This window comes from Phyllobacterium endophyticum (genome assembly GCF_003010935.1).
GTDB classification, from domain to species: Bacteria; Pseudomonadota; Alphaproteobacteria; order Rhizobiales; family Rhizobiaceae; genus Phyllobacterium; species Phyllobacterium endophyticum.
In genome coordinates, this window is the sequence record NZ_PGGN01000002.1 from 618217 (window position 1) to 675887 (window position 57671).

The 57671-nt window shown below is 55.9% G+C and carries 54 protein-coding genes, 1 tRNA gene and 1 pseudogene (2 of these 56 only partly in view); 28 read left to right on the plus strand and 28 right to left on the minus strand.

What is annotated here, in order from left to right; translation table 11 throughout:
* The 4 genes from CU100_RS11065 to CU100_RS11080 form a co-directional block, all read left to right on the plus strand.
* Positions 1 to 104: the 3' end of a GlsB/YeaQ/YmgE family stress response membrane protein gene (locus CU100_RS11065; RefSeq protein WP_106717225.1), read on the plus strand. The gene continues 175 nt to the left of window position 1, outside the view; only the last 104 of its 279 coding nucleotides appear in the window; the start codon falls outside the window, past its left edge; its stop codon occupies positions 102 to 104.
* Between the two features lie 14 nt (positions 105 to 118).
* A complete protein-coding gene (gene lipA / locus CU100_RS11070) occupies positions 119 to 1084 on the plus strand; it encodes a lipoyl synthase (protein ID WP_106716632.1) in 966 nt (321 codons plus the stop codon).
* A 5-nt stretch (positions 1085 to 1089) separates the two neighbouring features.
* Positions 1090 to 1560 carry a type II toxin-antitoxin system RatA family toxin gene (locus CU100_RS11075; protein WP_106716633.1) on the plus strand — a complete coding sequence of 157 codons (471 nt, stop codon included), beginning with the start codon at positions 1090 to 1092 and terminating at the stop codon, positions 1558 to 1560.
* Between the two features lie 65 nt (positions 1561 to 1625).
* On the plus strand, positions 1626 to 1865 hold the full coding sequence (locus CU100_RS11080) for a hypothetical protein (RefSeq protein WP_106716634.1): 240 nt from the start codon (positions 1626 to 1628) through the stop codon (positions 1863 to 1865).
* Here CU100_RS11080 and CU100_RS11085 read toward each other — a convergent pair.
* Both CU100_RS11085 and CU100_RS11090 read right to left on the minus strand, forming a co-directional pair.
* On the minus strand, positions 1862 to 2353 hold the full coding sequence (locus CU100_RS11085; RefSeq protein ID WP_106716635.1) for a CinA family protein: 492 nt from the start codon (positions 2351 to 2353) through the stop codon (positions 1862 to 1864). The genes CU100_RS11080 and CU100_RS11085 overlap by 4 nt on opposite strands.
* Entirely contained in the window at positions 2350 to 3543 is a 1194-nt protein-coding gene (locus CU100_RS11090) for a bifunctional 2-C-methyl-D-erythritol 4-phosphate cytidylyltransferase/2-C-methyl-D-erythritol 2,4-cyclodiphosphate synthase (RefSeq protein ID WP_245419019.1), read from the minus strand. The genes CU100_RS11085 and CU100_RS11090 overlap by 4 nt, the downstream gene beginning before the upstream one ends.
* A 202-nt stretch (positions 3544 to 3745) precedes the next feature.
* Here CU100_RS11090 and dusB point away from each other — a divergent pair, with 202 nt between their 5' ends.
* The 4 genes from dusB to CU100_RS11110 all read left to right on the plus strand — a co-directional run bounded on the left by dusB (position 3746) and on the right by CU100_RS11110 (position 8015).
* Entirely contained in the window at positions 3746 to 4741 is a 996-nt protein-coding gene (gene dusB / locus CU100_RS11095; protein ID WP_106716637.1) for a tRNA dihydrouridine synthase DusB, read from the plus strand.
* A complete protein-coding gene (locus CU100_RS11100; RefSeq protein WP_106716638.1) occupies positions 4741 to 5895 on the plus strand; it encodes a two-component system sensor histidine kinase NtrB in 1155 nt (384 codons plus the stop codon). The genes dusB and CU100_RS11100 overlap by 1 nt, the downstream gene beginning before the upstream one ends.
* A 2-nt stretch (positions 5896 to 5897) precedes the next feature.
* A complete protein-coding gene (gene ntrC, locus CU100_RS11105) occupies positions 5898 to 7358 on the plus strand; it encodes a nitrogen regulation protein NR(I) (protein WP_106716639.1) in 1461 nt (486 codons plus the stop codon).
* Between the two features lie 183 nt (positions 7359 to 7541).
* Positions 7542 to 8015 carry a YfbU family protein gene (locus CU100_RS11110; protein WP_170113797.1) on the plus strand — a complete coding sequence of 158 codons (474 nt, stop codon included), beginning with the start codon at positions 7542 to 7544 and terminating at the stop codon, positions 8013 to 8015.
* Positions 8016 to 8063: 48 nt separating this feature from the next.
* On the opposite strand, the gene CU100_RS11115 is transcribed toward CU100_RS11110, so the two are convergent.
* Positions 8064 to 8573, minus strand: coding sequence for a DUF1993 domain-containing protein (locus CU100_RS11115; RefSeq protein WP_106716641.1), 510 nt, complete (start codon positions 8571 to 8573; stop codon positions 8064 to 8066).
* Positions 8574 to 8649: 76 nt separating this feature from the next.
* Entirely contained in the window at positions 8650 to 9624 is a 975-nt protein-coding gene (locus tag CU100_RS11120; RefSeq protein ID WP_106716642.1) for an aldo/keto reductase, read from the minus strand.
* Positions 9625 to 9892: 268 nt separating this feature from the next.
* Here CU100_RS11120 and CU100_RS11125 point away from each other — a divergent pair, with 268 nt between their 5' ends.
* The 7 genes from CU100_RS11125 to hflX all read left to right on the plus strand — a co-directional run bounded on the left by CU100_RS11125 (position 9893) and on the right by hflX (position 18080).
* Positions 9893 to 12160, plus strand: a complete 2268-nt coding sequence (locus CU100_RS11125; protein WP_106716643.1) for a sensor histidine kinase NtrY-like — start codon at positions 9893 to 9895, stop codon at positions 12158 to 12160.
* Between the two features lies 1 nt (position 12161).
* Positions 12162 to 13523, plus strand: coding sequence for a nitrogen assimilation response regulator NtrX (gene ntrX / locus CU100_RS11130; protein ID WP_106716644.1), 1362 nt, complete (start codon positions 12162 to 12164; stop codon positions 13521 to 13523).
* Positions 13524 to 13543: 20 nt separating this feature from the next.
* Positions 13544 to 14308: an MBL fold metallo-hydrolase gene (locus tag CU100_RS11135; RefSeq protein ID WP_106717226.1), complete on the plus strand. Its 765-nt coding sequence runs from the start codon at positions 13544 to 13546 to the stop codon at positions 14306 to 14308.
* Between the two features lie 8 nt (positions 14309 to 14316).
* A complete protein-coding gene (locus CU100_RS11140) occupies positions 14317 to 15420 on the plus strand; it encodes a lactonase family protein (protein ID WP_170113798.1) in 1104 nt (367 codons plus the stop codon).
* A 12-nt stretch (positions 15421 to 15432) separates the two neighbouring features.
* Complete coding sequence (locus CU100_RS11145; RefSeq protein ID WP_106716646.1) at positions 15433 to 16299, plus strand: D-amino-acid transaminase; 867 nt, start codon at positions 15433 to 15435, stop codon at positions 16297 to 16299.
* Between the two features lie 122 nt (positions 16300 to 16421).
* Positions 16422 to 16661 carry an RNA chaperone Hfq gene (hfq, locus tag CU100_RS11150; RefSeq protein ID WP_106716647.1) on the plus strand — a complete coding sequence of 80 codons (240 nt, stop codon included), beginning with the start codon at positions 16422 to 16424 and terminating at the stop codon, positions 16659 to 16661.
* A 6-nt stretch (positions 16662 to 16667) separates the two neighbouring features.
* The gene (gene hflX / locus CU100_RS11155; protein ID WP_106716648.1) at positions 16668 to 18080 is read left to right on the plus strand and encodes a GTPase HflX; all 1413 of its coding nucleotides are present in this window, start codon (positions 16668 to 16670) and stop codon (positions 18078 to 18080) included.
* 136 nt (positions 18081 to 18216) lie between these two features.
* On the opposite strand, the gene CU100_RS11160 is transcribed toward hflX, so the two are convergent.
* From CU100_RS11160 to CU100_RS11220, 13 genes and pseudogenes are all read right to left on the minus strand, one after another.
* The gene (locus CU100_RS11160; protein WP_146141834.1) at positions 18217 to 19659 is read right to left on the minus strand and encodes a hypothetical protein; all 1443 of its coding nucleotides are present in this window, start codon (positions 19657 to 19659) and stop codon (positions 18217 to 18219) included.
* Between the two features lie 515 nt (positions 19660 to 20174).
* Positions 20175 to 20996: a nucleoside triphosphate pyrophosphohydrolase gene (gene mazG, locus CU100_RS11165; protein WP_106716650.1), complete on the minus strand. Its 822-nt coding sequence runs from the start codon at positions 20994 to 20996 to the stop codon at positions 20175 to 20177.
* Between the two features lie 99 nt (positions 20997 to 21095).
* The gene (locus CU100_RS11170) at positions 21096 to 21398 is read right to left on the minus strand and encodes a hypothetical protein (RefSeq protein WP_106716651.1); all 303 of its coding nucleotides are present in this window, start codon (positions 21396 to 21398) and stop codon (positions 21096 to 21098) included.
* Positions 21399 to 21554: 156 nt separating this feature from the next.
* Positions 21555 to 21844: pseudogene (locus tag CU100_RS11175) on the minus strand (IS30 family transposase); the annotation flags it as partial.
* 151 nt (positions 21845 to 21995) lie between these two features.
* A complete protein-coding gene (locus CU100_RS11180) occupies positions 21996 to 22466 on the minus strand; it encodes a YbaK/EbsC family protein (RefSeq protein ID WP_106716652.1) in 471 nt (156 codons plus the stop codon).
* The gene (locus tag CU100_RS11185; protein WP_106716653.1) at positions 22463 to 23272 is read right to left on the minus strand and encodes an MBL fold metallo-hydrolase; all 810 of its coding nucleotides are present in this window, start codon (positions 23270 to 23272) and stop codon (positions 22463 to 22465) included. Before CU100_RS11185 ends, CU100_RS11180 begins: the two co-directional genes overlap by 4 nt.
* Positions 23265 to 24053, minus strand: coding sequence for a TatD family hydrolase (locus CU100_RS11190; RefSeq protein ID WP_106716654.1), 789 nt, complete (start codon positions 24051 to 24053; stop codon positions 23265 to 23267). The genes CU100_RS11185 and CU100_RS11190 overlap by 8 nt, the downstream gene beginning before the upstream one ends.
* A 4-nt stretch (positions 24054 to 24057) precedes the next feature.
* Positions 24058 to 25605, minus strand: a complete 1548-nt coding sequence (gene metG, locus CU100_RS11195) for a methionine--tRNA ligase (RefSeq protein WP_106716655.1) — start codon at positions 25603 to 25605, stop codon at positions 24058 to 24060.
* Between the two features lie 106 nt (positions 25606 to 25711).
* Entirely contained in the window at positions 25712 to 26773 is a 1062-nt protein-coding gene (locus CU100_RS11200) for a DNA polymerase III subunit delta' (RefSeq protein ID WP_106716656.1), read from the minus strand.
* On the minus strand, positions 26770 to 27450 hold the full coding sequence (tmk, locus tag CU100_RS11205) for a dTMP kinase (RefSeq protein ID WP_106716657.1): 681 nt from the start codon (positions 27448 to 27450) through the stop codon (positions 26770 to 26772). Before tmk ends, CU100_RS11200 begins: the two co-directional genes overlap by 4 nt.
* A 73-nt stretch (positions 27451 to 27523) precedes the next feature.
* Positions 27524 to 28747: a D-alanyl-D-alanine carboxypeptidase family protein gene (locus tag CU100_RS11210; RefSeq protein ID WP_106716658.1), complete on the minus strand. Its 1224-nt coding sequence runs from the start codon at positions 28745 to 28747 to the stop codon at positions 27524 to 27526.
* Entirely contained in the window at positions 28716 to 30005 is a 1290-nt protein-coding gene (locus CU100_RS27485; RefSeq protein WP_280951596.1) for a septal ring lytic transglycosylase RlpA family protein, read from the minus strand. The genes CU100_RS11210 and CU100_RS27485 overlap by 32 nt, the downstream gene beginning before the upstream one ends.
* Positions 30006 to 30278: 273 nt before the next feature.
* On the minus strand, positions 30279 to 32726 hold the full coding sequence (locus tag CU100_RS11220) for a mechanosensitive ion channel family protein (RefSeq protein ID WP_106717228.1): 2448 nt from the start codon (positions 32724 to 32726) through the stop codon (positions 30279 to 30281).
* A 235-nt stretch (positions 32727 to 32961) separates the two neighbouring features.
* Here CU100_RS11220 and CU100_RS11225 point away from each other — a divergent pair.
* Positions 32962 to 33051 (plus strand) — tRNA-Ser (locus CU100_RS11225).
* Between the two features lie 154 nt (positions 33052 to 33205).
* Positions 33206 to 34033 (plus strand): manganese catalase family protein, encoded by an 828-nt coding sequence (locus tag CU100_RS11230; protein WP_106716659.1) that lies wholly within the window; start codon positions 33206 to 33208, stop codon positions 34031 to 34033.
* Between the two features lie 187 nt (positions 34034 to 34220).
* Here CU100_RS11230 and CU100_RS11235 read toward each other — a convergent pair whose 3' ends face one another.
* The 4 genes from CU100_RS11235 to CU100_RS11250 are packed head-to-tail and all read right to left on the minus strand — an operon-like array spanning position 34221 to position 37178.
* Positions 34221 to 34994 (minus strand): amino acid ABC transporter ATP-binding protein, encoded by a 774-nt coding sequence (locus tag CU100_RS11235; RefSeq protein ID WP_106716660.1) that lies wholly within the window; start codon positions 34992 to 34994, stop codon positions 34221 to 34223.
* A gap of 1 nt (position 34995) precedes the next feature.
* On the minus strand, positions 34996 to 35658 hold the full coding sequence (locus CU100_RS11240; RefSeq protein WP_106716661.1) for an amino acid ABC transporter permease: 663 nt from the start codon (positions 35656 to 35658) through the stop codon (positions 34996 to 34998).
* Complete coding sequence (locus tag CU100_RS11245) at positions 35658 to 36305, minus strand: amino acid ABC transporter permease (protein ID WP_106716662.1); 648 nt, start codon at positions 36303 to 36305, stop codon at positions 35658 to 35660. Before CU100_RS11245 ends, CU100_RS11240 begins: the two co-directional genes overlap by 1 nt.
* 54 nt (positions 36306 to 36359) lie before the next feature.
* Positions 36360 to 37178: a transporter substrate-binding domain-containing protein gene (locus tag CU100_RS11250; RefSeq protein WP_106717229.1), complete on the minus strand. Its 819-nt coding sequence runs from the start codon at positions 37176 to 37178 to the stop codon at positions 36360 to 36362.
* A gap of 338 nt (positions 37179 to 37516) precedes the next feature.
* On the opposite strand from CU100_RS11250, the gene CU100_RS11255 reads away from it, so the two are divergent.
* Complete coding sequence (locus CU100_RS11255; RefSeq protein ID WP_106716663.1) at positions 37517 to 38149, plus strand: 3'-5' exonuclease; 633 nt, start codon at positions 37517 to 37519, stop codon at positions 38147 to 38149.
* Positions 38150 to 38443: 294 nt separating this feature from the next.
* Here the strand turns inward: CU100_RS11255 and CU100_RS27075 are convergent, their stop codons facing one another.
* Positions 38444 to 40546 (minus strand): hypothetical protein, encoded by a 2103-nt coding sequence (locus tag CU100_RS27075; RefSeq protein ID WP_210204083.1) that lies wholly within the window; start codon positions 40544 to 40546, stop codon positions 38444 to 38446.
* Between the two features lie 374 nt (positions 40547 to 40920).
* On the opposite strand from CU100_RS27075, the gene CU100_RS11265 reads away from it, so the two are divergent.
* Genes CU100_RS11265 through CU100_RS11275 form a run of 3 tightly spaced genes read left to right on the plus strand, consistent with a single transcriptional unit; the run spans position 40921 to position 44501 of the window.
* Positions 40921 to 41880 (plus strand): sugar-binding protein, encoded by a 960-nt coding sequence (locus CU100_RS11265; RefSeq protein ID WP_106716664.1) that lies wholly within the window; start codon positions 40921 to 40923, stop codon positions 41878 to 41880.
* Positions 41881 to 41906: 26 nt separating this feature from the next.
* Positions 41907 to 43493, plus strand: coding sequence for a sugar ABC transporter ATP-binding protein (locus CU100_RS11270; protein ID WP_106716665.1), 1587 nt, complete (start codon positions 41907 to 41909; stop codon positions 43491 to 43493).
* 24 nt (positions 43494 to 43517) lie between these two features.
* Positions 43518 to 44501, plus strand: a complete 984-nt coding sequence (locus tag CU100_RS11275) for an ABC transporter permease (RefSeq protein ID WP_106716666.1) — start codon at positions 43518 to 43520, stop codon at positions 44499 to 44501.
* A gap of 43 nt (positions 44502 to 44544) precedes the next feature.
* Here CU100_RS11275 and CU100_RS11280 read toward each other — a convergent pair whose 3' ends face one another.
* From CU100_RS11280 to CU100_RS26845, 6 genes are all read right to left on the minus strand, one after another.
* The gene (locus CU100_RS11280; RefSeq protein ID WP_106716667.1) at positions 44545 to 45255 is read right to left on the minus strand and encodes a DUF2161 domain-containing phosphodiesterase; all 711 of its coding nucleotides are present in this window, start codon (positions 45253 to 45255) and stop codon (positions 44545 to 44547) included.
* Between the two features lie 141 nt (positions 45256 to 45396).
* Positions 45397 to 47211: an ABC transporter ATP-binding protein gene (locus CU100_RS11285; RefSeq protein WP_245418989.1), complete on the minus strand. Its 1815-nt coding sequence runs from the start codon at positions 47209 to 47211 to the stop codon at positions 45397 to 45399.
* 28 nt (positions 47212 to 47239) lie between these two features.
* A complete protein-coding gene (locus CU100_RS11290) occupies positions 47240 to 48367 on the minus strand; it encodes a beta-glucosidase (RefSeq protein WP_106716668.1) in 1128 nt (375 codons plus the stop codon).
* Between the two features lie 127 nt (positions 48368 to 48494).
* Positions 48495 to 50525 (minus strand): Rossmann-fold NAD(P)-binding domain-containing protein, encoded by a 2031-nt coding sequence (locus tag CU100_RS11295; protein WP_210280563.1) that lies wholly within the window; start codon positions 50523 to 50525, stop codon positions 48495 to 48497.
* A 2-nt stretch (positions 50526 to 50527) separates the two neighbouring features.
* Positions 50528 to 52858, minus strand: coding sequence for a UDP-galactopyranose mutase (glf, locus tag CU100_RS11300; protein ID WP_106716669.1), 2331 nt, complete (start codon positions 52856 to 52858; stop codon positions 50528 to 50530).
* A 391-nt stretch (positions 52859 to 53249) separates the two neighbouring features.
* Complete coding sequence (locus CU100_RS26845; RefSeq protein ID WP_170113799.1) at positions 53250 to 53402, minus strand: hypothetical protein; 153 nt, start codon at positions 53400 to 53402, stop codon at positions 53250 to 53252.
* A gap of 211 nt (positions 53403 to 53613) precedes the next feature.
* On the opposite strand from CU100_RS26845, the gene lov reads away from it, so the two are divergent.
* The 7 genes from lov to CU100_RS11335 form a co-directional block, all read left to right on the plus strand.
* The gene (gene lov, locus CU100_RS11305) at positions 53614 to 54651 is read left to right on the plus strand and encodes a blue-light-activated histidine kinase (RefSeq protein WP_106716670.1); all 1038 of its coding nucleotides are present in this window, start codon (positions 53614 to 53616) and stop codon (positions 54649 to 54651) included.
* 190 nt (positions 54652 to 54841) lie between these two features.
* Positions 54842 to 55141, plus strand: a complete 300-nt coding sequence (locus tag CU100_RS11310; RefSeq protein ID WP_170113800.1) for a DUF982 domain-containing protein — start codon at positions 54842 to 54844, stop codon at positions 55139 to 55141.
* Positions 55142 to 55396: 255 nt separating this feature from the next.
* Entirely contained in the window at positions 55397 to 55717 is a 321-nt protein-coding gene (locus tag CU100_RS11315) for a hypothetical protein (protein ID WP_106716672.1), read from the plus strand.
* 28 nt (positions 55718 to 55745) lie between these two features.
* Positions 55746 to 56348, plus strand: coding sequence for a general stress protein (locus tag CU100_RS11320; RefSeq protein ID WP_106716673.1), 603 nt, complete (start codon positions 55746 to 55748; stop codon positions 56346 to 56348).
* 161 nt (positions 56349 to 56509) lie between these two features.
* Positions 56510 to 56764, plus strand: a complete 255-nt coding sequence (locus tag CU100_RS11325; RefSeq protein WP_106716674.1) for a DUF982 domain-containing protein — start codon at positions 56510 to 56512, stop codon at positions 56762 to 56764.
* A gap of 18 nt (positions 56765 to 56782) precedes the next feature.
* Complete coding sequence (locus CU100_RS11330) at positions 56783 to 57385, plus strand: diguanylate cyclase (protein ID WP_106716675.1); 603 nt, start codon at positions 56783 to 56785, stop codon at positions 57383 to 57385.
* Between the two features lie 277 nt (positions 57386 to 57662).
* Positions 57663 to 57671 carry the start of a VOC family protein gene (locus tag CU100_RS11335; RefSeq protein WP_106716676.1) on the plus strand. 579 nt of this gene lie beyond the right edge of the window, so only the first 9 of its 588 coding nucleotides appear in the window; it begins with the start codon at positions 57663 to 57665; the stop codon falls past the right edge of the window.

Consider the following 57671-nt stretch of genomic DNA (forward strand, 5'->3'; position numbering starts at 1 on the left):
TGCTTGATTTCAACTTCTACGGATTCTTTGGAAATTTGATCGTCGCGACAGTCGGCGCACTTCTTATCCTGTGGGTTTTCGGCAAGGCCAAGCCTGCGAGCTAGTCTAGGACAATTTGATGGTAACGGTACTCGACACGATCGATCAAAAGCGGCGGCTTCGTCATCCCGAGAAGGCGCATCGTCCGGACTCGGAGATTCTGAAAAAGCCTGACTGGATCAGAGTCAAGGCGCCCGTCTCAAAGGGCTACTCGGAAACACGTGATATCGTGCGCTCGCACAACCTCGTGACGGTTTGCGAAGAGGCTGGCTGTCCCAATATCGGCGAGTGCTGGGATAAGAAACACGCAACGTTCATGATCATGGGTGAAATTTGCACCCGTGCTTGCGCCTTTTGCAACGTGGCGACGGGTCTGCCAACGACGCTCGACCCCAATGAGCCGGAAAATGTCGGCAAGGCCGTCCTGAAGATGGGCCTGCAGCACGTTGTTATCACTTCAGTCGACCGTGATGATCTCGCCGATGGCGGCGCCCAGCATTTCGCCGATGTGATCCATGCAATTCGGCGTATTTCGCCCGGCACGACAATAGAGATTTTGACGCCGGACTTCTTGCGCAAGGAAGGCGCTCTTGAAATCGTGGTCGCCGCACGTCCCGATGTTTTCAACCACAATCTGGAGACTGTGCCGTCCAACTACCTCAAGGTTCGCCCGGGCGCACGTTATTTCCATTCGATCCGGTTGTTGCAGCGCGTGAAGGAACTTGATCCGACAATTTTTACCAAGTCCGGCATCATGGTCGGATTAGGCGAAGAACGGAACGAAGTACTGCAGCTCATGGATGATCTGCGCTCGGCAGACGTGGATTTCATGACCATAGGCCAATATCTGCAGCCAACACGCAAGCATCACCCCGTGCTGAACTACGTAACGCCCGACGAGTTCAAATCCTATGCGACGATTGCCAGGACAAAAGGGTTCCTTGTCGTTGCATCGAGCCCGCTGACGCGTTCGTCGCACCACGCCGGTGAGGATTTTGCGAGACTAAGGGCTGCACGTGAAGCGCTGCACGCAGGTCGAAGCTAAGTCGAATGCCGAAGTTCGAAACGACCCGCAACGTCCTGCATCGTGCAGAGCAAATGTTTGATCTTGTTGCGGATATAGAGACCTATCCGCAATTCTTGCCAATGTGTGAAAGCCTGAAGGTGCGTTCGCGCAAGGAGAGCCATGGCAAAACCTTGCTGGTTGCGGACATGACGGTCGGCTACAAGCTGATCCGCGAGACCTTTACCAGCCAGGTCCTTTTGAAGCCGGAAGAGAAAGTCATTATCACCAAATATATCGATGGCCCGTTTCGCTACCTCGACAACCGCTGGCAGTTCATCCCGGACGCAAATCCGGAACGTTCTGCTGTGAAGTTCTATATCGATTATGAATTCAAGAGCCGAACGCTTGGCTTCCTGATGGGATCGATGTTCGACATCGCTTTTCGAAAATTCACCGAAGCATTTGAAAAGCGAGCCGACGCCATTTATGGCAGGGGTTCTGCACCCGCGGTTTAGCTTGGACGTTCTCTACCGGAACGAATGGTTTCGCAGGCCGTTACACCATCCACAAGGAGGTTGTGATGGTAACGACCAAGCTTATCGGCGCGCTGCTTGTGATTTGCGGGCTTCTATATATGGCAGGCGCTGCGCTCTATCGTGGCAGGATGAGCGAGCCCCATTCCTCACGCGGTGAATCTGCGGGTCTCGAGCCGCGCCATCGGGGTTTGCGTTTCTTGGGCCTGAAGGCCAATTGGCCAGGTCTTGTAATTGCCGCTCTTGGTGCTCTGATGTTGCTGATACCATCGGTCGATGGCCCTTAAGGTAGAGCCTCCAGCAGAATATCAAGAGCAGTGTTGACCGCAGCGGTTCGAATTGATGCGCGGCCTTGATCATCGAACACGCGCCGGGTCGCTACCGGTTGCTTTTCCCCGAACGCCAATCCGAACCAGACGAGACCGACTGGTTTCGCTGCCGTTCCGCCGCCTGGCCCGGCAATTCCGGTCACCGAGATCGCAATGCCAGCATTAGAATGCTCAAGCGCTCCGGTCGCCATGGACAGAGCAACTTCCTTCGATACCGCGCCGTGTTTTGCGATCAATTCGGCCGGCACCCCGATCATCTCGTGCTTGGCGTTGTTGGAATAAGTGACAAACCCACGGTCTACCACGTCGGATGAGCCCGCGATGTCGGTCAGCGAGGCAACAATCAAGCCGCCGGTGCAGGATTCTGCCGTAGTCAGGAGAACACCATGTCGCCGGCAAGCCTGAAGAACTTCAATCGCCTTAGCTTTGGCAATCATCCCGCTCATTCCGGCAGCCCTCCCGGATAGATGACCGAGGCTGTGGCAATCGCCGCGATGCCTTCCTTGCGGCCGATGAACCCAAGTTTTTCGTTGGTGGTAGCCTTCACCGAAATTCGGTCCGTCGAAATTCCAAGCATTTTCGACAAAGCCGCTGTCATCGCTTCGCGATGGGGGCCGACCTTTGGGGCCTCGCAGATCAGGGTTATGTCGGCATTGGCGATCCTGCCACCGGCATCCTTGACGATCTTGACGGCATGTTCAACGAAGATCTGAGAAGCTGCGCCCTTCCACTGTGGATCGGAGGGGGGGAAATGCGTCCCAATATCGCCGGCACCGCGTGTCGCCAAGAGGGCGTCAGTGAGTGCATGCAAAGCTACGTCCGCATCCGAATGGCCAGATAGCTTGCGATCGTGTTCGATGAATACACCTGCGAGCATGACGCCGCTGCCCGCTTCGAAAGAGTGCACGTCGTAACCGTTTCCGGTACGAACGTCCGGAAAAAAGGGCTGTTTTTGTGAGAGGCGCTCGTCCGCCATTTCTATGTCCTTTGCCCACGTCAATTTTGTATTGTCCACCGATCCTTCGACGATGCGAACCGGCAAGCCATGCCATTCCGCGATGGCCGAATCGTCGGTGAAATCGGATCGGCCGACCGCGAAGGCTGCGTCATGCGCGCTGAGGATAGGCTGGTAAGGAAACGCCTGCGGTGTCTGCGCCGCATAAAGGCCGGCACGTGGCACCGTGGCGCTGACCATCGCGTCAGACCCCGCGGACTTCAACGTGTCGGACACGGCAAGGACCGGCAAAACACCAATATGCGGCGTAAGGTTGAATATTACGCGTTCGAGAAGATCGGCGGTGATGAACGGCCGGACACCATCGTGGATCAGTACGTGGTCCGGCGACTTGTCCTTGAGCGCAAGAAGCCCCAGACGCGTCGATTCCTGGCGAGTGGGTCCACCGATAACCGCCGTGACACGGGAGATCTGGTCACCAAGGGCGAGGGCGAACAGCGCCTCATCTTCCTTGTGGATCACTGCGACGACGTGGTCGATGGAGGGACAATCCAGAAAGGCGCGCATTGTGTGTGCCAGAACGGCCTCACCGCCAATCCTGCGATATTGCTTCGGTCCCTCGACGCTCTGGCCAGCACGCTCGCCGCGGCCTGCCGCCACGATGACCGCAGCTACCCGCATCTTCTTGTTGTCTGTCTTCCCCGGCACGCTTCTCTCCGTAACGATGCAGACTGCGTTACCCTTTGACAGAGGGAAAGACCAGAACTTTAGCGAAAAGGGCTGAAATCGGAGCATTCCACGACCTGCAATGCCTTGCGAAGAAGCACGGACGTGTCTAAAGGATAGGCTGTTGTAGAATTGCATACGAAACAGGCAGAATCGCGTGATCAATCTGGATCAACCACTGGATGTCGGCGGCGTTGGCTTGCGGAACCGCGTGTTTCTAGCACCAATGTCCGGTGTCTCCGATCTTCCATTCCGCAAGCTGGCGTGGCAAGCCGGGGCAGGAATGGTCGTGTCAGAAATGGTTGCAAGCGCCGAACTCTGCACCCGCGAACGCAGCAGTCTGCTGCGCCTGAAGGGCGACGGTTTGGGAACCCACGTGGTGCAAATCGCAGGCCGTGAAACCCGCTGGATGGCGGAGGCAGCCCGTATCGCGGAAGGTGAGGGTGCTCATATCGTCGATATCAATATGGGATGTCCTGCCAAGAAGGTGACGGGCGGTTTTTCAGGTTCAGCGCTGATGCGCGATCTTGATCATGCGCTAACCCTGATCGAAGCAACAGTTGGTGCCGTCAAAGTCCCGGTGACGTTGAAGATGCGGCTTGGCTGGGATGAGAATACCATCAATGCCCCGTCGTTAGCCGCGCGCGCGGAACAGGCGGGAATCAGAATGGTCACGGTTCACGGTCGCACGCGGTGCCAGTTCTATCAGGGCAAAGCTGACTGGCATGCAATTCGTGCCGTAAAGGAAGCAATTTCCATACCTCTGGTGGCGAATGGCGATGTTCTTGGCCGGGATGACGCAACAGCAATCCTCAAAGCCTCGGGGGCGGATGCGGTGATGGTCGGTCGTGGATCGTACGGGCAGCCGTGGCTGCCCGGGCACATCGTCAAGGGCACTCCACAGGATACCAGTGAGACGATAGCAGACTATGCAGTTGCACATTATGAGGCGATGCTCTCGCACTATGGTGAAGCGACTGGCATTCGTCACGCACGCAAACACCTGGGGTGGTACCTCGACATTCATGCGGGTGACGCAGGTGCCGCAACGCGCGGTCCGATCATGACCGAGTGCGATCCGCACATGGTCGCACGACGTCTTCACACTGCGCTCTCGCATTCCAGTACAGATGAATTCAAGAAGGTGGCCTGATGACAGCATCGGACAAATCAATGCTGGGAGACAGACTTGCAGGCATCGTTCTCAATTCTATCCGGCACCCGGTGATAATGCTCGATGATGCAGGTTACATCTCCTATGCCAATGCCGATGCCGAAGCGTTCTTCCGCTCAAGCGCCAACATATTGAGTCGCAATACGCTCGATATGCTCTTGCCGTTTGGCAGCCCGCTTCTGGCATTGGTGAAGCAGGTGCGCGAGAGCCCGTCTCCTATCAATGAATACCGCGTCGATGTTTCGTCCCCTCGGCTGGGGCAGGATCGCATCGTCGATCTTTACGTCACCCCAGTCGGCGAATCTCCCGGTTCCATCGTCATTCTGTTCAAGGAGCGCTCGATGGCAGAAAAGCTTGACCGTCAGATGACACATCGCGGTGCCGCCCGCTCGGTTACCGGCCTTGCGTCCATGTTGGCGCATGAGATCAAGAACCCGCTTTCCGGTATTCGTGGTGCCGCGCAATTGCTCGAGACGGGCCTCAATGATGACGACCGGGCACTCACACGCCTTATTACAGATGAGACGGACCGGATCGTGTCACTCGTCGATCGTATGGAAGTATTTTCGGACGAACGTCCGATCGAGCGGGAAGCGGTGAACATCCATGTGGTGCTTGATCATGTCAAAGCCATAGCGAAGAATGGTTTTGCGAGCCATATCAAGTTCCACGAGGATTACGATCCGTCTTTGCCTTACGTTTTCGCAAATCGGGATCAGCTCGTTCAGGTTTTTCTCAATCTTGTGAAGAATGCCGCCGAATCCATCGGCGCCAACGAAACTGGAGAAATCACTCTCACCACTGCCTTTCGGCCAGGTATCCGACTGTCGGTGCCCGGCATGCGTACCCGCGTGTCGCTGCCGCTTGAGTTTTGCGTTTCAGATACGGGCTCGGGTGTATCCCCCGACATCATGCCGCATTTGTTCGACCCCTTCATTACGACCAAACCCAATGGCTCGGGCCTTGGCCTTGCATTGGTGGCCAAGATCGTCGGTGATCACGGCGGCGTGATCGAATGCGATTCCGTACCGCGCAAGACGACGTTCAGAATTCTCATGCCTGCATGGCAGAGCGGTCCGGTTGATGACGCCCATGCAGATGACAGTCCATACACGAAAAAAGCAGGATCCTGAATATGAGCTTGGGCAGCATTCTCGTCGCGGACGACGACGCGGCAATTAGAACGGTCCTCAATCAGGCTCTTTCCCGGGCAGGCTACGACGTCCGCATAACATCCAATGCCGCAACGTTGTGGCGCTGGATTTCGGCCGGCGACGGCGATCTGGTGATCACCGATGTGGTGATGCCCGACGAAAATGCCTTCGATCTCCTGCCGCGGATCAAGAAGTCCCGGCCTGATCTGCCTGTCGTCGTGATGAGCGCTCAAAACACCTTCATGACTGCCATCCGTGCGTCGGAGGCTGGGGCCTATGAGTATTTGCCAAAGCCATTCGATCTGACGGAACTGGTCAGTATCGTTGGCCGCGCTCTTTCGGAACCCAAGAAAAAGCCTGAGAAGTGGGCTGCCGAGGAACAAGCCGATACAATGCCGCTCGTCGGCCGTTCGCCCGCTATGCAGGACATCTACCGGGTACTGGCGCGTATGATGCAAACAGATCTTACGGTTATGATCTCCGGCGAATCCGGCACTGGCAAGGAGCTGGTGGCAAAGGCGTTGCACGAATATGGCCGCCGGCGCAAAGGTCCGTTTGTCGCGATCAACATGGCAGCTATTCCGCGGGACCTGATCGAATCAGAATTGTTTGGGCACGAGCGCGGAGCGTTCACGGGTGCGCAGAACCGGTCGAGCGGCCGTTTCGAGCAGGCCGATGGCGGAACATTGTTTCTTGACGAGATTGGCGATATGCCGATGGAGGCACAAACGCGGTTGTTGCGGGTGCTCCAGCAGGGTGAATACATGACCGTCGGCGGGCGGACCCCGATCAAGACGGACGTGCGGATCGTTGCTGCAACCAACAAGGACCTGCGCACGCTGATCAATCAGGGTCTCTTTCGCGAAGATCTATACTACCGTCTCAACGTCGTGCCGCTGCGCCTGCCTCCGTTGCGCGAACGCGGCGAGGATATTCCGGATCTCGTACGCCACTTTTTCAAAATGGCGGCTAAAGACGGTCTGCCTGAAAAGCGCATCACAGCTGATGGCCTTGACCTGATGCGCCGCTATCCCTGGGCAGGGAATGTGCGCGAACTGGAAAACCTTGTGCGCCGCCTCGCGGCACTCTATCCGCAGGAGGAAATCAATGCGGAAGTGATCGAGGCCGAACTCAAGGCGGATCTGCGCCCGACAGAGCCCTCGTCCAACTCCATCGCGAATGAAGATGTCACCATTGGGCAGTCGGTCGAATTGAATATGCAGCGCTACTTTCTATCCTATGGTGATGATTTGCCGCCCGTTGGTCTTTATCAACGGGTGCTGGAGGAAGTGGAGTACCCGCTTATTCTATCCTGCCTTACGGCGACACATGGCAACCAGATCAAGGCGGCAGAACTTTTGGGACTTAACAGGAACACGTTGCGCAAGAAGATCCGCGAACTCGGCGTCAATATCTACAAGAGCACAAAGAATGATCGGTGAGCGCCAACGTCCGGATTAGTAAAGCTTTCACCAATTTATCCGCAAAGCACCGAACGTTAAAATTGTAATTACTGCAACAGAGCCTTTTTAAGGTGACCATGTGCAGAGTAGTCACCAGAAATCTCGTGATTGAACGCAACCGGCAAGGTGCCGAATTGCAATTGGATCATACGGAGGTGCGTGGTGTTCAGTTTTGCAGAACGTTTAATGTTGTTCAATCAGTACGAAATCCTGAAGAAGCTTGATCCTCAGAAATCAAGCCTTTACTCCCGGCATCAGGAAGTCGTCGAAAAAGGCTTCGAGAGCTTCTACGAAGACCTTGGTATCTCAACGACTACGCTGAGCAAGGAAGACGCTCGAGAAGTGGACGATATCCTTGCACTGTTTCGCGCTATCAAGGCCTCCAGCCTTGGGTCCGCCAGTAACATGCCGGGCAAGACGGAGTTTGTAGGGTTTGGCGCCAGCCAGCCTGACGAACGTTTCGCGTATGCAGACTTCCTCAGCAATATCCTGAAGTTTCCTCAGGAAGTGTCGACGAGCCCAGATAATCGGCCGGATCTACAACTTGAGAAGTATCGTACAATGCTGAAGCGCTGGGACGAGATCGGAAGAAAGCGCGAGTTGTCCGCAGACCAGATTGAACACCTGGTTGCCTAGTCAGCCAAAACGACGCTGGCCGGAATCGCCCAGCCAGCGCCGTTATACTCAGCTCAAAGCACCTATGTAATCGAGTTTTCCGACCGGAACGCCATTGTGACGCAAAATGTTTTGCGCCGTCGTGACGTGGAAATAGAAATTGGGCAGGACGAACTTCAGAATATAGTCTTCGCCGCTCAACGTCACTTCCATTTTGCCGAACTTCAGCGTGACTTTCTTGCTCTCACTGCCATCGAGGGCCGAGGTATCAACGCTTTCGAGGAACGCTACGGTTTTCGCGATTCGATCTCTCAGCTGTGAAAAGTCCGCTTCGTCGTCCGGGAATCGAGGAGCCTCAATGGTCGTCAATCGAGCGACCACGCCCTTGGACGTATCACTTACCCGTTGAATTTGACCTGAGAACGGCAGCATATCTGGTGCAAGGCGGGCGTTGAATAGTATGGCTGGATCGATCTTCTTTTCCGCTGCAAAGGCTTCAGCCTTGTCGATCAGCGACGAAAGAATGGAAAAGCCGCGAATGAATGCAGGAACCGTAATTTTGTACATGGAAAGTGACATGGGCGCTCCTCAAGCATTTGCATTGCATCTTGATTGTCATTGGTTTCAGCGGCGCAGCGTTGAACTGCAATATTACTCAGGCAAAGCCCGTGACCCTATGCGGAACATAGGGTGCTTCCAGGGCGGCTATTTCTTCCGTTGAAAGCTGAACTTCAAGGGCTGCAACAGCATCGTCCAGATGCGTTGCCTTTGTTGCGCCCACGATAGGGGATGTGGTTTTGGTCAATACCCACGCCAGCGCAACTTGTGCGCGCGGTAGGCCACGATCAGCTGCGATCTTCGCGACAACTTCCACGACCTTTCTGTCTGCGTCTTCAGTTCCAGTATAGAGCGTCTTGCCGAATTCGTCCGTTTCAGAACGAGCGCTGCTTTCGTTCCAGTCGCGTGTCAGCCGTCCGCGAGCGAGGGGACTCCATGGGATGACTGCTATGCCCTCTGCTTTGCACAGGGGCAGCATTTCCCGTTCTTCCTCGCGGTAAAGCAGGTTCAGATAATTCTGCATGGATACGAAGCGTGTCCATCCCCTTCTTTCTGAAGTTGCCAGCATTTGCGCAAACTGCCACGCATACATGGACGACGCACCGATATACCTGGCCTTTCCCGACTTGACGACCTCATGGAGAGCCTCAAGCGTTTCCTCGATATCTGTTCCATAGTCGAACCGGTGAATCTGGTAGAGATCCACATAATCGGTTCCCAACCGTCGCAGACTTGCATCGATCTCAGCAAAGATCGCCTTGCGCGACAGACCCGCTCCGTTTGGTCCTGGGCGCATTCTGCTGTTCACCTTGGTCGCGATGACAACTTCTTCACGCGACGTAAAATCCTTCAATGCGCGACCGACGATCTCTTCACTTGAACCATCTGAATAGACATTAGCCGTGTCGAAAAAATTGATTCCGAGGTCCAGTGCCTGCTTGATGAAAGGTCGGCTCTGCTGTTCCGGCAGTGTCCAGGCGTGATTGCCGCGAGCGGGCTCACCATAGCTCATGCAACCGAGGCACAACCGTGAAACCTGCAGTCCGGTGTTTCCGAAACGTACGTATTCCATCTCAGTCCTCCACAATTTTTCAAGCTCAGCCTTGGATGAGGTATGGCGATTGCACCGAACTAGTAGGCGCAGAGGCGTTGTAGCAAATTCAAAGCGGCGGTGTGAGCGTATAACGACAAGTTTACCTTCGCCAATCGTCGGGCAGCGACGATTACTTTCGGTGGATTTCGCGAGCAAGTACTTAATTTCAGTAGTGGTCCGGGACAAAACGTTGCATTTCCGCCACAATGTGTTGCATGAGTGCCACGTGGTGGGAATCACGACTGCAATGATCTTAGCAAACTCGGTCAATCCTTTTGGAAATTCGGTGGCTGGCGCGACGAGCGTTGGCACGCAGAAGTTCTATTCGCGAGCTGGAATCGCAACTGTAATCCTGGCATTGCTTACTACAGGCGTGACATTTCTGATTCTGACCGGAATAACGCCTATCCATCCAGATAGCCGGATTACCTTGCTGCTGACCGGCATCAACGCGGTTCTCATCGTGGTATTGATTGCTCTCATAGGGCGAGAAATATACCGTATTGCACGGGCCAGGACACGGGGGAAGGCGGCCTCGCGCCTGCATGTTCGCCTTATCGTGCTGTTTTCACTCGTTGCTGCGGTTCCAGCGATGATCGTAGCCATCGTTGCGTACATAACGCTCGACCTCGGCCTCGACCGATGGTTTGAAATGCGTACGACTACCATAGTAAACTCATCCATCAGCCTGGCAGACTCCTACATCCAGGAGAGTGCCCGCAATTTGCAGGGCACAACGCTGGAGATGGTCAATGACCTTGATAGCCAGCGGACGCTCTACAATCTCGATCGGAGCGGTTTTGCGAGATTGCTCACACAACAGGCTCTCGGACGGGGTTTGGTTGCCGCATCCTTGATCCGGACCAACGGCGAAACCGCTGTTCGAGCCGATATCAAGACCGACGTGATCATACCAACTGTCGCAAAGTCAGTGCTCGACACCGCGTCTGACGGGAAGCCGGTGCTTATTCCACCGGAACAGACCAATCTCTTGAGTGCTGTGATAATGATGCGCGAGATACCCGGCATGTTCCTTTATGCCGTGCGGCGCGTCGATGCAGACATTCTCAGTTCCAGTCGTTTGATGGAGAAGCGAATGGCCGACGCTCAGAATACGGCTGGCGACGGCATAAGCACTCAGATCCTGTTTGCACTCCTTTATTTTGGTCTCACGCTCACTCTTCTCCTCTCCGCCATCTGGACCGGCATTGCGGTGGCGGACCGGCTGGTGCGCCCCATTCGCCTCTTGATTGGCGCAGCCGACGACGTTGCGACGGGCAATCTTGATGTTTCAGTCCCCGTTCACCGCAATGACGGCGACATTGGATCGCTCTCCCAGACGTTCAACACGATGGTCCGGCAGTTGGGGACGCAGCGCAGCCAGCTTGTAGCCGCCAAGGATCAAATCGACGAGCGCCGGCGCTTTTCCGAAGCGGTACTCTCTGGCGTAACCGCCGGCGTGATAAGCGTCAATGCCGATGGGGTAATCGGAATTATAAACCGCTCTGCTGAAACAATGCTCTCGCTCGATCCGGCAATAGCTACCGGTAAGAACCTGACCGCACTCGTTCCCGAAATCGGCCTGGTCTTCGAAGTCGCTCATGCGACCGGACGTTCCGTCTACCGCGAGCAAGTCATCATGTCCCGGCGGGGAAGCGCGCGCACATTCAACGTTCAGGTCACCGTGGAAGACGCGGAAACCATTGATCATTCCTATGTCGTGACGGTGGACGACATCACTGATCTCGTTGAGGCGCAGCGGTCTTCAGCCTGGGCCGATGTGGCGCGGCGCATCGCGCACGAGATCAAGAACCCCTTGACGCCGATCCAGCTGTCCGCAGAGCGCTTGCGTCGCCGCTACGGCAAAGTCATCACCGAAGACCGGGAGGTTTTCGACCAATGTACCGAGACAATCATTCGGCAGGTGGGGGACATCGGCCGCATGGTGGATGAATTTTCCTCCTTCGCGCGCATGCCGAAACCAGAAATCAAGGCGATGGATCTGCGTGAGGCGTTACGGGAAGCGTCGTTTCTCGTTGAAGTCAGCCGGAGCGACATCCGTTTCGAGCGGGATTTCGGCATCGTGCCGCTCGTCGGGCAATTTGACAGCCGCCTCATGGGGCAAGCCATCGGAAACGTCATCAAGAATGCCGCTGAATCCGTTGAGTCCATCGTGAAAGAGACCCATACGGATGGACATATCCTCGTCAGATCCAGACGCGACGGCGAGAGCATCGTGGTTGAAGTTCTTGATAATGGCAAAGGACTGCCGCGCGAGCACCGGCAGCGTCTTTTGGAACCCTATATGACAACGCGCGAGAAGGGCACCGGACTTGGCCTTGCTATCGTCAAGAAGATTGTCGAAGACCATGCGGGGCACCTCGAACTGCATGATGCGCCTGCCGACTTCTATGGTGGCCGCGGCGCAATGATCCGCATGATTTTCCCAGCCACCCAGACCGGTACTCAGGTCGATGAAAATACCGATCCAAATTCGGAACAGCAGGTGAATTAATATGGCATCTGATATCCTTGTAGTCGACGATGAAGTTGATATCCGTGAACTTGTGGCTGGCATCCTCAGCGACGAAGGGTATGAGGCCAGGGTTGCCTCCGATGCGGACAGTGCACTGGCGGCAATCGATGACCGTATACCGAGATTGATTTTTCTGGATATCTGGATGCAGGGTAGCCGGCTCGACGGATTGGCATTGCTCGATGAGATCAAGCTGCGGCATCCCGAAATTCCCGTGGTGATGATTTCGGGCCATGGAAACATCGAAACAGCGGTATCGGCGATCAGGCGCGGCGCCTATGATTTTATCGAGAAGCCGTTCAAGGCCGACCGCCTGATCCTGATTGCCGAGCGCGCCCTTGAAACCTCGAAGCTACGCCGTGAAGTATCAGACCTGCGCAAACGTTCCAGCGAAAGCTTCGAACTTCTCGGCAGTTCGCTTTCGATGAACCACCTTCGCCAGACCATCGAGCGCGTGGCTCCGACGAACAGTCGTATCATGATCACCGGCCCCTCTGGTGCGGGTAAGGAACTTACGGCGCGCGCCATTCACGCCCTGTCGACCCGTTCCAAGGGTCCATTCGTCAATCTCAATGCCGCGACCATCACTCCGGAACGCATGGAAGTCGAGTTGTTCGGCACTGAGTCTGATGGTGGTGAGCGCAAGGTGGGGGCGCTGGAAGAAGCGCATGGGGGTATTCTCTATCTCAATGAGATTGCAGATATGCCGCGCGAAACCCAGAACAAGATCCTGCGTGTTCTCGTGGATCAGCAGTTCGAGCGCGTCGGAGGCACCAAGCGCATCAAGGTCGATGTGCGCATCATCTCCTCCACGGCGCAGAACCTTGAGGCAATGATAGCCGAGGGGAGGTTCAGAGAGGATCTGTTTCATCGGCTTGCCGTGGTACCCGTTATCGTACCACCATTGGCCGACAGGCGTGACGACATTCCCGCACTTGTCGAGTTCTTCATGGGGCAGATTGCCGATCAGGCCGGAATCAAGCCACGCAAGATCGGGCCGGATGCAATGGCGGTGCTCCAGTCGCACTCATGGCCAGGGAATATCCGCCAGCTGCGCAACAATATCGAGCGCCTGATCATTCTTGCTCGAGGAGATGATCCCGAGGCTGTCATCACTGCCGATCTTCTGCCTGCCGAAATTGGCGATACGTTGCCAAAACCACCGACGGACAAGGATCAGCACATAATGGCTCTGCCCTTGCGCGAGGCGCGTGAACGATTTGAAAAAGATTATCTGATTGCACAGATCAATCGCTTTGGCGGAAACATCTCGCGCACCGCCGAATTCGTTGGTATGGAGCGGTCGGCCTTGCACCGGAAGCTGAAGTCGCTAGGCGTATGAACAAATTGAAAAGCAGCCACATGAAATTGCAGCTCGTTCGCAACGCAACGCTGAAGCTGGATTATGCCGGAGCGACGATCCTCATCGATCCGGATTTTGGTCCCAAACATAGCCGGCCGTCATTCACTGGCCGCTCACCTAACCCGATGGTCGATCTTCCAGTCCCGACGGAAGAAGTTCTTGCGGGGGTGGACTTCGTTGTGGTTTCCCACCTTCATTCAGATCATTTTGACGAAGTTGCAAAGGATCTGATTCCCAAGGACCTGCCGCTTGTTTGCCGTCCGGGTGATGAGGAGAGTATCCGTTCATTCGGCTTTTCCGATGTCAGACCGCTCGACGATGAACTGACGATCGATGGCATCCATTTGATCCGCCGCGAGGGCAATCATGGCTCAGGCCCCGTACTTGCAAAAATGGGGGAGGTCATGGGGTTCAGTATCGATGCAGTTGGGGCGCCATCAATATACTGGACGGGTGATACGATACTGTATGCGCCCGTGATCTCGACGATCGCGGGCACCGCGCCGGATCTTATCATTACCCATTCTTGCGGAGCCAAATGGGACGACATATTCATAGTCATGGATGCGGAGCAGACCGTCGAGGTCTGCCGCGTTGCTCCCGAACATACAAGGATCGTCGCGGTACATATGGAAGCTCTCGATCATGCCACAGTGTCGCGCAGCGACCTTCAAACATATGCGAAAACCCATGATATTGCCAAACACAGGTTACTTATTCCCGAGGATGGAGAGGTTCTCCTTCTCACAGTCCCGAACGCATGAGATCAACAATGTCAAAAACCTTCGCTTTCGTCGGTAATCTCAACCGCAGCGCGCCCCCAGGCCAAGGCAAGGGCATCAGCGTTTTTCAGTTCGACAGTCAGACAGGGGATTTGTCTCTTGCAAGCGAGTTTCTGGCAATCGACAACCCTGGATATCTGGCAATCGACGAAAAGCGCAAACGGTTATACGCCGCTGTGGAAATACCAGCCTGGAACGAAAACCTGGCGGCAGCCTTCGACATCGATCCGTCGACGGGCGCGTTGTCCTTCATCAACATGCAGCCGACACTCGGTAACACCACCTGCCATCTCGGGTTCGACCAAACTGGCGGAGTGATTTTCGCGTCGAACTATACGGTTGCGGAACTCGGCACGCGGCCGGGCAATGCTGTTGCCGCTTTTGCAATACGTGCCGACGGCGGGCTCGATCCCGCCTTTGCTGCCGCAATCCACGAAGGGCCGGACGCCGTTCTCCCGACAACGAAGCGCCAGCACGGCCATTGTGCGGTTCCCAGTCCCGACAACAGGTCCGTTTTCGTGTGCGATCTCGGGCTGGACAGGATCATTGCGTATAATGTTCCGGGGCAAGGCGACCGGCTGACGCTGGCCGCAACGCCGTATACTCAATTCCCCGATGGAGCCGGACCTCGGCACATGACTTTCCACCCAAACGGGAAACAAGCATATGTAATCAACGAGTTAAATTGTACAGTTTCTGTTTTGGATTATAACCCTGAAACCGCACAACTCACAATCGTCCAGACTCTCCCGGCCTTGCCGGACGGGTTCAGCGAAACCAATACCTGCGCAGAGATTGCAGTTAGCTCCGATGGACGGTTTCTATATGGCTCAAACCGCGGCCATAACAGCATCGTCACCTATGCTATTTCTGAAACTGGCCGGATCACGTTGATTGGCTGGACGCCTTCCCAAGGGATCGGGCCGCGGAATTTTGCTATCGATCCATCCGGCAAGTTCATGCTTGTCGCCAATCAGAAGGGTGGAGGCATTGCAATATTCAAACGCGACATCGACACAGGTGCGCTTGAGGACACCGGTAAGCGCGTCGATCTCGACACGCCCATGCGTATCGTTTTCGGAACATTCAACTGACGGGGAGACGCAATGTCGCGCATTGCCTATGTAAACGGCCAATACGTGCAGCATTCCGAGGCTGCAATTCACATCGAGGATCGCGGTTATCAATTCGCGGATGGCGTTTATGAAGTTTGCGAGATCGCTCGCGGCAATATCATGGACATGACACGTCATCTCGACCGCCTTGACCGTTCGCTTGCTGAGTTGAAGATAGCCTGGCCCATGGGGCGCAGCGCGCTTCAGATCGTGATCAAGGAGGTCGTGCGTCTTAACAAGGTGCACAACGGCCTCGTCTATATGCAAGTCACGCGCGGTGTCGCCAGGCGCGATCATGTTTTCCCCGAGGTAGATACGCCTCCAGCGATCGTCATCACTGCGAAACGCACGAGCCCCCAGGCATCGGCCGCGCGGGCTGCCAAGGGAATCAAGGTCATTACCGTTCCAGAAAATCGCTGGGACCGTGTCGACATAAAATCGATCGGGTTGCTGCCAAATGTTCTGGCGCGCCAGCAGGCGAGGGAGGAGGGCGCGCAAGAGGCCTGGTTCGTTGATCCCGACGGCACCGTCAAGGAAGGTGCCGCAACCAATGCCTGGATAGTGACCAGGGATGGTGTATTGGTCACGCGACCCGCTGAATCAGGCATCTTGCGCGGTATCACCCGTACGACGATTTTCGACGTCGCAAAGAAACTCGGACTTAGAATCGAGGAAAGGGGTTTTTCCGTCGATGAAGCGAAGAAATCCAAGGAAGTCTTCATGACAGCAGCATCCACTGTCGTCATGCCGATTGTTGCGATCGACGGCGAATCGGTGGCAAATGGACATCCTGGAACAACTACACTTTCCTTGCGGGAAGCGTTTTTTGACGTTGCGGAAAAAACGCCATCCTGTTAACCGGAGAGTGAGGGGACTAACAGAAAGCTATTTTTCACCTCCTGGCGAAGCAAAGAAAGTTTGCTTCCGCCGCAGAATTTTGTATGAGACACGTTTGCTGATCGCATAAAAGGACAAAAACAATGGCTGAACGATCGCAGAATCTTCAGGACCTTTTTCTGAATTCAGTCAGAAAACAGAAGATTTCTCTGACAATTTTCCTTATTAACGGCGTAAAATTGACTGGCATTGTCACATCATTTGACAATTTCTGCGTGCTTTTGCGCCGCGATGGCCATTCACAACTGGTCTATAAACACGCGATCTCGACCATTATGCCGAGTCAACCTGTGCAGATGTTCGAAGTTGAAGAGAGCGAATAATCACTTTTGACAAAAGAATCTACGCGTAACGCACAGAACGATGGCGGATCGACCGGAAACGGAGAAACGGCCAGGGAGCCTACGCGCGCAATTGTGGTCGTGCCCGTCCTGCCTCAGCGTTTTGCCGATGGCGGCCGGTCAGACGGAAGCGGACGTCCGACAATCCAGCGCGAATTTCAGCGCGGCGATGAGGCAAGGCTCGAGGAGGCGGAAGGTCTCGCACGGGCTATCGATCTCGACATTGTCCATTCCGATATTGTGCAGGTTTCAGCGCCTCGACCGGCCACATTGCTCGGGACCGGGAAAGTCGACAGCATCGGCGAGATTATAGAGGCGTCTCACGCGGAGCTGGTGATCGTCGACCACGCATTGACGCCTGTGCAGCAGCGCAATCTCGAAAAGGAGTGGAATGCCAAGGTTCTCGACAGGACCGGGCTCATTCTTGAGATCTTCGGTCGGCGTGCACAGACGAAAGAGGGCGCCTTGCAGGTTGAATTGGCGCACCTGACCTATCAAAAAGGCCGGCTGGTTCGTAGCTGGACCCACCTCGAGCGCCAGCGCGGCGGTGGCGGCTTTCTTGGCGGCCCGGGTGAAACCCAGATCGAGGCAGACAGACGCGCCTTGCAGGAAAAAATCCTGCGCATCAAACGCGAGCTTGAGACAGTGGTGCGCACACGCACGCTGCACCGGGCCAAGCGCAAGAAAGTCCCTCATCCCGTGGTCGCACTTGTCGGTTATACCAACGCCGGCAAATCCACACTGTTCAACCGCCTGACTGGGGCAGGGGTCGTTGCCGAGGATATGCTCTTCGCCACCCTTGACCCGACGCTACGGCGTATCCGGCTCGAGCACGGGGAAACTATCATCCTCTCAGATACTGTCGGGTTCATCTCGAACCTTCCGACGCATCTCGTTGCCGCGTTCCGCGCGACACTGGAAGAAGTTGTCGAAGCCGAACTCATCCTGCATGTTCGCGACATTTCCGATCCGGATACGGCCGCGCAAGCAGAAGACGTGCACGCAATCATGGAAAGTCTTGGCATCGAACGGGGTGATTCCAAGCGCGTCATCGAGATCTGGAACAAAATTGATCTCCTCGACGATGCTGGACGCGAAGCCGCGCAACGCTTGAGCATGGCCGCCTTGGGCGACGAGCATCCCATCCCGGTGTCGGCGATTACGGGCGAGGGCGTCGATGCCTTGCTTAAAGAGATAGAAAACCGGATCGCCGGCAAGCTCACCAAGGTCAAGGTCACGTTGCAGCACAACCAGATGCGTCTGATGGACTGGATTTATCAACATTCGAGCAATGTGAAACGCAAGGACCTCGATGACGGCTCGATCACCCTGACGATGGACATGACCGCAGCGTCGAGCAAGATACTCGACGATAAACTGCTGAGCGGAAGCAATCGCTAAGGCGCACTCTACTCATCCGTCTTGCCTAGCTGCCGCAGAGCTTGCCTTTCCACAACACGCGCTCACTTCATACCGCGCCGGGCGAGGGCAGCCAATCTGCCCCCGCATAACTAGCTACTTGCGGCGCGACGCCGGCCTATTCTATGAATTGGATGGCCTTATCAGCCACCTTTTTTGTCGGTATGGGGTTGTTCGCAACGACTTCATCGGCGGGTTGATCCACATCCAATTTCCACACCAGTACGGTACCTGGTTTCATTTTATCGAGGATGTTCGGAATGCCCGTTGTGTCGGCATCCTCCGGCGTGACGAACGCGTCCGTTTGATCGATTGCGATCTCCCCTTTTTTCGTGTCCTGGGCCGAATCTGCATCCAGTGGGGCAAGATTGTCCCCGCTAATTGTTCCCGGTCTATTTCCTTGAGCCTTGGTGTAGGTCAGTTTCCACGCCTCCGCCCATCCGCCGATTCCTTCAGTGTGCATCGCATATTGAATGTAGGGCGTGTCGGCATAATTGCTGGTGCTCAAGCTCATGCCCGCTGAAATAAGGAAATCTAGCTTGAATTCCCTCTCATCGAGCTGAGCAATGCGATACTTGTCCTTCTGCACGCTGGCTTCGCTGTAGTCCAGGCAAATATCGATACCGAATGGCAGGCCTTCGATAATGTCGTTCTGGAAGATCGTCGAAAGAGGATTGCCCATGCTGTCGAATGATCGCGCGACTGATGAACTGACGCGTTCGATAAAAACAGTCAGTCCGTTTTTGCTGTTCAGAACACATTTTTTCAGAGTGTTGTTCAGGTCAGGATTGGTGGGGTTCTTGTTCAGTATGGCCAAATCATCGTCACACCCCTCGGTGTCTTTATAATCGATCCACGAAACAACACGCTTGGGCCAGATCATGTAGGCCGGGCGGGGAAAGCTTTTGTCGTCCAGCGGCAGATTGTGCGTGCATGTGAGATGATTTGCGGCGTTATAGATAGCTATGGCGCTGCCATCAGGTTTGGTAGCATCATAGCTGCGCTTCAAGGTTGCAATAGTCCCGGGCAGCAAGACGATGTGTCCATATCTCTTCGCTGGAAACTTCGAAATTAGTGTTCGCGCGTTGCGCGTCACAGTTTCGAGGTAAAGCTTCGTCGACAATTGCAATTCCGCCTCGGTCAAAAAATCTCCAAAAGGTACGTTCCAATAGAATTCCGGAGCGGTGAAGAAGCTGACATCGAATTCTTTGGGCGAGTGCTTGGTAAAAGCCGCAAGCATGGCCCGGTGGAGCAAAGCGAACCGGTTATCTAATGCACGCTTCAGATAGGTTTCGATCCCCTCATACGTTACAAAAATGAATTTACCCGCGTCTTCCGGATCGGGGCTCATCGTCGTAACGGAACCAGGTGTCCCCGCAGCCACGTTCCTGCGTGTGGCAACCTGTTTGTACGAATCATACTGCAGGCTGTAGACGCCGACGGTCTTCGGCTTGCTCGGTACCGGCAGTTGTTTTGGTACGTGGGTGACTTCGACAGATCCCGTTATCTGCTTGTCCAGTTTTGGGGGCAAAGCCTGATTCGTCTCGTTGAATGGCGGCAATTTGAGATCCAGCGGATCGCTTATTGCGTTTGCGGGAACCTTGACTGGCGGTGGTGTAAACGTTGATGCTTCGCCGGGAAGACCGTCATCGCCATCGCACCCGCCCAGCATCGCCAGCAGCGGTGCTGCGGGCAAATAGGCGCAGGCCTTCAAAATTCTCCGTCGCAGCGGGGAGGGCTGATCGGTGTCGAGAACCGGCTTGCGGCCCGTTTCAAAAATGTCTTTCATCAAAAAACTCCAAAGCAAAAATTGCTGAAATATCGGTCGTAGCGTTTCGTGGTTAATAGAACCACACGCTTTCTCAGCAAGTAACGTGCCAAGTGACTATACTGTGCCGGGATTTTGCTTTGCTGGAGCCGATTGACAAATTCAAGCCAAGACGGACCATTTGGTCGCGTTGAATTCGCGCTAACCGGCCACAACCATCAAGCAGGAGTTGTAATGAGCTGTAGCGAATGCCCAATATCTATTCGCCATCTGCGAAATGCCTAACAATGATGCATGATAAGTGGGCGCTACTTCGCGGCCTTGGCCTCCTGCCAGAGCGCTTCCATTTCATCGAGTGTTGCATCTTCCAATGATTGTTGCCGTTCGGTCAGCTTGCGCTCGATATAGTGGAACCGCGTGCAGAATTTTTCATTGGTGCCGCGCAGGGCGCTTTCGGGCTCCAGTTCAAGATGACGGCCCAAATTGACGAAGGCAAAGAGCAGATCGCCATATTCTTCTCGGGTATCCTGCTGATTCCCGCTCGCGATTGCCTCTTTCAGCTCCGCGATTTCTTCCTCGATCTTGTCAAGGATCGGACCGGCTTCTGACCAGTCAAAACCGACTTTGGCAGCTTTCTGCTGCAGTTTCAGAGCTCGCATCAATGCGGGAAATCCATGTGGAATATCGTCTAGAAACCCGCTGGCTTCCGCCGGTCCCGGACCAAGGGCGGCGCGTCTCTCGCGTCGTTCGGCTTTCTCCTGTGCCTTGATCTTGTCCCACATGCCTTTGGCCATGCCTGCGCCGCGAGCGGCATCTTCGCCGAACACATGTGGATGTCGGCGTATCATCTTATGAGTGATGGCGTGTACCACGTCGCCAAAGTCGAACGCGTCGAGTTCTTCGGCCATGCGTGCGTGAAAAACGACCTGGAGGAGCAGGTCGCCTAATTCTTCTCGAAGATCATCTATGTCGTTGCGCTCTATTGCATCCACGACCTCGAAGGCTTCCTCAAGCGTATATGGCGCGATAGATTTGAAATTCTGTTCAAGGTCCCAGGGACAACCGGTTCCTGGCGTACGCAGCGCTGCCATGATTTCGAGAAGACGGGCAATGTCATGTGATGGTTTCATTGGCAAACACTAGGCCAGGTTGCATGCAGCGAATATGATGAAGAGGTTTCGCCATAGGCTTGTCCACAACATCCAAGTCACGTGGAACCGACGGCGGGCCTACAGCGATCGAGGTGGAACATAGAGGCAGATCGACCGCCGCGCCCTGGGAGATGCGGTGGCGGTGCAGCGATGGAAGAATTGGTCCCTTGACGATTTTACGCGCGTATCGCCATAACCGATCAGTTCTCCGGTCGCGATGACGCGATAGCCCTTCGGCGTCTCCAAAATGGCGCCGTCCTTCTCCTGCCAGCAATCTATGAAGCTGCAGCACTCAGCACCATAAGCCCAACCCAACGGAGCGTCGTGAGCGAATGCCGGAACTGCGAAGAGCAGGGCAGCCGTTAAGAGCTCCTGGCGCATGGCATATCTCCGCTCTTGTGGCCAGACGGGTTGTCCTGCCTGCCTAAGGAATAACGCGGCACCCGCACTCGAGTATCAAGGCCATCACTCGGTCAATTCTGCCGGCGTAACAGTTTCACGAGGAACTTGTTCCTTGGTGACTTCATAGCTGTCGCAGTGTCGCGGGAGGGTGTCTGGCCGGTGCTCGCGCAGGTACTGCCAAAGCTTGATCGCATGCCCGTGCGGCGAATAGGCGAACTTGTAGATCGTCTCATGGCTCACACAAATCGGATGCCGCTCCAGCTGCAGCCGGCCGGCTATCTGTTGCGGCGACAGCCATGCATAATACGCTCGATCACGGATTGGCGCAGATGCGAGAACCGTGCCAGCTTACGCAGCTTGGCACGCCGGTCCCGCGCCATATCGTTGGCCGTCACACAATAGTGGCCGTTGAGCTCCGGCATTTGCTGAATCAATCAGGGAGTAGGTGCGTTCCATGGGCAAGTCATTGCGCGTGATATCTATCGCAAGTCGCACTTCATCCTTGAACCCACCCGGCTAAGACAAAGATCACATAAGATAGATTATGGAACAGACGGGAACACACTGGTGGACCGATCAGCCCGCAATGTCGGCTACCTGCGCCTTGGCAGCTCTAATCAGCGCCGCAGGATCACTTGGGAAAACGAAATTGGTTCCGCCTGCAGCAGCCCAGACTACATCGAACTGCATGAGGCATTGGTCGGCGTATGCCTTGATATCGATCAGATGGCCGAGCGGTGCAACGCCGCCAATCGCAAAGCCGGTTTTCTTTCGGATGAACTTTGGGTCAGCACGATGCAAGCTTTCTCCGGTCAGTCTTGCGGCCTTCTCGAGATCGAGCTTGCGCGGTCCCGATACGAGGAACAGATAAAGGTCTTTTGTCTCGGAGCCTTGAAATATCAGCGATTTGACGATTTGCGCCACCGTAACGCCGCACTGGATTGCCGCATCTTCCGCGGTGTGGGTAGAGTCCGACATCTGACGTATTTCGATTTGGAGACCGGCCGCGTGCGCGGCTCGTCGAACGCGCTCCACGCTCTTGCTCACGCGATGGCCTCGAAAGACAATCCGTCAAATGCGGGCTCTACATGATCGGGAGTGCTACGCAGGACAGTTTCATAGTCCAGCGGTATGTGCATATGGGTCAGAAAGGCTCGCCGCGGCTTTAGCTTGTCTATCCAATCCATTGTTTCTTCTAAAGAAAAGTGGCTTGGGTGTGTCTTGTATTGCAAAGCGTCGATCACAAGCGTGTCGAGCTCGAACAATTGTGCAGCCGTCGTGTCGGGAAAAGAACTGACGTCTGAGCAATAGGCCACATCGCCGATGCGGAAGGCCAGAGACAGGATGTCACCATGGACCTGGGGCAATGGCAGAAAACGGATAGTGCCACCAGGGCCATCGATATCAAAGGCCTCGTGATGGATAATCTCGTGCGGCCGCAGGATCGGCGGATAACTCGAGCCTTCCGGCGTTCTGAAGCAATAGCCGAAGCCTTCCATCAGGCGCCGCTGGGTCACCGCATCCGCATAGATGTTCACCAGATCGCGGCGATCGATCACAAATGTTCTAAGATCATCGAGCCCGTGAATGTGATCGGCATGCGCATGCGTATAGACAACGGCGTCGAGTTTACCGGAGCCAAAATCGATCATCTGCGAGCGGAAATCCGGTCCTGTATCGATGACAACAGTGGTGACGCCGCCATGCTCCGCAATGCGCTCGACAAGCATGGACGCCCGGCGCCGGCGGTTCTTCGGGTTCGCGGGATCGCACCTGCCCCAGTCGCCATTGATACGCGGCGTGCCTGGAGAGGAGCCGCAGCCAAGAATGGTGAACCGCAGGCGATCAGGCATGATCCGGCCTGGGCATCTTGGTGAACAGGCGGAAAACGTTTTCCGAGGTCAAAGTGCCGAGTTCTGCTTCGCCGACTCCGATCGTCTGTGCCAGAACGGCTGCCGTATGCCGCACAAAGCTTGGCTCGTTGCGCCGGCCGCGGTGTGGCACCGGAGCGAGGTAGGGCGCGTCAGTTTCGACCAAAAGCCGGTCATGCGGCACGTTGCGCGCAATGTCGCGCAGCTCGGTCGAGTTCTTGAAGGTGAGAATGCCCGAGAACGAGACGTACCCGCCAAGTTCTACGCCTACCCGCGCCAGTTCTGCCCCGGACGAAAAGCAGTGCAAAATGAAAGGGAAGGCGCCCTTCCCTGTTTCTTCCGTCAAGATCGAAATCATATCCTCGTCGGCGCTGCGGGCGTGGATGACCAATGGCAAGCCGGTGGCGCGCGAGGCTGCGATATGCGTGCGAAAACCCTGCGCCTGTGCCTCTCTAGGCGCGTGGTCGTAATGGTAGTCCAGCCCCGCCTCACCGATCGCCACCACCTTTGGATGTTCCGAGAGCCGGATCAGGTCTTCCGCGGTTACATCCAGCTCCTCGTGCGCGTTGTTTGGGTGCGTTCCGACCGATGCGTAGACGCTAGCATATTGCTCTGCGATCCGGATGATATCGGCAAAGCGTTTGACCCGCGTGCAGATGGTTACAAGCCGAATTATATCATGATCAAGCGCCCGCTGGACAATGGCGTCGCGCTCCTCGGCGAAGTCCGCAAAGTCCAGGTGGCAGTGACTGTCGACCAGCATTCGATCAGGCTTCTTTGTCAGCTTCGACGTAGCGCGGAAAAATCGGCTGCGGGGCCGGAAGATCAGCGCCTGGCACAAGGCTGCCCCCTGTCAGATCCGCGAAGTTGCGCTTGTCCGCGGGAACCGCCAGAATGTCGAGCAGTTTTCCTGCGGATCCAGGTATGAAGGGTTGGCACAGAATGCCGACGCGCCGGATGACTTCCGCAGTGACATAAAGGACCGTCTCCATGCGTGCCGTATCCGTCTTCCTCAGCGCCCAAGGCTCTTGTGACGCAAAATAGCGGTTTGCCTCGGCGACCACTCCGAAGATGGCGGCGAGAGCCAGATGTAACGCCTGCGAGTCGACGGCTTTGCGTGCAATCTCAAGCGCTGCGACAGCCTGCGCGAATATCGCCTCGTCAGCATCGGTGAACGTACCGGGCTGCGGAACTTTCGCGTCGCAGTTCTTGGCGATCATCGAGAGCGAACGCTGTGCCAGATTGCCAAGATCGTTGGCGAGGTCGGCGTTGGTCCGGTTGACGATGGCCTCATGACTATAATTACCATCCTGGCCGAACGGTATCTCGCGCAATAGGAAGTAGCGCAGCTGGTCCAAACCATAATGCGCAACCAATGCACTTGGATCGATGACATTACCGACGGACTTGGACATTTTCTCGCCGCGGTTGAACACGAAGCCATGGCCGAAAACACGCTTTGGCAATTCAATGCCCGCGGACCACAAGAACGCTGGCCAATAGACCGAGTGAAAACGGATGATATCCTTGCCGATAATGTGTACGTCGGCTGGCCAATAGCGCCAACGCCCGGCGTCTTCATCGGGATAGCCCGCAGCCGTGATGTAATTCGTCAGCGCGTCGACCCAGACATACATGACGTGCTTTTCGTCGCCCGGAACAGGGATACCCCAGTCGAACGTCGTGCGTGATACGGAAAGGTCCCTAAGACCGGATTTGACGAAGGAGACGACTTCGTTACGCCGCTCATCCGGACCGATGAAACTCGGGTTATCGGCATAGAGCTTCAGCAGGCGATCCTGATAGGCCGACAGGCGGAAGAAGTAGCTCTCTTCCTCGATCCATTCAACCGGCGTTCCCTGAGGACCGTAGCGCACGTTGTCAGCACGAACTTCGGTCTCGTCCTCCTGGTAATAGGCTTCATCGCGCACTGAATACCAGCCGGCATAGCCACCTTTGTATATGTCGCCCGCATCGGCCATTTTCTGCCAGATTGCCTGCGATGCCTCGTAGTGCCGCGCCTCGGTGGTCCTGATGAAGTCATCATAAGATGCATTCAGAAGCACGCCCATCTCGCGGAAAAGCTTGGCATTTCTGTCCGCCAGTTCACGCGGCGAGATGCCTTCCTTGCGTGCCGTCTGCAGCATCTTGATGCCGTGCTCGTCCGTGCCGCTGAGGAATAGCACGTCCTTGCCGTCGTGACGGTTGAACCGCGCGATTGCGTCAGTCGCAATCAGTTCGTAGGCATGACCGATATGCGGGCTACCGTTGGGGTAGGAAATGGCAGTTGTGATGTAAAATGTTTCGCGGCTCATAGGTAACCTGATTTCGTCTTTGATTTCGGTAATCTGGGAAAAAACGTTCGGCTGACATAACGCAAGTCAGGCCTGATTGCCATACTCCACGCCCATAACGATACCGTCAACTTGGCGACCAAAGAGCCCGGTGCGTCCTGCCGAGGAAAATCAGTACAGTCTGCTTGCGATCAAGGTTGAAAGCAGCGGCCTCCCTCGCCTCATTCTGCATTTCCTGCCAGATGGCAGACCAGCGGTTGGCTTGCGAAACGTCGCCCTGCTCTGCGCCCAGCCGCGCCTTCACGGCGATGCGTCCCAGCAGATCATCTAGGAAAAGGTCATATTGAATCTCGGCGTCGCGTGCGGACAGCGCCGTTGCAAGTGCATGCGCCTTCGGCACGTCGAAAACACGATTGCTCAACACGGCATCGACTGCGCTGGAAATTTCAAGCCCGCCAAACGCCAGAAGCAAGGCCGCCTTGCGAACGCTGCCATCGGCTTGGGCGATAAGCGAATCCGCGTCCGGCAATTGTGCGGGATCCAGATTAATAGCCATTAGCGCTGCCAAGAGGTCATTGCGCTCAAGCGGCTCGAACCGGATCGATTGGCAACGGGATCGGATTGTCGGCAGCAGCCGGCCAGATGAATGCGAGATCAAAATGAACAGTGTTCGTTTCGGTGGTTCTTCAAGTGTTTTCAACAAGGCGTTGGCCGCATTGCGATTCATGTCATCGGCAGGGTCGACGATGACAATGCGCCATGCGCCATCATGAGCCGTGCGATTGAGAAAATGGGTGACACGTCTGATCTCGTCGACCGTGATGCCGGTCTTGAACTTGCCGGTCTTGGCGTCAACGGGCCGGCTGATATGCAGCACCGAAAGATGCGTTCCACTTGCGAGCTGCCTGTAAGGTGCGGCCGCGAAATCCGGCACGGCCAGCGTGATCGGTGCGTCGCGTTCCCGTGGATACTTCAGCATATGACCCGCGAGATGAAACGCCAGGGTAGCCTTGCCCACACCTTGCTGACCTTCGAGCAACAGTGCGTGGTGCATCTGGCCCGACTGATAGACCTGCGCCAGGAACGACCTGATGCCGCCATGACCAAAAAGTGCAGGATTGGCAGACGGCGCAGGAATACCGTCGATCGAGTCGTGCGTTGCAGGAACGTCGAGAACGGCGTCGCTCATTTCACCACCTCAATACTTTGCGAATTCATCCCCCGGCTGGCCTTCAATTGGTCAGACAGCGCGGCGATGTCGAGCGCAATTTCATCTGGAGGGCGATCTGCATCGACGACCTTGCACCGCTCTGGCTCCGCGCTCGCGATGGCAAGATATGCATCGCGCCGTTTTCGCTGCAGGTCGATGGTTTCCCTTTCAAAGCGATCGGCCGCTACCTCCCCGCGCCGTGCATTAGCGCGTTGCAAGCCAATCTCGGCGGGCAGATCAAGGATGATTGTCATATCCGGCATTAAGCCGTTGATGGCTGCCTGCTCGATGGCACGCATGAGCGCGGGATCGAGGTCGCCAGTAACGCCCTGATAGACGCGACTTGAGTCGATATATCTATCGCACAGTACCATTTGTCCCGCCTTCAATGCCTGGCGGATCACCTGCTCGACGTGGTCATTGCGTGCAGCGGCAAACAGCAACGCTTCCATTGCCGGTCCGAAGGGTTCGGCAGCGCCGCTCAATATGACATGGCGCACGGCCTCTGCGCCTGGAGAACCGCCCGGCTCTCGCGTCACAAGCACGTTGTCGCCGCCTGCCCGCAGATGCTCGGCCAATCGGGCGATCTGCGTCGATTTACCGGCGCCCTCGCCTCCTTCGAATGTAATGAAAAGTCCTTGCACGCTGTCAGCCATCTTTCGATACGAAGTCACTGTTCGTGCAGATGGTTCTAGCCTCCGGAAAAGAAAAGGTCGAGGCGCTATCGTTTCAGAAATCGAGTTGCCGGACCCAGCCTGTGGCCAGTTCCAATACGGCGTCGAGGGATCGCTTTTTCAGGTCACCGCTGTCGATTGCTTCTGCCGTATAGACCGGAGTCTCCTGAACAAGCGCATCACCGATCCAAATGCGCAATATACCTACCTGCTGATCGGCCTTGAGCGGAGCCACCAGAGGACCCTGGTATACGACATGTGCTTTCAGACGATCACGATTGGCGACCGGTATCAGAATACTGATTTTCTCATGTGCTTTCAGCGCGACACCGGATCTGACCCCGCCAAACACCTTTGCCTCGCCGACGATTTCGTTTGCCGCAAAAATGTCGGCCTCCTCAAACGCCTGATAGGCCCATTCGAAAATGCGCTTGGCCTCTTCGGCGCGTTCCTTGTCGCTGGCAAGCCCGCTGAGTGCCGCGATATAGCGCCGGCCGTTCCGCTCTGTGGAGCCGACGATGCCGTAGCCGGATTGCTCGGTATAGCCGGTTCCCATTCCGTCAGCGCCAATGTCCAACCGCAACAAAGGATTGCGATTGCGCTGGAAGATGTTGTTCCAGGTGAAGTTGTCCTGCGCGTAAGTCCGGTAATATTCCGGGTATTCCCGTTTGATATGGCGAGCCAAGGCGACCAGATCCGTCAAGGACATTCGCTGCTTCGGGTCGGGCAGTCCAGTCGAATTGACGAATGTCGAGTGCTTCAACCCGATGGCCTTCGCGCGCGAATTCATCATCTCTGCAAATTTCTGTTCTGAACCGGCAATGCCTTCCGCCAGGATGATACAGCCATCGTTGGCCGATTGAACGATGACCCCCTGGATCAGGTCGCCAACGCTGACGGAGGATTTCAGCTTGGCAAACATAGTCGATCCGCCTGAAGGCGCTCCGCCTGTCCGCCAGGCGTTTTCGCTGACAACATACTGCGTCGATAGTGCGATCTCGCCTGTCTTGAGGCCATGAAAAACTACTTCCATGGTCATCAGCTTGGCAAGCGCGGCCGGTTCGATCAGCGTGTCAGGCGATTTCGCATAAAGGATGGTTCCGGTCTGGTCTTCGACCATCAAGGCTTGCTTGGCCTTGGTTTCGAACTGCGTGTCCTGCGCTTTGGCCTCACCAGCCAACGCAAGCGCCGCGCCAAGGGCGATACTGCGAACCAACGCCGTCAGGAATTGGCCAAGTCTCCGAAAATCAATTGCCGTCATCGCGAACGACGAAGGCATCGACAGCTCCTGCGTTCCATGCCGCTTGGAGCAGCGCGTCGGTGTTCCTGCTTGTACCTGCACGAGCCGTCAAGCCAATCCTTGGCCCTTCCGGGCTGGCAATCTCAGCAAGATCAACCTTGCCCAATGTGACAAGTGCTGACATCACCCTTCTAGCATCTGCCTCGCTGGCGAATAGCCCGACATCCACATACTCGCCCGAAGGGATAATGGCTTGCGGCTGGCTCCGATTTTTCCATGCATTCGAAATAGCGTCTGGCGAGAGGAGATTATTTGCAGCCTCAACAGTGTCGTTGGCGCTTGCCACACGCTCGCTGGCGTAGGAACTGATGAACGGAGATGCGGCCTTTCCGCGTTTGAGCGAGCCAACAAGAATGGTTGGCTTGTCCTCGATAAACGGTCCGATCAACGGAAGAACCGGAACGATATCCATATTGAAGGACAGGCCTGAATTATCCATCAGGCTGGCCGTCGGCTCCGACATTTGTGGCGCCCCAAGTTGCGCGGCCTGATCGTTCAGCGACATCGGCTGATTGCCTATGCTTGCAACTTGCACGCCGGTTGGTTGAGCTTGCCGCATGCCCGGAATCGCTACAGGCGCACTCTGTGTCGGCGTCGGTCCATTCATGGCGATCATGATCCCGGACGCAGGCTGACCGAACGGATCAGGCGCATTGGGGCCACGGTAGGAGGCCATCAGGAAACTGTCGTCGCGGCCCTCAAGTGGAGCACGGCCGACATATTCGACCTTGACGCTAGCGGTTCCGGTATCATGGTAATCGAGAAGCTGGGCGGCGCGTTGCGACAGATCGATCAGACGATTGCTGTGATAAGGACCGCGATCGTTTACGCGGACGATGACAGAACTGCCATTGCTGAGGTTGGTGACGCGCGCGTAGCTTGGCAGCGGCATTGTCGGATGAGCAGCCGACAGGTGGTTCGTGTCATAGACCTCGCCATTGGCGGTCAAGCGTCCGTGAAACGCCGAACCATACCAGGATGCCCTGCCCTTGCGGACATAACCCGGCTCTTCCTTCGGATAGTACCACTTCCCGGCAACCTGGTAAGGCCGGCCCGTCTGGTTCCGCCCGCCGCCACGCGGCATGTTGCGGGAGTTGATGACGACGCGCGGACTTGCCTTCACGCCGTATTCCGATTCAGCGAAATATTCCTTGCCATGGCTTTTCTTGGCTGCCGTGGTGACCTTCGGCGATGACGCGCACGCCGCCATCATGGCGCCCATCGCGACTACACCCATAACTCTTAAAGCTTTGGCTTTTGACAATGCAAACCGCCGGCCACGCGGGACCGCCCCCAAGAATTTTATATTTGATAGACAGATCAGAATGCCGGTGCAACCACATAACCTGTCATGGGATATACACCATGCCTATCAATGCCACCGATAGATTGATACCAGCTTAACGATATAGGGCTAAACTGGCGCAACGACCGCGCTTCTACCCGCCTGGATGGCGCCCAATGCAATCAATTCACTTTTTGTGTTCGCCGGACTCACAGCGGGAGTTGTTCAGTGTTTGATCTTCTTGGGTTCTGAGGCGAGCTTGTCCCTTACCCGGTCGGTCAGCATCTCGACGATCGACTCGGCATCTTCGAGATGCAGATTAACGTCCCGCTGCGGATAGGGTATTTCGATCCCCTCCTCGGCAAAGCGGTCGATCAGAGTAAAGCGAATTTCGTTCTGCACCGTACCGGAGTTGGAAAGATCGGCGAGATGAACGCGAATTTCAAACTGCATGACTGACTCGCTTATGGCGTTGAACGCGACGAACGGTTCGGGATTCTTCAAGACGAGCGGGTGATTGCGGGCGATTTCCATCAGAATATCATGCACACGCCTCGGGTCCACCTTGTGCGAGACCCCGATCGGAATATCCACCCGTCCCAACTTGTTCCGGTGCGTCCAGTTACCAACACTGCCATTGATGAAACTTGAGTTCGGAATGATGAGAGACTGTCGCTGAAAGGTTTCGACTTCCGTTGCGCGAACGCTGATTTTCTTGACGATGCCACCTACCCCACCGGTTTCGATCCAGTCTCCAACCTTGAAGGGACGTTCAGCAAGAAGAATAAGGCCGGAAACGAAGTTGGATACGATTGCCTGCATGCCAAAACCGATACCCAGCGAGAGGCCGCCGGCGACGAGTGCGAGACTGGAGAGATTGATGCCAGCCGCCGATATGCCAATGACGCCGGCAACACCGAGGCCAAGATAACCAACAGCGGTTCGGATCGAGTTTCGAACGCCGGAGTCGAGCCTTCCCCGCGCCATGACCCGATTGTCCAGCCAGTTCTGGAACCAGCGGGTGAATCCGAAAAAAAGCGCGAACAACAGGAGGCCGATGGCGATCGCCACCAGGGAAATATTGACCGAACCGATTTGGAAGCCGGTTGCGATTGCCACAAACCATGCCGACATCTCGCTCCACTGGAATCCCCACAGCAGCAGGATGATCGGAATTCCCAGCATCACCACCAAGATGTTGATGACGATGCTCAGCACCAGACCCAACTGATCCAGAGCTGTCTCATCGAGACCGAGTCGCGCCTGTACAGCACGCCCGAGCTTCGTGCCAGCGAGTGCATTCTCGTCGGACACAGCCCTTGCCGTCAGGAAGCCGAGATACATCGTCACAATCACTGCGCCATTTATGACGATCTGCTGAGATACGAAGCGGGCCAGACCGATATAGCCCATAAGCGCAGCAACTATGGGGACAAGTCCGACGAGATAGAGAAATACACGCATGGCCTTCGGCCAAGGTTTGACGTTCCCTGTCTCCTCGTCTTCAAGCGGCTTGAGCAACGCAATGGCAATGATGAGAAGCCCGACCAGGACAGTGGCAAAAAGGCTCTTTGCAACGGTAAGCGACAGTGGCGATGCGGCAATTTGGTTGATTGTATCGGCGATGTAGTCGAGTCCGGTAATCGTCGCGGTAGCGGTGATCAACACCATCAGGATGCGCCCGGGGCGCGGCGCGACACGCACCAGACGCCAGTTTGGAGCGCCAGGGCAAATCACCGCCTGGGCAAGAGCGTGCACGAAATAGACAATGCCGATGATAGAAAAAAGCATGTAAAAAAGCGATGCGATATCCGGTCGCAACACATTGAAATAGTTCATGAAGAGATAGGTTGTGGCGAGAAAGACCACGACGGTCGCCGATCGCATGAGCGTCGACCAAAAGGCGACAGCAAGACGGCTCAGGTAGGATGGAGATTCGATACGCGCATCGCGCAGGTACAGATGGCCAAGTGTTCTTTGACCGCCGATCAGCAGCACGAGAGCCGCAAGGGCGGCAAAAAAGGCGGCGGCCAGCATCGATTGCCACTTGAATGCGATAACGAAGCGCCACCAGGACGAGATGACCTGGTTCATCGTGCGCAGTTCCTGGCCGTAAGCATCCGCAATTTCGCTACCGAGCGAGTAGTTGATGTCGACACGCTGCGAGAGCGTGTTGGCAAACAACTCCCGCCTCGCGTCCACTGTACCATCGACCAGTTTGTTCACGGCGATCAGCTGATCCTCGGTTTCACCGAGGACAGCGTTGATCTCGGCCTTTTCGGTCGTCAGTTTCGTCCGTTCATCGGTTACGATCTGGGCTTCCGGCGGCTGACCCTGAGCTGGTGGAGGACCCAGTTGATCCAGACGTGAGTTGATCTCGGTGACACGCGGCCTGAACGACACGCCTATTTCCAGCAGCTTTTTCGCCGTGGCCTCGAGATTCAGGCGCAGGTCCGCCAACGCCGCGTCGGTATCGGCCTTTTCCAATTGCTGCGCGTAGTCTGCGATCTGCTTCTTCACGGCATCGATCACGGGACGCTGTTCAGCGACAATTCCGGTGACCGGGGGTTGGGCCGTGGCCGGAGCCTGTGCCGCCGCTGGATTGAGCGTGCCCGCAACGAACAAGATCGTGGAAATCGCCAGAAAAATCTGCCGGACGAAGGAAGGAATCACGAGGGTCAAATCCAGTTATGAACAGCTTGCCGCTGACGATTGCCCGTTCATCTCGGCACAATCAAGGCATTTTACGCTTTATCGAGGAAGAGAAGCCCACGATTGTTACCCGCCAGCATCCAGAACCCAACCGGGGAGATGTTGACGCGGCCATTCGTTAGTCTATATAGACCGCCGAAACGCAGATAGCACCGCATGGGCGCACGCCTAAGGTGAGAACAGGCGTTTACGGGCTGGAGGGGTGGCCGAGCGGTTTAAGGCACCGGTCTTGAAAACCGGCGTAGGTGAGAGCCTACCGTGGGTTCGAATCCCACCCCCTCCGCCACACCTCTCATAAGAGAATTCCACGACTCAAATTCAGACTGCCTCGGATTTCATCCACTCTGGGAACATTCGATATGTTCTGAGGTTCGTCGGGTTCACCGGGTCTTGACCCAGCGTTTCCCCACTCGAATTCAGACTAACAGAGAGGAAGATTGATGTATTATACGGACAAGAAGCTGCAATTCCCAGTGCGTGTCGAAAAACCAAACCCGGTCTTTGCACGAGCCTTGCAGCAAGCCATAGGCGGTGTTGAAGGCGAGATTCGCGTCGCACTGCAGTATTTTTTCCAGGCTTGGGGCGCACGCGGCCCGACGAAATACCGTGACATGCTCCTCAACACTGCCACGGAAGAGCTCGCACATATCGAGATGCTGGCCACCGCTGTAGCCCTGAACCTGGAAAATGCCCCGCTGTCCATGCAGGAGGAAGTATCGGCGGATCCGATAGGTGGCGGCGTTCTCAACGGTATGAACTTCAGACATATCCTCTCCACCGGCCTCGCTGCCTTGCCCGAAAACGCCAATGGAATTCCCTTTTGTGCGTCCCACGTCTATGCCAGTGGCAATCTGGCTGCGGACATGATGGCAAACGTCACCGCCGAAAGCAGTGGCCGCGTGCTTGCGGTCAGGCTTTACAACATGACGGACGACCCCGGCATGAAGGACATGCTGTCATTTCTTATTGCCAGAGACACCATGCACCAGCAACAATGGCTGGCGGCAGTTGAGGATATGGGCGGGCTGCAGGCCTCGCTGCCTATCCCGAATTCATTCCCGCAGACTGAGGAGCAGGAAGGTTTCAGCTATGCCTTTGTCAACTGCCTGGTTGATGGCGTGGAGCCGCCGGAAGGTCGCTGGTCAAAAGGAACGTCGATCGACGGCAAAGGAGAATTCGCCAGCGTCGTTGCAGAGCCTCTTGGCGGCGAACCCGTGCTTGCTCCGCCGCGTCCTGAAAGCGGTTCCCAAGTAGAACAGCTCAAGTAGTTGACTATCCTGGTCTGTCCGAGGGAGAGCGCGGCTCGCGGTGGCCTTGCAGCGTTCACTCGGCCGGTCCGCTTGGTCCGGCCGAGGTTCCGTAGACGCTGGACCCTTGCCCAATTTCGCACGGCGCGTCACCAGCCGACCTAAGCAGCTCTCTTTTCAAGGCAGCCAACATCGCGGTATGATCAACTCAGAAGCTGTTGCGCTCGTGATAGGTACGCAAGAACGACTGAATACGCGCGTCCTGAGGACGATGTAAAATGCGATCGGGGCTGCCGATGTCGATCAGTTCACCTTTCTCCATGAAGCCGACCTGGTCGGCGACGTGGGCGGCAAAACCCATTTCATGCGTCACAACAACCATCGTCATCCCCTCGTCAGCCAGGGTCCTCATGACGCTGAGCACCTCGCCCACAAGTTCCGGGTCAAGCGCGGATGTGGGTTCATCGAAAAGCATCAGCTTGGGTTCCATTGCGATTGCGCGGGCAATTGCAACGCGCTGCTGCTGACCGCCGGATAGCCGCGATGGATGGCTTGCGAACTTGTCTGCAAGCCCCACCTTGGCCAGTGCCTCGCTGGCACGCCGATCCGCATCGGCTTTCGACATTCGGCGCACGCGGATCAACCCCTCAGCCACATTCTCCTTGGCGGTCATATGCGGCCAGAGGTTGAACTGCTGGAACACAATGCCGATCGATCGGCGCATTTCGCGGAGCTTGCGGCCCGACATCTTCTTGTTAGGCGCATCATAGCCGATAAGCTGACCATCAATGCGAACTTCACCGGAATCATACTCCTCAAGAAAATTTATGCAGCGCAGGAGGGTCGATTTCCCCGAACCCGAAGGGCCAATGAGACAGGTGACCTTCCCGGGTGGTATCGACAGATCGACGTCTTTCAACGCTTGAAACTTGCCGTAATATTTGTTGACCTTGCGCATTTCGACTGATGACGCCGCAAGCATCTTACGTCCTTTCGATCAGATGTTTGGTGATGCGCGCTTCCAATCTTAGTCCGACGCGCGAGATCGTCTCTACCAGGCCCCAGAAGAACAACGCCAGCACCAGATTTGCCTCCACGTAGCGGAAGGTTTCTGCGGACATGCGCTGCACCTGGTACAGCAGTTCGGGAACGGTAATGATCGATAGGATGACCGTTTCCTTGGTGAGGATGATCGAGAAGTTTACCAGCGCCGGCAGAGAAGAAACCAGGCCGAGAGGAAGCAGTATACGCCGCACGACATCTGCTTCCGACATACCGATCCCACGGGCTGCCTCGATCTGTCCATGAGGTACGGCGCGGAAGCCGGAACGGAATATCTCTGCGAAATACGGACTGCCATAGATTGTCAGACCGAGCAGGCCTGCAGGCAGTGCGTCAAGGCGCAGGCCGACGAGTGGGCCGCCATAGTAGAGCACGAACAACTGGACCAGGAAGGGCGTGCCGCGGATCACTTCGATATAGGCCTGGACAATCCATCTTACCCAACGTGGCGCATAGCGTTGAATGAGCGCGATGACGAGGCCAAGCGCCATGCCGAAGACAGTGCCAAGCGCCCAGCACAGGATGGTGTTGCCGAAGCCCTTTAGCAGCGAAGGGCCGTATTGCTGCAGAACGCTCCATTCCATCAAACGTTTGTCCTGTGTTCGATATAACGTCCCAGCGCCGCCAGACACAAATTGATCAGCAGATAGATGCAAGCGGCCGCTATATAGACTTCAAGCGGGCGGAAGGTGGTGGCGGCCTGCGCCTGGCTGGCGCGAGTGATTTCGAGAATCCCGACGACCGAAACCAGCGAAGATGCTTTCACCAGCAAGATGAGTTCATTGATCAAAGCCGGCAGCGAAAGCGCCACGGCCTGCGGAAGGATCACCCGGGTCCAGACGTCGACGGGCGTCATGCCGATGGCGTCCGCCGCCTCCGCTTGTCCTTTCGGCAGCGCCGCAATCGCGCCGCGCCAGATTTCGGAGATATAGGCGCTGGCGCAGATGCCCACAACAACGACGGCGGCGACCATTGCCGGCACGTCCAGGCCGATGACTGGCAAGGCATAGTAAAACACGAGCAATTGCACCAGGAGTGGAACGCCGCGCAAGAAGCTGACCCAAATCCCCGCAAAGCTGCGCAGTTGCGGGTACGGCGACAGGCGAGCGGCACAAATGAGCGTGCCGATTACGATACCCAACCCGATGCCAAGAACCGAGATCAGCAGTGTATATCGCGCCGCCCAAAACAATGGCCCGAAGCTTTGAAAGAATACCGCTAAGGAAAACATCCGCCCTCGCTATGCCCAGGCCTGCAGGCGGAGCTATCTCCGCCCGCGAGCAAGTTACTTGGTCGGAACTTCCCGGGGCAATTCGGTATAGCTGCCCAGCCACTTCTCCTGGATAGACTTGATGCGCCCGTCATCGGTCATTTTGATCATCGCGTCGTTGATGGCCTTTCTAAAGCTTTCGCTTTCAGCATTCTTGCGCACCACCCATGCGAAATATTTCGGCTCACCGAACTGGGCTGGCGTAAACAGAGCAAAGCTCTCCGGGCGGGTCTTTACAAGATAAGTGAGGTTTGGGAGTGACCCAGCAACCGCATCCAGGCGGCCGGCCGCGAGATCGGCATAGGCTTCGTCCGTGGTGCCGTATTCCTTTATCGTCACACCGCCCAGCTTTTGGCCATAGGCCTCAAGCTGCTTGAATTGCGCGGTGCCCTGCTGGACGCCGACGGTCTTGCCCTTGATGTCTTCAGGTTTGGTAAGTTCGCTGTTGTTCGCGCTCTTGAGCAACGAGACGGTCGCATCGGCAATAGGCAAAGTAAAGCCATAGCGCTCCAGCCGCTCCGGTGTAATGGTGACCGGGGCGATCACGATGTCGAACTTCTTCACCTCAAGTCCCGGCAACTCGGCAGTCCAGGGAATATCCTGGTACACGGGCTCGGCCCCTATTTCCTTGGCAACTTCATCGAACAAGTCCTTCGTCATGCCCTCATAGGTGCCGTTATTCAACATGTCGAATGGTGCGTAGTGCATGTCGGTGGCGGTGACGATCTTCCCAGCCGCCTTGATATCTGCGAGCTGGTCGGCTTCGGCGGCGCTGGCAAGACAAAGTGCAGCCAAGCCGAGAAGCGTGCCTTTGACTTTCATGTGAATGCTCATTGCAGTTGCTCCTTTTTGAACCAACGGGATGAATACGAACAACATTACGTCGCTCCTATTCCAGATAAGGGTGCCGTACCGATGCACGTGTTTGGGCGCAACCGGCTGCCTCCACCTTCGAGTTATCGTCAGCGTGACGCATCACGTCTCGCCGCGCAAGAACGCCATGTCTGAACGCACGAGAAGACCTTGTTTCCGCGAGTCGGCCAAGCAACCGAACTCGGGAGTCTACTCATACGTTTCAGCCGCGAGGGAAGGCAAGAAGATTGACGTCATATCCGTATCGTGCTCGCTAAATGCGCTGCCGATGCTGGGCGCAAACGCTTGAGAGGGTAATCATGAAGACAGCTATTATATTTGATTGCGAGTTTCTGTGTATCGAGGGGTCGCAGCGCCGCTTTTGGTGCGCTGCGATCGACCCCGACCCAGTTATAGCCCAAATCGGAGCCGTCAAGCTGGGTCTCGAAGGCGAGTTTCCTATCCTGGATAGCTTCAAAGCATATGTTCGACCGATTGATCGGTTTGGCAAACGATATCCGCTCGATCCCTATTTCACCAACTTGACCGGCATCACCGAAGAGAACATCGCCGCCGAGGGCCTGACCTTGCAGGAGGCCCTTTCTACCCTTGATGATTTTTCCGATGGTGCTCGATTCTGGTCCTGGGGCAAGGATGAGCTGAACATGGTTGCCATCAGTTGCTATGTCGCGGGGATTCACCCTGTCATACCATCTTACCGGTTCGACAATGCTGTCAAACTTCTCATTGCGGCGGGCATGCCTGTCGAAGATCTCGCAAGGACCCCTAGCAACAAGTTGGCAGACTACTATCACGTTGAACATCCACCATTGCAGGGGCATGATGCGCTAGACGACGCCCTGTCCATATCGTACACGCTGCAATACCTGATGAAGACCGGTAGATTGCAGCCCGAAGTCTTCGATCGAACCTCGCCTTTCGTATCGTCTTGAAGTCAACGCGGGCAACCGAGACCGTGGGGAACATCTTGGAAAGCGACGAGGGGAATATCGCAGCATCCCGAGTTTACTTATTTTGACTTCAACTGTTCACAGACAAACCCAACCAGCACGCCGCCCAAACGGAGGTTTCAAGCATCCGACTTCCACTGCGAGCACATGGTCGGCACAGCCACGCGTAACGCCCGTATGCGAGATAACAGGGAGTTGCGCGGCGCAGTAGATGGGCAGCATTAGGTCAGACACCGACAGTTCAAGGTCTTGATCAAAAGAGACCGTGTCTTATGTCTACGGAATGCCCATCGGACCTGGAGTTTGTGGTAGCGGGGACGGTATTTTCGGCATTATGGGGTCGGATGTTGGCGGCAATGGGGACGGTATTTTCGGCATCGCGGGAGTGGGTATCGGAGGTATCGGGGACGGTATAGTCTTGATTGTGGGAGCGTTAGTGGACGATAGCGGGGAAGGTATCGGAACATTGAAGCCAGGAATGGGCGATATTGGGGATGGTATCGTCGGGCCTGTGCCCGAAATTCCGGGCAAACCACCTAGTACCTGCGGCAGGGGCAGCCCTCGTTCCTTGAAGAACCCCGCAAGCTCTTCGTTGCCGCCAAATTCAAGATCGCCGATCGTCAGCGCCAAGCCGGGTTCGCCCGGGCAGTTTGTCCTGACCTGTCCTTTGACTGCCGCAGCAGCCAGCTTGCTCTCTGCAGCAGCCCGATCGTAGCCCGCCGACTCCGAGCCAAGCAATCTGGTGCTCAGGCTGGCTGCAATCCAGAGACCTCCATCATCACCTTCGACCCGTCTTGGGACGAACGCGTATTGGGCCTCGGTCCACGCCGGGGTGAACAGGAAGTGGTCGTCTCCTGCTATGACCTTGAGCGGGCTGCCATCCGCGCCACGGCCCTGTCTCCGAAAAGGCAAATCGCTCAAGAGCAGCAAATTCGAAACGGTCTGCGGGCCAAGCGGAAGTGTTATGTCTGCGCCGACTGACGGAACTCTTACCCAAGCTTCCTCGAACTCCGCTTTTCCATTTGTCTTGAGTGCCAGCTTGATGTTGCGGCAACCGATGTCGGGCTTTAGCATCACGATTGTGTTGTCACCCACCTCCCCTATTTCGAAGCGTGCATCGAACCCCGGCTCTATGGCTGTGTTTCCGACCAGTTCGACCGTCGTACGGACACCTCTTCCTGTGACGGGGCGGACATGCAGATCTACGGATGCCTTGGTTTCGACCTTCGCATCGAGCGAAACCTTCAAGCGCCTGCCTTTGGTCCACGATATGCCGACTGCTTTCGTCACTATTGTCGCCGCCACGGCCCCTGGATCGGCAAGCTCGGCGAAAACTTCGCCTTCACCGAGAACTTCGTTTCTCCATTCGTGATCGGCAAGCCGACCGTTGAATTGCTCCGATTTGACGGTCGCGGTCCTGTTTGCAGCAGGGAGTTGGTTGAATTTGTCTTGAATAAGGCGAGCTACTGTCCCGTTTATCCAAAAAGCAATATCGGCGTCGTTCAATTTAGGTGTCCGGATTCGCTCCAGATTCTTCCGCAATCTGACAATGTCATCCTGAATCTCGGGCGGAGGCTCACCTATCATACTGCTTGCCACTCGTTTTTCGTTGAGATCCGTCAGCAGCCATATCCCGCCATTGAGGACGACAGCGTTGGCGGCGTGAATCTTTTGCGACAGGTGGTTTGGCGGTACGGCGATCTGGACCTTGATCCAGTTTTCATCTTTCGGATCGCGGACCGGAACCGTATATGTGAAATCTTGCTTCAAATCGTAGGCGAAGCTGTTTTTAAACGGGAGATCCATGGTGAACGCCTCGACGAACTTTGGCATCAGGCCAGTTTTGATGAGGTCGCTCGCATAATCCCTCGATGTGATATTGAACCATCCCCATCCAAAGTCGGGATCAAGTCTCAACAGTGAGAGCGCGAACACCGCTTGCGCTTCGCCATTTGCTTCTTCTTTTATCCCTTTGAAGACGAGTGAGGCTTGACCATCAAACCTTACGGTCAGATTCCTTTTCTTCGAATAGGCATCGAGGCGGAGGAATGCCCAGGCGAAACCAGGTTGAACGTCGACGCTAACATTCCGCAGGTGTACGACTGTATCCTCATCTGCCTTCAATTCGGGATCGTAGGCAATTTGTGCGTCTTTCAAGCTCTCGAGTGCCGTGTTCAATCCCCGCTCCGAAATAAACAAGCCCGCTGCCCACGCTTCTGGAATCGGCTTTTGCCTGAGCAGGTTTTCGGCTTCAGACAGTGATCTCCACTCTGGCAGGGTGCGGTCGCGCTCAAAACTTAAATCCTGAAATGCCAGCCATGCGACACCCATGGCTGCAAACAAAGCAATTGCAAAAATGACGCGTGCGCCCATGCCCATGACCTGATCCCAACGCCAAATGATTACAGTGCCGAATTGATGATAGCACTTATTATACCGGCATGGGCCGACGGCAACGTTAACTTCTTTCTTCCGCCCCTACCCGCCGTCGCAATTAGAAAGCGCGCTACCAAGCTTTCCTGCCCGATGTGGCGTTTGGATACCGAATTGTGGGCGCAGTGAATAAGACGATCTTCAATGATAGTACTATATGATAAATCGATTTACTAATTGCAGTCTGCTCATTAAAGTCTCAGGGCTGAATGGTGGAACACCGTTCATCCGTTGCCGGTGATCATAGGAGGTGGCCCGGCGTCGATAACGGATTGACAACCTGGACCAGCGAATACGTTGAGCCAAATGGGAGGTTAGACATGAAATCCGCAATATCTATTGCTGCACTTTGCGCTGCGTTGATGCTTGGCGCGTCGATGCCAATTGTTGCCTATGCCGCTGATAAGCCGACGCTGGCCTTTGTGGTGAACGGCGCATCTGACTTCTGGAAGGCTGCAGAAGCGGGTGTCAAGAAGGCACAAGCCGAATTGCCCGACTACAACCTGGAGCTCAAATATCCCGAGCAATCCTCGGTGGCCATCCAGCAACGGCTGATGGATGATCTCGTAACTGCCGGCGTCAAGGGCATTATGGTGTCAGCCGTAGATCCGAAGACGTCCACCGACGGTCTCAACAAGATCGCGTCCGAAACAGCCCTCTTCACCACGGATAGCGACGCGCCTCAGACCAATCGCATCGCCTATATCGGTTCATCGAATGTGGATGCAGGCAAACAGGCAGCGGAAATCGCAAAGAAAGCCATGCCTGAGGGCGGAAAGTGCCTTGGATTTGTCGGGCTGCTCGGCGCCGATAACGCCAGGGAACGGATTCAGGGCATGAAGGACGGTCTGGCTGGTACAAAAATCGAGCTGGTGGATGTTCGTGGAGATGACATAGACCAGACGCGTGCCAAAAAGAACGTCGAAGACGCGTTGGTCGCGAGCCCGGATGTAACCTGCATGGTTGGTTTCTACTCGTACAATACACCTCGCATCTACGAAGCTTTGCGTGATGCAGGTAAACTGGGTCAGATCACCGTGGTCGGGTTTGACGACGATCCAATCACGTTGGGCGGCGTGAAAGAGGGCACCGTCGCCGCAACAGTGGTGCAGCAGCCGTTCGAATGGGCTTATCAGGGAATGAAGATGATGGCTGCTTACCTCAAGGGCGACAAGTCGAGCATCCCTGAAAACAAATTGCTGATCATCGATACCGTGATTGTTGGCAAGGACGATGTCGATGCTTACGCTGCCAATCTGAAAAAGATGGCCGGGAACTAAGCGGCCATTGAACAAAGCTTGACGCTATGACCGGCAATGGTTTCACCGCAATAGGTGGCGCTAACCAGAACGAAGCCATTTCGTTCGAGGTACCTTCTGACGCACGTCATCAGGCACATTTTCTAAGCCTGCATGACGTGCGGAAGACTTATCCCGGCGTCGTGGCACTGGATGGATTCTCCATCGAAGTCACACAAGGCGAAGTAATCGGCATCGTTGGCGAGAACGGCGCCGGTAAATCGACGCTGATGAAAATCCTTGGTGGTGTGGCGGCGCCCGATAGCGGCACCATCAGAATTGACGGCACGGATCATGATCGTCTTACAGTCAAACACAGTCTGGAAGCCGGCATAGCCTTCGTCCATCAGGAACTGAACCTTTTTGACAACCTTGACGTGGCAGCCAATATCTTCCTTGGCAGAGAGCCCCTGCGCGGCGGCCCTCTGAAACTCGTAGATCGTGCCAAGCTGCGCAAAATGGTCGTACCGCTCGTCGAACGGGTCGGCGCGAATTTTAAAGCGGACACCCCCGTGTCGAAACTGTCACTGGCTCAGCAACAGATGGTGGAGATTGCCAAGGCGCTCTCGATCAAGGCAAGGCTCGTTATCCTGGACGAACCCACGTCAAGCCTCCCCACCGCCGAAACCGAGAAACTGCTTAGCGTAATAAGGGGTCTGAAGGCGGACGGTATCAGCGTCATCTTCATCTCACACAGACTGCATGAGGTGGAACGTGTCGCCGATCGGGTTATTGTACTTCGAGATGGAATGCTGGCGGGCACATTAACCAACGACGCCATCAATCACGACCAGATGGTGAAGCTGATGATCGGACGAGCACTAAAGGCTCGTACCAGTACGTCATCCCGCGACGCGGGTAGCGTCGCGCTATCTGCAAGGGGCATCCGGACCACGGCCTATCCTCATCGAACCGTTGATCTGGATGTGCTGCATGGCGAGATTCTCGGGCTTGCCGGGCTCGTAGGATCGGGTAGAACCGAGTTTGCCCGTGTTGTTTTCGGCATCGACCGGAGCTTTGGCGGAGAACTGCATCTCGATGGCAAACCTATAATGCCTGGTTCTTCCGCGGATGCGGTGGCTGCAGGTATTTTTCTTATACCCGAAGACCGGAAGCTGGCCGGTATTCTTCTCGACTTCGCAATCGCACAGAACATTTCATTACCCAACCTTCCGGCGCACGCGAGCAACTTCATCGTTTCGGCTGCAAGCGAGAACGCAACTGCCGAAACGCAGCGCAGCAGCCTTGGTATCAAGGCTCCATCGATAGCGACCCGTGTTGGAACATTGTCAGGCGGCAATCAACAAAAAGTCGTACTGGCAAAATGGTTGGCGATGCAGCCCAAAATCATGATCTTCGATGAACCGACGCGCGGTATCGACATTGGCGCCAAGGCAGAAATTTATCGTCTCATGCATGCCCTCGCCGATGCCGGTGTGGCGGTACTCATGATTTCGAGCGACATGGAAGAGGTAATCAGTGTTTCGGACCGCGTCGCGGTGATGCACGAAGGACAAATTTCCGGAATTCTGATGAAGGACCAGTTAGACCAAGAAAACGTGCTTTTGCTCGCAGTGGGCAAATCCGCAAGATAGCTGCCATGGGCTTGGGAGATCACGATGAACAAAAAAGATGCTGGATTGTTGATCCTTATAGTCGTCGTGGGAGCCATCGTTGCGATGATAAATCCCCGCTTCTTGCTACCCATCAATCTCGCCAATACAGCCAACTTGATCGGCCTCTTCGGTATTCTTTCCATAGGACAAGCGTTTGTTATCATAACCGGCGGCATCGAGCTTTCGGTCGGTTCATTGATCGCGCTGCTCGGGGTACTATTCGTCGATTTGATTGCCAATCTCGGCATGGATTGGCCATTGGCTTTCATGCTCATCCTCGTTTTGGGCGGACTGATTGGTTTGGCCCATGGCTGGCTGATCACGCGTCTGAATCTCCAGCCATTCGTGGTGACCCTGTGCGGCCTGTTGATTTATCGAGGCATCGCCCGGTTCTATACTGCGGACGGAACTGCCGGATTTGGTTTTGGCCAAAACTTCCCCACGCTCGAATTTCTTACAGCCGGCCGCACCTATGGAATACCGAACAGTTTCATCGCCCTTCTGATTATCATGGGCGTAACCTGGGTCGTGTTGCACCGTTCAGTCTTCGGGCGCTATCTCTACGCCATAGGCAAGAATGAAGAGGCGGCAAGATATTCTGGGATCAGGACAGGCCGAATGGTGATGGCCGCCTACGTCATCTGCGGTGTTTTGACGGCTCTCTCGGCGATCTACTTCGCAATGTATACAAGGTCGATTTCTCCTGCCAGCCACGGTAATTTCTATGAGCTCTATGCAATCGCAGCTGCTGTGCTCGGCGGCTTTTCGCTGCGTGGCGGTGAAGGGTCGATCTTCGGCGTGATTCTCGGAACTATTCTGCTGCAAGAGCTGCAAAATCTGGTCAACCTTCTCGGTATTCCATCGTCGCTGAATTTTGCGGTTATGGGAGGTGTGATCCTTATTGGTGTACTGGTCGACCAACAGTGGGATGTTTTCCGGGCGAGACGCCGACTAAGCAAGGCCGCGCATTTTACACCATCAAATTAGAACTGACTGGCCGGCAGGAGCCAGGTGCCAGCTGTGGCGAAGTTCAAGCCAGAGACGTCTCTGCCGACGGCAGCAAGGAATCCTGACAACTGTCCCCTTGCACAAGGGATTGCGGCCATCGTTGCAGCGCGACCACTCCAGCGTCCGTCAAAGCGTAGACACCCCTGTCGAGCCGCTCGAACCAGCCGTAGACATTTGCAAGCAATATCTTGCCCGCGTCCGGTATGTTGGTTCTGACATCACGCACCCGCAGCGGTCCTGCCGCCAGAGTTGCAGCACAGGCGAGCGCCTGCTGTCTATAGGCCGTCATGATAGGCGTGCGGCTGCTGCCACCAAGCACAGGATCTCCGCGTCGTTTCTTGTGTTCGCGCATAAGCCTCGATCGACGTTTTGAATCGGTCCGCGGCATTGGTGATACGGAACCAACGATGACGCTCACCGCGCCGGCATCTGAAACACCCAGCATGCCAAAGCCGAGCCTGCGGCAGAGATTGCGGTAACGCTTATCGGCTTCACGGCCTTTGCCACTGGACGATATCCTGGCAGCGATCCAGACCTCGTCTGAAATGTTCGCCCGATCGACCGCCTGCAAAATGAGCTCCAGATTAAAACTCAATTTGAGCTCGCAGACGACCACGACAGGCGGATCGTCATCACTGAGGCCGACAAGATCGCAGCCGCCAACCTCGCCCTTGACGACGTAGCCTGCCTGTTCAAGAAAGCCTTTCACCGGTAAATAGAGCGACGTTTCCATGTGTTCGGATCAAACTGAGAATCGTTTGAACGAAACTACACTCATACGGGAATTGCGGCTACCGCTCCACCTTGCGATGCGTAGTGTGCCAACACGAAGCACCGGTGAAAACGCTTGGGGTAAGTGTTTGGCTCAGAGACTCTACACAGCTTCGTCGACACTCAGTCCCTCAGCCTGCAGCCGCCACATTCTGTCGAACATTCCACCTTTGGTGCGCAGTTCGGATACGGAACCGTCCTCGATAATTCGGCCCTCATTGATGACTATGATCCGGTCGAAGGATGCCAGGGTTGAGAGACGATGTGCCACAGCGATGACGGTGCGGTTGCTCATGACCGTAACGACAGCTCGCTGAATCTCCATTTCCGCCTCTGTATCGAGGGCCGACGTCGCCTCGTCGAGAATGATGATAGGTGCAGTCTTCAGGAACGCGCGGGCAATGCCGATGCGCTGGCGCTGTCCCCCCGACAGCTTGATTCCCCGCTCTCCCACCAAGCTGTCGTAACCCTCGCCAAGCCTTCTGATAAAGCCATCGCAATGTGCAGCGCGGGCAGCTGAAAAGACTTCCTCATCGGTGGCATCGGGCCGTCCAAACCGGATGTTTTCCATTATTGTTCTATGGAAGAGCGTGATCTCCTGCGGCACTACCGCCAGGGCCTCACGCAACGAGTCCTGGGCGGTTGTTTCGATTGCCTGACCGTCAATCAGGATTTGTCCCTCCTGCACATCATAGAGGCGCTGCAAGAGGTGGACGAAGGTTGACTTTCCAGCGCCTGATGGGCCGACGATCCCGATTTTCTGCCCGGCAGGGATTTCCAGGCTGAGGCCCTTTATGGCTTCACTGTCACGACCGTAGCCGAAGTGCACATCGCGGAAAGACACGGCGCCCGCATAAGCGATAAGTCGGGGCGCCCCTGGAAGATCACGAACTGTCTGCGGCTGGCCTATGACGCCTAACGTGTCCTCGATAAAGCCGAGATTCTGGACAGTATCGACCAACGAGAGGGCCAAGTCGCGCGAGCCATGCAGGATCCGAAATGTGAGGGCGCTTACAACGACGACGTCACCGGGGGAAATTTGCCGTTCGCTCCACAGGCTTACCGCCCACACAAGCATGCCGCCGGCCATGAGCCACAATGCAATATCATGCAGCAGACGAGCCTTTTCGGTATACATCCAGCTGGCTCGCTGTGCAGCCGCTTCCGTTGCAAAGTGCCTGGCAAGCCGTTCCCGTTCGCGCAGTCTAGCCGAGAAGGCTTTTACCGACCACATGTTGGAGATGACGTCGATAAGGTCGCCGCCTGCGCGAGTCGCTTCTGCCGCGTAGGCCCGGTGCAGGTAACGGCCGCGCTCCCCGAAGATGAGCAGACCGATCATTATGACAAGGACAGCCGCGGCCAGTGCCAGCATCATATGCAAATCCACTGTATAGAAAATGATCAGCGCACCGACGAAATCTACGCATGGCGGTAGGACCCGCCACACAATGGTGTTGGCCAATGCGCCGAAATTTCCTGCAGTGGAGGTCAGCCTCTGACCGAGGGACCCCGCAAGGTTTTCGGCGAAATACCGCATGGGCTGTCCGTTCAGATATCCAAACAGGTCGAGCCGCATGTCCACACCTATCGCGATCGTAACGCGGCAACCAAGCCAACCGCTGAAGCGCCACAAGAGACTTTCGACGGCAATCAGTGCAATGAAGATCGAAAGCGCTATCCAGACGCCATTTCCTTCCTGCGGACCAGCCATTGCGTCCACGAGGAGCTTCATGACGTACTGGATGGAGATGGCGCATCCGGCGGCGCCCAAGACCATCGATATCAAAGCCGTGAATTGCACCCTTCTGCCGAGGACATAGTGCCAGACAAAGGCCCATGCTCCACGGTGGAACGGCGGCTGGCGACGAACCATTGGATCTGCCTGTTTGCTTTGCGCCTGCAGTCTGGCGAACAGCATGACTTGGACTTTCTACATATTGCGGACGTCACCCCTGGCGGGCATGAGCGTCAATCAGGGTGGTCTGACGCCGAAGCTCGGCGGCAGTGGCCTGTGAGACCTTGCGAAGACCGCATTGCGTTACATCCCCCAACAGGCCGACCCGGCACAGGCGATCATTGTCCCACCCCGGATAGTCAAGGATGGGGTATAGGCAAATGCCCGTGATCTGTGTCTGTCTTCTTTGGGCGTGCTGAACTTCCGAGGATACGTAGTGGAGCCACGCTGCACGCGCCGAACCTTCCGCGCCTGTTTCCGCAATAAGAAGGGGGCGGCCATATCGATGGTAGACTTCCTGTAACATGGTGGAGAGCCGCCTGTAGGCGTGGTGCCCGAGCGGAATCGTAGGCCCTTCAAGGTACCATTGGTTGTCGGGGTAAAAATTCACCCCGACCAGGTCCAGATATTCCGGGCTGCCACCCAGGCCCGGATCGATGCGGCCCGACAGCAGGTCGAGAGCTTCAAACTGGGAAAGACGGTAGCACTCCGCCTCGACGACATGTTCCGGTTCGGGCGACGGGCTGTCGACGTGGATCAGTGGCTCGGCGGTTATGAATCGTGCACCCGGATCAACATCGCGAATTGCCTCGATGCTGGCAATCGCAGCCCGCACCAGGTTCCGTTTCAGCTCGTTTCCCCTCCCGAAGGAACAAGGATTGATCCGTCCTGTCTCCCCTCCGGCCCAAGCCCAGTAGGAAATCTCATTGACCGGGCAATAGAGGGCGACATCATCACTCTCGTTGCGGATCAATTGAGCTGCTGCGGCCGCAAACCGCGCAAAGCGCTCGACGAAGGCAGGAGACCATATGTCGATGTCATCCGGCCAGCCGTAGTGACACAGGTCCCAGATTACCTGTGTGCCGGATCGGTTGGCGGCCTTGAGCATCGGCAGGAAGCTGGACCAATCATAATGACCCGGCCTGGTTTCGATCAGATGCCAACGAAGTCCGTCACGTGCGGTGTGCACCCCATGGTCGGCAAGCTGGCGATAATCAGTCTCAGCCCTACGGTAGTGGTCTGTTGCCGCGAGCAGGTCCAGCCGTCTGCCGTCCGGCCGGCGGTGGGTCGAACACTCGAAGCCGGCGAGGAAGAAACTTTTAAAAACAGCGTTCGTCAATTTCCCTCCGTCCAGCGTTGGGCAGCCGTTTCTGCTTGTTCGGGTAAACCAGCTGCGGCCCTGATCGGCTCTTGAGGTAAGCTTTGGTGAATATCGAACAGCATCGCGCCGCTCCGCTCCCGAGAGTTTATTCCGCTGCCAGTTGTGATGGCCGCCACGTGACTTCGCTATCCCGGAGGAAGCGCCAAAGCGCATTCGTCAAAGTTGGCATGAGCGCGCATTCCGGTTGTCCAGGATCGCGATCTTCCGGCACTGCTGTGAGTTCCGGCCCGACGAGAGCGGGATCCAAACCCGCACTTCTTGCAATGATCTGGCCAAAGTCAAACCAGGATAGGTCGTTGGAGTTGACAAGGCACCAGGCACCACGCGCGCCGTCGATCAGGAGATCAAGCGCCGCATTGAACAGGTCTGGAATGTAAGTGGCGGAGACCATATTTGCAGGGCTCAGCGCGATTTGACGGCCGGCGGTTAGCTCCTTCAGCACACGCACGATAAAATTTTCGCGTTCCCAAGGACCGAATAACCGGCCAGTTTGTATCCGCAAGCAGTGAGGGCCTGCCGGAAATTCCTTGTCCTGCGTGAAGCTGAGCTGTGGCAGACCCTGCCCGGCCGCAGCGCGATTTGGACTACCCGGGCTGTCAGCCGAAGGCTGTGTCAGTCCGCTAAGGTCGACGATCGCCCAAACCCGGTTTCCATTCAGGTGACGCTCCAGGTCTTTGCCCGCGAGTGGACCAGGTATGACAGTATGCGCCAACCCACGAAGATTTGCGGTTTCCCTGAACGCATCGGCGACCCTGCCGGAGGCGCCAACGACAACAATCGAGCGGGGCAACGCTACCTTGCTTGCGGCTCCCAAGCTGCGAGGCGCATAGAATCGGTGCTCACTATGCCACCACCCAGGCGTATCCAGAACCGGATGATCGAAGGAGCCTTCCGCAGCAATCTTCCTTACCGAATGTCCCACCGCAGTCAGCCGGGGGATCGGTGAACGGATATCGAAGGCGCCAGCCTCATAGCAGCCATTGCGCCTTACCAGAAGGCTGTTCCAGTCCATCACTCCGAAAAGTGCCCAGACGGAAACGGCCCGTATGTCTTTGCCTTCGGCGCGAAGTGCTGTCGCTGCGTTCCACATCTCCGCGAGCCATCGCAACTGTTCATCGCGCGTTGATCCATGGTGGGTCTCTGTGATGGCAGTTGGCCGTCGATAGCGCGCCCACACTTCACGCAAACGAGCTTCGGGGCCAGTCGAGCCGGAGGGCAGCGACGTGCGGACGGCCTCAAGATCCGCATACCGGTGCCGCCCGTTCCCACTCATGCGATGACCCGGCGGGCGATTGGCGCGCCTGTGTTCGAGGAAACGCTCACTCGTCAGATAATGATTGATACCCAGTATTTCGGGTGCACACGGTTCGTCGACAAAGAACAGGAGTTCCTTTTCAGCGATGCCATGGTCAAGGAAAACCTTGTACCAGGGGTGCGTCCTGTCTACTTGGCCCAGCAATAGATCGAATGTCAGCCATCGCCGTTCATTTTCATAGTCTGCCTGATACCGCAGAAGCGGCGTGCTGAATGCCTTTCCGAGGTCCTCGGTTTGCACAAGTGTTGCATCGGGATTGATCGCGCGGATGGCACGCATCGCAAGGACGATCCCGCGGCATTGGTTGATCAAAGCTCTTGCGAAATCGCCCGTCGAGCGACGGTGCGGATACCAGTGTCCGTATAGGCAGCTGAACCTAGCCGTCGTCAATGGTTCGTTGATGGGGGTGAACCGGTTGATCCAGGGATAACGCGCTGCCACCTCGCCTGCGTAAGCCGCCAGCAGATCTGGAAAGGCTGGATCGAGCAGGTTGGTGTAGCGCGGCCCGCTCCCATGATGTACCAGTCCCGCTATCGGCTCTATTCGCAGCTGCCTGAGTTTATGCAGCCGCCCGTCATGCCAGCCGAAGTCCATGTCATGGGGCGTCCGCGGTGCCACGCTTTCCCACAAGACTGGGTATCGCAAAGTCTCAATGCCCAATCGGGAAATGGATTCCAGATCGTCCAGTCTCTCCCGGTGGCCTGTTTCCACCGATTGGTCCCGCCAGCGGTTGCGGATACGCACTATGCTGCATTCCACCCCGCCCCAAAGCTGCGGCCTGTCAGCGAGTTCGATCGGCATCGTCACACCGCATGCAATTCTGATACAATCTCGGTTGGGCGGTCTCGGCTTTGCATGCTCGTCCTTGGAATTTCTGCGTCGATACGGCGAAACGTTGCCAGAGCCTGCCCCACGACCTGATCCATATTATAGTAGCGATAAGTTGCGAGACGGCCGACGAAGCGTACACTTGTGTCTGCGCGGGCAAGCGCCTCGTATTTCTTGTACAATTCGGCATTTTCTGGCCTTGGCACTGGATAATAGGGATCGCCTACATCAGATGGATACTCGTAGGTCAAGCTGGTGCGGGGACTGATCTGTCCGGTTAAATGCTTGTATTCCGTCACACGCGTGAAGTTGTGTTCCATTGGGTAATTGATGACAGCAACCGGTTGATGCCATTCTTCGTCGAGCGTGAGGTGCTCAAAACGCAGCGAACGATAAGGCAGCCTGCCAAAACGAAAATCATAGTACTCGTCGATGGGGCCCGTATAAATGAGCCTGCGATACCTGATCTTCCCTTCGATCTCCTTGAAATTCGTCTGCAACATGATCTTGATTTTCGGATGGTCGAGCATACGTTCGAACATGCGCGTGTAACCACCCGCGGGCATGAACTGGAACTTGTCTTCGAAATAACGATCGTCCCGATTGGTTCTCGTCGGAACCCGGGCAGTCACGGATTTATCCAGTTCGCTCGGATCCACACCCCACTGTTTGCGGGTGTAGCCGCGAAAGAACTTCTCATAGAGTTCGCGGCCAACTCTGTTGACAACCACGTCTTCCGATGTCCTGACATTCGCTACTGGCTCGGCCCGCGCCTGCAGCCAGGCCTCGACTTCTTCCGATGACAGATCAAGGCCGTAGAGCCTGTTGATCGTGTCAAGGTTGATTGGGATCGGCAGCAGCATTTTGTCGACTTCGGCAAGCACCCTGTGCTCGTATGGCCGCCACTGCGTAAACAGGGAAAGATAATTGAACACCTGTTGCGAGTTGGTGTGGAAAATATGCGGCCCGTATTGATGAATGAGCAATCCTGCCGTGTCGTAGCGATCATAAGCGTTGCCGGCTATGTGCGGTCGTTTGTCGATAAGCAGGACCTTGTCCCCACGCTGGCTTGCCAACCTCTCGGCAAGGCAACTGCCCGCAAAGCCAGCTCCTACAATGAGCCAGTCGAATGATGCACGCCGGGCAATTCCAAGCTTTCGCGACGGACGTACCGAACGTTTCATTGCCTGCTGCATCAGCGCGTTCATATCGCGCCAGGTGGCGTCCCAGGACATGGTAGACAGAAATGCGTCTACTTTCTGCAGCCGGTCTTCTTTTTGCCCGGTTAACAGCATCTCGGCGCGATCCACCAATTCGCGGGCGTTCTCGATGATCTCCACTAGGCCCATCTCGCCATAGGGGCGAACGACATCGTTGATCCTGGTTGATATTACGGGCAGCCCTGCCGCCAAGAACTCCGGCGTCTTGGTGGGGCTGATGAACCGGGTCGATTCATTGAGAGCAAAAGGCATGATACCGATGTCGACACCCGCCAAGAACTCCGGCAAATCAGCATAATTCATTTCGCCCAACCAATGCACATTTGGGCGTTGCGGTAGAGACTGCGGGTCAATCTTGACCACGGGCCCGACCATCATGAACTGCCACTGCGGCCGCAAGTCCGCGGCTTCAGCGATGAGCTCGAGATTCATCCTTTCGTCGATGACGCCAAAAAATCCCAGGCTGGTCAGCAGATCGGACTGCCGGGTGTCAGCGCATGAGCGTGCTCTTGCAAAATGCGACACATCTATACTGCTGGGGAAGCAGTGGATATTCGCATGACGTTCCCTCTTGGATTCGTACAAGGACTGTCCACCTGTAAAAACGACACCCGCCCGGCGAAACAATTCACGTTCGAGTTCTATCATTTGCGATGACGCGCCCCGAAAAGCCGACAGCTCATCCATGTTGTCGTAGACACAAAGATCGGCGCTGATGTGGCGGCTGAACGGCAGCGCCATGGGTGTGTAGTACCAAAGGATCATCCGACCAGAGGGCAAGCTTGCCAGAAGTTCATCCAGCAGGGAACGCTGCATTTTGATGATATCCATGTCGCTCGCACCAAGCGGCAACTTCGGAACAAGCACGGTCACGCCCTCCGGGGTGGTCTGGGTTTCCAGATGCGGCACGATTGCTTCGCTGAACTGCGGCTCTTCCATGAAGTAGACGGTACGAGAACGTGCGGCTCTACTTATGAGATGCTGCGGTCGCTGATATACAAAATTCCATCGCAAATGTGAAAAACAGAAGAGAAATTCAGAGGATGCCGCTTCCTTCAGCGCGCCATGGTCGAATGTTATACGCATGTGTTGACAATACTCCTGTTCAGGCGCTGCCCAAATTAGCTCTCGGTTGCTGCGTCAGCGGAACTCCTTCCGAAGTCGCACGAATATTCCTTTGCGCCGGCGAAGCTTTCCGCCGCGCGTCACACTTGAAACGAAGAATAGAGAAGACTTAATCTGGCGTTTCGTCGTCCAAACCTAGGTTCTGTCAATTGGTTCCCGCGCCAGTTGCAAGATATTTCCGTTGCAAGATGACAATAGCCTTTTGGACGCACCCGAAGCCGCTCTGTGAGGCGCATGGCAGACGTCAAATTCAAGTGTCGCTTGGACGAAAGCGCGCGGGATGAAAGGCAGAGTTCGAGACGAATCGATCAGCTACATTTCTCGACCGTGCTCGAACAATGTCAGGCCGCCACTAGACCCTGTCATCCACTCTAGGCGTGCAATTGGTGAACACGCGAGCATTGATGTCAGCAGGGCGATCGCAAAAGATCAGCGGGGTCGGAGTTCCGTTCGACGCGCATCCCGGCAATATGACCAGGCCTATCATCAGGAATAGCTTTCTCATGATTGCTCCCATCCGCCTTGGATTGTGTCGATTGAACCCCGCTCCACAGCGCCCAAGGCTAGACAACTCACCAATTTGAATCAACGCAATCCGATGATTTCCGCGCGCGAGCCGCGATCTTTTCTCGATGCCAACTATCAGCCTTCGTAGGCTGAAACTATCTGCGGTTCAGAAGCGTTCATCCTGACCAACGCCAGTTCGAGAGAGTTCAATGTCAGACAGTAAGCGCCCATCGCCAAAGCTACACGGAGATGATCCCGCCGCGTCTTCCCAACAAGGCTTCCTGGATCGAAAGGAACTCGCGGCGGCCGCATTTGAGCGGACGAGAATGCCGCTGGTGATAACGGATGCCTGCGAGCCGGATCATCCCATCGTATTGGCCAATCACTCCTTCCTCGCGCTGACAGGATATAACGCAGACGAAATTCTGGGACAGAATTGCCGAATTCTTCAGGGCAAGGGTACTTCACCCGCTGCCATCGCTCAGATTCGCGCCACCCTGAGAGCGGAACGCGAATTGGATATAGAGCTCTTGAACTACCGCAAGGACGGCTCGAGCTTTTGGAATCAGCTTCATCTCAGCCCCATCTATGACGATGATGGTCAACTGCAATACTATTTTGGCTCGCAGATCGACGTTACCGAATACCGCAAGGTCCAAGAGCTTGAGGCGGCGGAACACCGGTTGCTCAAGGAGGTCGATCACAGGGCCAGGAATGTACTCGCCATTGTCGACGGCATTGTCCGCTTGAGTAAGTCGGATGACGCGGCACTTTATGCCGCCTCGGTACAGCGGCGCGTCCAGGCACTCTCGTTTGCCCATGCCCTGCTTGCAGAAACAGGCTGGCGGGAGGTAGCGCTCTCTGAGATTATCAGCCGGCAAGTAAAACCCTTTGACGTGGATCAAGTCACCTTGGAGGGTCCGGACATTCTGGTTCCGGCTCCTGTTGTTCAGCCCCTCGCCCTGGTGTTTCATGAATTGGCTGTCAACGCGGCTGTGCATGGTTCTTTGAGTAGCCATTCAGGCCAGCTGCGGATTCAATGGCACGGTGTTCCGGCACGAAACGGCTTCAAACTTCTGTGGGAAGAAGTCGGCGGACCTGCCCCTTCCACTGATCGCAGGCCTGGATTTGGCACGATCATGGTCGGTGCCATCATTGAAAAGCAACTTCAGGGCGAGCTGCAACGCGTCTGGAACCCGGAAGGGCTGGTGATCGAAATCATTCTACCCCTCGTGAGCTGCGTCTGAAGAATCGATGATTCGCCCCAGTGTTCTGGTGAATGACTTGCGAACGCACGGATCGTAGCATTTCGTTTGCGCCAACGCCTGGATCAAGTCCGTGACGTCGATCGCGACCTTTTGGTGCTGTTCACTTGGTGTTCAGGCTCGAAGTGACAAACTGAACATTGTCAGAAGTCCCGTAAGAAGGATGTACAGCATGAGTACGGAAACGATTGCAGCTATTGACCCAGCTTCGCCTGACACGCGCAAAAATCTTCCTTTTCCGCATGTGACCGTAATGACAGACGAGGCGGGCAATACAAAGAAGGTCGAGTCTGTCGGTGAAGCTGCGTTGTGGCTGATCGAACGTTGGCCTGGGCAGGGTGAGAAGTTCAAACTTGCGAAACAAGCTTGCTTGGACGCACTGGACGGCAAGATCACTTGCACGGAGTGCAGGGATGCCTTCATCGAGGCTGTCAAAGAGGCCGGTATCTACGTCGAAGAAAAGCGGCTTTGACCTGCATCACGAGTTGCCCGCTGTCCCATTCCAGAATTGTAAGCCGACGAGTTAACCGCGTCTGCCTTCCGCGCTGAACCGACAAAAGTTTGGCGTCCGGCCACCATATCTCCGCACAGGACAGGAAGCCGTCTTGCGCTTACAGGATCCTCTGCCTGACGTTCAGGTCTTTTGCTTCGACTCCGGAACCTTAATCGTGCCGAATGGGTTGATCTCCCGTTGAGCAACAGAAATCCTGCTTTGGGAGAACACTAAATGAAACGTCTACTATTTGCTCTTGCTGCCTCGAGCGTGATCGCCACGGCACATGCACAAGAAGCGGCGAAGCCGTCCACCGATCCCCAAACCCCGGCGGTTGCCACCCCTGATACCCAAAATCCCGCCGCTCCGGTAGCAGGCGCCAATAGCTTTACCGAGGCACAGGCCAAAGAACGGATCGAGGCGAAGGGCTACACCGATGTCTCGGCTCTCACCAAAGGTGAAGACGGCATCTGGACCGGTACAGCGATGAAGTCCGGGAAGTCGTTCGAGGTAAAGTTGGACTATCAGGGAAACATCACGGAAGCGGCGAAATAAAGAACAATAAAAAATTGGAGGTTTGACAATGCAAACGATTACTGGACTTTACGACGACTATTCTGACGCACGTGCTGCCGTGACCGCCCTGGAGGATGCCGGGATATCGTCATCGGATATCAGTATCGTTGGGCGCGACCATGACGGTGTTGAAACCGAGAGCAATGCCGGTGAAGGAGCCGCCGCGGGTGCAGGTATCGGCGCTGTTGTCGGCGGAACGGGAGGCCTTTTGGCAGGTCTCGGCATGCTTGCGATCCCGGGTATAGGTCCGGTCGTTGCCGCCGGTTGGCTCGCAGCGACTGCGGCCGGTGCTGCGGCAGGTGCAGTGGCAGGCGGTGCTGCCGGTGGGCTTATCGGCTCTCTGACGAATGCCGGAGTGGATGAAGATGAAGCCCATGTTTATGCGGAAGGCGTTCGCCGGGGCAGTACGCTGGTCTCGGCGCGAGTGGATAACGATCAAGCCGACCTCGCCCGCTCAATTCTCAACGAGAAACGGCCGGTTGACATAGATTCACGCCGGGCAATGTATCGAGAGGAAGGTTGGGAACGCTTCGACGCGGATAGCCCCGATCTTACCGAGGAAGAAATAGTACGCGAACGTGATCGCGCCAGAATGTACCGTCCGCTTTAAGCGGATTTCACGGAGCCTGCGCAGCTGAAGTCGGCTGCGCAGGCTAATTCAGATTTCAACCCGCTAACCCGCGTTCGGAGGGCTTGTTTCTCCATCGACACGGTGCAGTCCTCAGGAATCCGCACCTTGGAACATACAGCGGTGGGTCGCGTTCCCTGTTCATGACCAAACGCGTGTTCCAGCATGTGAATGTCGACACAGCCAATGCCGGCCGTATCTTGACGGTTGCTTCGGTGGAAGATGCGCTCGAGTTTATGCGGCGTCATTGGCCGCGCGACAAAGCCGGAAAGTTCAATGCTGCAGAACGGGCATGCCTGGAGGCGCTCGATGGCAGGCAGAGCGTGGAGGCAGCGCGCAGAGCATTCGTGGCTGCCACGCAGGAAGCTGGCCTTTATATAAAAGAACGAACCCCCTGATCCGCTCCGGGAAAATCCATGTTGTCAGATCCGACAGTTCTCATCCTCATGTATTTTATTCTGCCGGTCTGGCTGGTCGCCGGTTTCGCGGACTGGCTATGCCATCGTGCCTCCCATATCGAAACCACCACGGGAGCCAAGGAATCACTGATCCACCTCCTGATGTTCGCGGAGGTCGGGGTCCCGCTGCTTGCGGCGATGTTTCTCGAGGTGAACGCCTTGATCATCGCCGTGATGATCATCGCTTTCTTCGTTCACGAGGCGACGGCCATGTGGGACGTCAGGTACGCGACAAGTGCGAGGACGGTGACGCCTCTGGAACAACACGTGCACAGCTTCCTGGAAATGATTCCGCTCATGGGAATCCTGTGTATCGTGTCCCTGCACTGGAACCAGTTCCTTGCCCTGTTCGGGCTGGGACCCGAGACTGCTCGGTTCAATCTGGTCTGGAAGCCGGAACCGCTGCCCGTTGCTTACATTGCCTCGGTCATGGTTGTCATCGTGCTCTTCGAATTGTTGCCCTATATCGAGGAGTTCGTGCGCGGATGGCGCGCCAATCGGGGCCGGTTGGTTCCACCCAAGGCGCGCAAGGCGGCGCCTGGAAATACCAACCTGCGCTGAGCCTGCAAGGCCAATTACAACGAACATCTCAGGTCCGTGCTGAAGGTTAGCTCCTTGCAAACATGATCGCATGTTGCCTCAGGTGAGCCGCCGCGGCTTTTCAGGAAATTTCAGGTTCCCCAACATTGCTTAAGTCGACTGCACGACCACCGGCACCTAGGATCATGGTGTCGGGGCCGTCCTCATTGCGAATATGACGATCTCCCAAAGCAGTTTGTTTGGCCCGAAGAGAATCCGCAACCGGACTTGAGTTCGTCCAGCATGAAGGAGAGTTATCATGAGGCAT

Excerpts from the sequence above, each read along its gene's own strand:
- CU100_RS11270 (WP_106716665.1), top strand. The coding sequence starts at position 41,907 with ATGACCGGCAATGGTTTCACCGCAATAGGTGGCGCTAACCAGAACGAA.
- CU100_RS11310 (WP_170113800.1), top strand. The coding sequence starts at position 54,842 with ATGAGTACGGAAACGATTGCAGCTATTGACCCAGCTTCGCCTGACACG.
- ntrC (WP_106716639.1), top strand. The coding sequence starts at position 5,898 with ATGAGCTTGGGCAGCATTCTCGTCGCGGACGACGACGCGGCAATTAGA.
- CU100_RS11330 (WP_106716675.1), top strand. The coding sequence starts at position 56,783 with ATGTTGTCAGATCCGACAGTTCTCATCCTCATGTATTTTATTCTGCCG.
- CU100_RS11145 (WP_106716646.1), top strand. The coding sequence starts at position 15,433 with ATGTCGCGCATTGCCTATGTAAACGGCCAATACGTGCAGCATTCCGAG.
- CU100_RS11120 (WP_106716642.1), bottom strand. The coding sequence starts at position 9,624 with ATGGAATACGTACGTTTCGGAAACACCGGACTGCAGGTTTCACGGTTG.
- CU100_RS11115 (WP_106716641.1), bottom strand. The coding sequence starts at position 8,573 with ATGTCACTTTCCATGTACAAAATTACGGTTCCTGCATTCATTCGCGGC.
- CU100_RS11170 (WP_106716651.1), bottom strand. The coding sequence starts at position 21,398 with ATGCGCCAGGAGCTCTTAACGGCTGCCCTGCTCTTCGCAGTTCCGGCA.
- CU100_RS11075 (WP_106716633.1), top strand. The coding sequence starts at position 1,090 with ATGCCGAAGTTCGAAACGACCCGCAACGTCCTGCATCGTGCAGAGCAA.
- CU100_RS27485 (WP_280951596.1), bottom strand. The coding sequence starts at position 30,005 with ATGGGTGTAGTCGCGATGGGCGCCATGATGGCGGCGTGCGCGTCATCG.
- glf (WP_106716669.1), bottom strand. The coding sequence starts at position 52,858 with ATGCGTATAACATTCGACCATGGCGCGCTGAAGGAAGCGGCATCCTCT.
- CU100_RS11265 (WP_106716664.1), top strand. The coding sequence starts at position 40,921 with ATGAAATCCGCAATATCTATTGCTGCACTTTGCGCTGCGTTGATGCTT.
- CU100_RS11185 (WP_106716653.1), bottom strand. The coding sequence starts at position 23,272 with ATGCCTGATCGCCTGCGGTTCACCATTCTTGGCTGCGGCTCCTCTCCA.
- CU100_RS11200 (WP_106716656.1), bottom strand. The coding sequence starts at position 26,773 with ATGAGCGACGCCGTTCTCGACGTTCCTGCAACGCACGACTCGATCGAC.
- CU100_RS11250 (WP_106717229.1), bottom strand. The coding sequence starts at position 37,178 with ATGAGCATTCACATGAAAGTCAAAGGCACGCTTCTCGGCTTGGCTGCA.
- CU100_RS11210 (WP_106716658.1), bottom strand. The coding sequence starts at position 28,747 with ATGCCTTCGTCGTTCGCGATGACGGCAATTGATTTTCGGAGACTTGGC.
- CU100_RS11085 (WP_106716635.1), bottom strand. The coding sequence starts at position 2,353 with ATGAGCGGGATGATTGCCAAAGCTAAGGCGATTGAAGTTCTTCAGGCT.
- CU100_RS11315 (WP_106716672.1), top strand. The coding sequence starts at position 55,397 with ATGAAACGTCTACTATTTGCTCTTGCTGCCTCGAGCGTGATCGCCACG.
- CU100_RS11135 (WP_106717226.1), top strand. The coding sequence starts at position 13,544 with ATGAAATTGCAGCTCGTTCGCAACGCAACGCTGAAGCTGGATTATGCC.
- CU100_RS11230 (WP_106716659.1), top strand. The coding sequence starts at position 33,206 with ATGTATTATACGGACAAGAAGCTGCAATTCCCAGTGCGTGTCGAAAAA.
- CU100_RS11190 (WP_106716654.1), bottom strand. The coding sequence starts at position 24,053 with ATGCTGGTCGACAGTCACTGCCACCTGGACTTTGCGGACTTCGCCGAG.
- CU100_RS11280 (WP_106716667.1), bottom strand. The coding sequence starts at position 45,255 with ATGGAAACGTCGCTCTATTTACCGGTGAAAGGCTTTCTTGAACAGGCA.
- CU100_RS11100 (WP_106716638.1), top strand. The coding sequence starts at position 4,741 with ATGACAGCATCGGACAAATCAATGCTGGGAGACAGACTTGCAGGCATC.
- CU100_RS11080 (WP_106716634.1), top strand. The coding sequence starts at position 1,626 with ATGGTAACGACCAAGCTTATCGGCGCGCTGCTTGTGATTTGCGGGCTT.
- CU100_RS11320 (WP_106716673.1), top strand. The coding sequence starts at position 55,746 with ATGCAAACGATTACTGGACTTTACGACGACTATTCTGACGCACGTGCT.
- hfq (WP_106716647.1), top strand. The coding sequence starts at position 16,422 with ATGGCTGAACGATCGCAGAATCTTCAGGACCTTTTTCTGAATTCAGTC.
- CU100_RS11325 (WP_106716674.1), top strand. The coding sequence starts at position 56,510 with ATGACCAAACGCGTGTTCCAGCATGTGAATGTCGACACAGCCAATGCC.
- mazG (WP_106716650.1), bottom strand. The coding sequence starts at position 20,996 with ATGAAACCATCACATGACATTGCCCGTCTTCTCGAAATCATGGCAGCG.
- CU100_RS11235 (WP_106716660.1), bottom strand. The coding sequence starts at position 34,994 with ATGCTTGCGGCGTCATCAGTCGAAATGCGCAAGGTCAACAAATATTAC.
- CU100_RS11245 (WP_106716662.1), bottom strand. The coding sequence starts at position 36,305 with ATGTTTTCCTTAGCGGTATTCTTTCAAAGCTTCGGGCCATTGTTTTGG.
- CU100_RS11255 (WP_106716663.1), top strand. The coding sequence starts at position 37,517 with ATGAAGACAGCTATTATATTTGATTGCGAGTTTCTGTGTATCGAGGGG.
- tmk (WP_106716657.1), bottom strand. The coding sequence starts at position 27,450 with ATGGCTGACAGCGTGCAAGGACTTTTCATTACATTCGAAGGAGGCGAG.
- metG (WP_106716655.1), bottom strand. The coding sequence starts at position 25,605 with ATGAGCCGCGAAACATTTTACATCACAACTGCCATTTCCTACCCCAAC.
- CU100_RS26845 (WP_170113799.1), bottom strand. The coding sequence starts at position 53,402 with ATGAGAAAGCTATTCCTGATGATAGGCCTGGTCATATTGCCGGGATGC.
- lov (WP_106716670.1), top strand. The coding sequence starts at position 53,614 with ATGTCAGACAGTAAGCGCCCATCGCCAAAGCTACACGGAGATGATCCC.
- CU100_RS11140 (WP_170113798.1), top strand. The coding sequence starts at position 14,317 with ATGTCAAAAACCTTCGCTTTCGTCGGTAATCTCAACCGCAGCGCGCCC.
- CU100_RS11275 (WP_106716666.1), top strand. The coding sequence starts at position 43,518 with ATGAACAAAAAAGATGCTGGATTGTTGATCCTTATAGTCGTCGTGGGA.
- CU100_RS11090 (WP_245419019.1), bottom strand. The coding sequence starts at position 3,543 with ATGCGGGTAGCTGCGGTCATCGTGGCGGCAGGCCGCGGCGAGCGTGCT.
- CU100_RS11125 (WP_106716643.1), top strand. The coding sequence starts at position 9,893 with ATGATCTTAGCAAACTCGGTCAATCCTTTTGGAAATTCGGTGGCTGGC.
- ntrX (WP_106716644.1), top strand. The coding sequence starts at position 12,162 with ATGGCATCTGATATCCTTGTAGTCGACGATGAAGTTGATATCCGTGAA.
- CU100_RS27075 (WP_210204083.1), bottom strand. The coding sequence starts at position 40,546 with ATGGGCATGGGCGCACGCGTCATTTTTGCAATTGCTTTGTTTGCAGCC.
- lipA (WP_106716632.1), top strand. The coding sequence starts at position 119 with ATGGTAACGGTACTCGACACGATCGATCAAAAGCGGCGGCTTCGTCAT.
- CU100_RS11295 (WP_210280563.1), bottom strand. The coding sequence starts at position 50,525 with ATGCCGATCGAACTCGCTGACAGGCCGCAGCTTTGGGGCGGGGTGGAA.
- CU100_RS11285 (WP_245418989.1), bottom strand. The coding sequence starts at position 47,211 with ATGCTGTTCGCCAGACTGCAGGCGCAAAGCAAACAGGCAGATCCAATG.
- CU100_RS11240 (WP_106716661.1), bottom strand. The coding sequence starts at position 35,658 with ATGGAATGGAGCGTTCTGCAGCAATACGGCCCTTCGCTGCTAAAGGGC.